General features: G+C 54.7%; 53 protein-coding genes and 1 tRNA gene (1 of these 54 running past the window's edge). 19 read left to right on the top strand and 35 right to left on the bottom strand.

All coding sequences use genetic code 11. The features are described 5' to 3' along the window. A partial coding sequence (locus tag VEI50_13305) for an integrase core domain-containing protein (GenBank protein ID HXX76101.1) occupies nt 1–103 on the top strand: 103 nt, incomplete at its 5' end. Between the two features lie 675 nt (nt 104–778). On the opposite strand, the gene VEI50_13310 is transcribed toward VEI50_13305, so the two are convergent. The 4 genes from VEI50_13310 to VEI50_13325 all read right to left on the bottom strand — a co-directional run bounded on the left by VEI50_13310 (nt 779) and on the right by VEI50_13325 (nt 5,558). Further along, on the bottom strand, nt 779–2,197 hold the full coding sequence (locus VEI50_13310) for a sigma-54 dependent transcriptional regulator (GenBank protein ID HXX76102.1): 1,419 nt from the start codon (nt 2,195–2,197) through the stop codon (nt 779–781). Between the two features lie 20 nt (nt 2,198–2,217). Beyond that, on the bottom strand, nt 2,218–3,009 hold the full coding sequence (locus VEI50_13315) for a hypothetical protein (GenBank protein HXX76103.1): 792 nt from the start codon (nt 3,007–3,009) through the stop codon (nt 2,218–2,220). Then, entirely contained in the window at nt 3,006–4,541 is a 1,536-nt protein-coding gene (locus VEI50_13320; protein HXX76104.1) for a HAMP domain-containing sensor histidine kinase, read from the bottom strand. Before VEI50_13320 ends, VEI50_13315 begins: the two co-directional genes overlap by 4 nt. 126 nt (nt 4,542–4,667) lie before the next feature. After that, nucleotides 4,668–5,558, bottom strand: a complete 891-nt coding sequence (locus tag VEI50_13325; GenBank protein ID HXX76105.1) for a hypothetical protein — start codon at nt 5,556–5,558, stop codon at nt 4,668–4,670. 64 nt (nt 5,559–5,622) lie between these two features. Between VEI50_13325 and clpB the strand changes: the two genes are divergently transcribed. Next, on the top strand, nt 5,623–8,220 hold the full coding sequence (gene clpB / locus VEI50_13330; protein HXX76106.1) for an ATP-dependent chaperone ClpB: 2,598 nt from the start codon (nt 5,623–5,625) through the stop codon (nt 8,218–8,220). 12 nt (nt 8,221–8,232) lie between these two features. Here the strand turns inward: clpB and VEI50_13335 are convergent, their stop codons facing one another. The 3 genes from VEI50_13335 to VEI50_13345 are packed head-to-tail and all read right to left on the bottom strand — an operon-like array spanning nt 8,233 to nt 10,456. Then, on the bottom strand, nt 8,233–8,658 hold the full coding sequence (locus tag VEI50_13335) for a hypothetical protein (protein HXX76107.1): 426 nt from the start codon (nt 8,656–8,658) through the stop codon (nt 8,233–8,235). 43 nt (nt 8,659–8,701) lie between these two features. After that, nucleotides 8,702–8,917 carry a hypothetical protein gene (locus tag VEI50_13340; GenBank protein ID HXX76108.1) on the bottom strand — a complete coding sequence of 72 codons (216 nt, stop codon included), beginning with the start codon at nt 8,915–8,917 and terminating at the stop codon, nt 8,702–8,704. Nucleotides 8,918–8,926: 9 nt separating this feature from the next. Continuing rightward, on the bottom strand, nt 8,927–10,456 hold the full coding sequence (locus VEI50_13345; GenBank protein HXX76109.1) for a YifB family Mg chelatase-like AAA ATPase: 1,530 nt from the start codon (nt 10,454–10,456) through the stop codon (nt 8,927–8,929). Between the two features lie 309 nt (nt 10,457–10,765). On the opposite strand from VEI50_13345, the gene VEI50_13350 reads away from it, so the two are divergent. Together VEI50_13350 and VEI50_13355 are read left to right on the top strand one after the other, a co-directional pair. Then, nucleotides 10,766–11,281 (top strand): hypothetical protein, encoded by a 516-nt coding sequence (locus VEI50_13350; protein HXX76110.1) that lies wholly within the window; start codon nt 10,766–10,768, stop codon nt 11,279–11,281. Nucleotides 11,282–11,294: 13 nt separating this feature from the next. Then, complete coding sequence (locus VEI50_13355) at nt 11,295–11,531, top strand: Lrp/AsnC ligand binding domain-containing protein (GenBank protein HXX76111.1); 237 nt, start codon at nt 11,295–11,297, stop codon at nt 11,529–11,531. Here the strand turns inward: VEI50_13355 and VEI50_13360 are convergent. Further along, nucleotides 11,528–12,517 carry a Gfo/Idh/MocA family oxidoreductase gene (locus tag VEI50_13360; GenBank protein HXX76112.1) on the bottom strand — a complete coding sequence of 330 codons (990 nt, stop codon included), beginning with the start codon at nt 12,515–12,517 and terminating at the stop codon, nt 11,528–11,530. The two genes, VEI50_13355 and VEI50_13360, sit on opposite strands and share 4 nt — an antisense overlap. Nucleotides 12,518–12,685: 168 nt before the next feature. Between VEI50_13360 and VEI50_13365 the strand changes: the two genes are divergently transcribed. Next, nucleotides 12,686–13,483 (top strand): dienelactone hydrolase family protein, encoded by a 798-nt coding sequence (locus VEI50_13365; protein ID HXX76113.1) that lies wholly within the window; start codon nt 12,686–12,688, stop codon nt 13,481–13,483. A 213-nt stretch (nt 13,484–13,696) separates the two neighbouring features. Further along, on the top strand, nt 13,697–14,545 hold the full coding sequence (locus VEI50_13370; protein HXX76114.1) for a hypothetical protein: 849 nt from the start codon (nt 13,697–13,699) through the stop codon (nt 14,543–14,545). 5 nt (nt 14,546–14,550) lie between these two features. Here VEI50_13370 and VEI50_13375 read toward each other — a convergent pair whose 3' ends face one another. Next, on the bottom strand, nt 14,551–14,934 hold the full coding sequence (locus VEI50_13375; GenBank protein HXX76115.1) for a DUF423 domain-containing protein: 384 nt from the start codon (nt 14,932–14,934) through the stop codon (nt 14,551–14,553). Between the two features lie 351 nt (nt 14,935–15,285). Between VEI50_13375 and VEI50_13380 the strand changes: the two genes are divergently transcribed. Further along, a complete protein-coding gene (locus VEI50_13380; protein ID HXX76116.1) occupies nt 15,286–15,660 on the top strand; it encodes a hypothetical protein in 375 nt (124 codons plus the stop codon). Between the two features lie 330 nt (nt 15,661–15,990). Beyond that, nucleotides 15,991–16,293 (top strand): PilZ domain-containing protein, encoded by a 303-nt coding sequence (locus tag VEI50_13385; protein HXX76117.1) that lies wholly within the window; start codon nt 15,991–15,993, stop codon nt 16,291–16,293. A gap of 69 nt (nt 16,294–16,362) precedes the next feature. Here the strand turns inward: VEI50_13385 and VEI50_13390 are convergent, their stop codons facing one another. The 3 genes from VEI50_13390 to VEI50_13400 all read right to left on the bottom strand — a co-directional run bounded on the left by VEI50_13390 (nt 16,363) and on the right by VEI50_13400 (nt 17,839). Then, nucleotides 16,363–17,109 carry a hypothetical protein gene (locus tag VEI50_13390; GenBank protein HXX76118.1) on the bottom strand — a complete coding sequence of 249 codons (747 nt, stop codon included), beginning with the start codon at nt 17,107–17,109 and terminating at the stop codon, nt 16,363–16,365. A 167-nt stretch (nt 17,110–17,276) separates the two neighbouring features. Continuing rightward, nucleotides 17,277–17,366: transfer RNA gene (locus VEI50_13395), tRNA-Leu, on the bottom strand. 209 nt (nt 17,367–17,575) lie between these two features. Further along, nucleotides 17,576–17,839: a YtxH domain-containing protein gene (locus VEI50_13400; protein HXX76119.1), complete on the bottom strand. Its 264-nt coding sequence runs from the start codon at nt 17,837–17,839 to the stop codon at nt 17,576–17,578. 343 nt (nt 17,840–18,182) lie between these two features. On the opposite strand from VEI50_13400, the gene lgt reads away from it, so the two are divergent. After that, the gene (lgt, locus tag VEI50_13405) at nt 18,183–19,013 is read left to right on the top strand and encodes a prolipoprotein diacylglyceryl transferase (GenBank protein HXX76120.1); all 831 of its coding nucleotides are present in this window, start codon (nt 18,183–18,185) and stop codon (nt 19,011–19,013) included. Here the strand turns inward: lgt and VEI50_13410 are convergent. From VEI50_13410 to VEI50_13435, 6 genes are all read right to left on the bottom strand, one after another. Next, complete coding sequence (locus VEI50_13410; protein HXX76121.1) at nt 19,007–19,393, bottom strand: metallopeptidase family protein; 387 nt, start codon at nt 19,391–19,393, stop codon at nt 19,007–19,009. The two genes, lgt and VEI50_13410, sit on opposite strands and share 7 nt — an antisense overlap. A 21-nt stretch (nt 19,394–19,414) precedes the next feature. Then, entirely contained in the window at nt 19,415–19,825 is a 411-nt protein-coding gene (locus VEI50_13415) for a tetratricopeptide repeat protein (protein HXX76122.1), read from the bottom strand. A 12-nt stretch (nt 19,826–19,837) separates the two neighbouring features. Further along, nucleotides 19,838–23,191: a UvrD-helicase domain-containing protein gene (locus VEI50_13420; GenBank protein ID HXX76123.1), complete on the bottom strand. Its 3,354-nt coding sequence runs from the start codon at nt 23,189–23,191 to the stop codon at nt 19,838–19,840. After that, a complete protein-coding gene (locus VEI50_13425; protein ID HXX76124.1) occupies nt 23,184–26,354 on the bottom strand; it encodes a PD-(D/E)XK nuclease family protein in 3,171 nt (1,056 codons plus the stop codon). The genes VEI50_13420 and VEI50_13425 overlap by 8 nt, the downstream gene beginning before the upstream one ends. A 281-nt stretch (nt 26,355–26,635) precedes the next feature. After that, a complete protein-coding gene (locus VEI50_13430; protein ID HXX76125.1) occupies nt 26,636–26,899 on the bottom strand; it encodes a thioredoxin family protein in 264 nt (87 codons plus the stop codon). A gap of 196 nt (nt 26,900–27,095) precedes the next feature. Then, on the bottom strand, nt 27,096–27,413 hold the full coding sequence (locus VEI50_13435) for a hypothetical protein (GenBank protein HXX76126.1): 318 nt from the start codon (nt 27,411–27,413) through the stop codon (nt 27,096–27,098). A gap of 70 nt (nt 27,414–27,483) precedes the next feature. Between VEI50_13435 and VEI50_13440 the strand changes: the two genes are divergently transcribed. After that, nucleotides 27,484–27,648: a hypothetical protein gene (locus VEI50_13440; protein HXX76127.1), complete on the top strand. Its 165-nt coding sequence runs from the start codon at nt 27,484–27,486 to the stop codon at nt 27,646–27,648. Nucleotides 27,649–27,657: 9 nt separating this feature from the next. Here VEI50_13440 and VEI50_13445 read toward each other — a convergent pair whose 3' ends face one another. Together VEI50_13445 and VEI50_13450 are read right to left on the bottom strand one after the other, a co-directional pair. Then, a complete protein-coding gene (locus tag VEI50_13445) occupies nt 27,658–28,764 on the bottom strand; it encodes a DNA topoisomerase IV subunit A (protein ID HXX76128.1) in 1,107 nt (368 codons plus the stop codon). A 6-nt stretch (nt 28,765–28,770) separates the two neighbouring features. Further along, complete coding sequence (locus VEI50_13450) at nt 28,771–30,867, bottom strand: DNA topoisomerase VI subunit B (protein ID HXX76129.1); 2,097 nt, start codon at nt 30,865–30,867, stop codon at nt 28,771–28,773. Nucleotides 30,868–31,296: 429 nt separating this feature from the next. On the opposite strand from VEI50_13450, the gene VEI50_13455 reads away from it, so the two are divergent. Then, on the top strand, nt 31,297–31,605 hold the full coding sequence (locus VEI50_13455; protein ID HXX76130.1) for a GYD domain-containing protein: 309 nt from the start codon (nt 31,297–31,299) through the stop codon (nt 31,603–31,605). A 92-nt stretch (nt 31,606–31,697) separates the two neighbouring features. Here the strand turns inward: VEI50_13455 and VEI50_13460 are convergent, their stop codons facing one another. Both VEI50_13460 and VEI50_13465 read right to left on the bottom strand, forming a co-directional pair. Beyond that, nucleotides 31,698–32,312, bottom strand: coding sequence for a hypothetical protein (locus VEI50_13460; GenBank protein ID HXX76131.1), 615 nt, complete (start codon nt 32,310–32,312; stop codon nt 31,698–31,700). Nucleotides 32,313–32,369: 57 nt separating this feature from the next. Continuing rightward, a complete protein-coding gene (locus VEI50_13465; GenBank protein ID HXX76132.1) occupies nt 32,370–32,984 on the bottom strand; it encodes an OmpA family protein in 615 nt (204 codons plus the stop codon). 152 nt (nt 32,985–33,136) lie between these two features. Between VEI50_13465 and lnt the strand changes: the two genes are divergently transcribed. The 7 genes from lnt (at nt 33,137) to VEI50_13500 (ending at nt 41,318) form a co-directional block, all read left to right on the top strand. Beyond that, the gene (gene lnt / locus VEI50_13470; GenBank protein HXX76133.1) at nt 33,137–34,780 is read left to right on the top strand and encodes an apolipoprotein N-acyltransferase; all 1,644 of its coding nucleotides are present in this window, start codon (nt 33,137–33,139) and stop codon (nt 34,778–34,780) included. A gap of 17 nt (nt 34,781–34,797) precedes the next feature. Further along, a protein-coding gene (gene prfB, locus VEI50_13475) for a peptide chain release factor 2 (GenBank protein ID HXX76134.1) occupies nt 34,798–35,941 on the top strand; the annotation gives its coding sequence in 2 pieces (ribosomal slippage) (nt 34,798–34,866 and nt 34,868–35,941; 1,143 coding nt in all). A 39-nt stretch (nt 35,942–35,980) separates the two neighbouring features. Next, complete coding sequence (lysS, locus tag VEI50_13480) at nt 35,981–37,462, top strand: lysine--tRNA ligase (protein ID HXX76135.1); 1,482 nt, start codon at nt 35,981–35,983, stop codon at nt 37,460–37,462. Between the two features lie 6 nt (nt 37,463–37,468). Beyond that, nucleotides 37,469–38,749: a lipoprotein-releasing ABC transporter permease subunit gene (locus VEI50_13485; GenBank protein HXX76136.1), complete on the top strand. Its 1,281-nt coding sequence runs from the start codon at nt 37,469–37,471 to the stop codon at nt 38,747–38,749. Between the two features lie 39 nt (nt 38,750–38,788). Then, nucleotides 38,789–39,484 (top strand): ABC transporter ATP-binding protein, encoded by a 696-nt coding sequence (locus VEI50_13490; protein HXX76137.1) that lies wholly within the window; start codon nt 38,789–38,791, stop codon nt 39,482–39,484. Nucleotides 39,485–39,554: 70 nt separating this feature from the next. Beyond that, nucleotides 39,555–40,691 (top strand): conjugal transfer protein TraF, encoded by a 1,137-nt coding sequence (traF, locus tag VEI50_13495; GenBank protein HXX76138.1) that lies wholly within the window; start codon nt 39,555–39,557, stop codon nt 40,689–40,691. Nucleotides 40,692–40,706: 15 nt separating this feature from the next. Next, the gene (locus VEI50_13500; protein HXX76139.1) at nt 40,707–41,318 is read left to right on the top strand and encodes a DUF4136 domain-containing protein; all 612 of its coding nucleotides are present in this window, start codon (nt 40,707–40,709) and stop codon (nt 41,316–41,318) included. A gap of 101 nt (nt 41,319–41,419) precedes the next feature. On the opposite strand, the gene trpA is transcribed toward VEI50_13500, so the two are convergent. The 8 genes from trpA to VEI50_13540 all read right to left on the bottom strand — a co-directional run bounded on the left by trpA (nt 41,420) and on the right by VEI50_13540 (nt 48,956). Beyond that, the gene (gene trpA, locus VEI50_13505) at nt 41,420–42,241 is read right to left on the bottom strand and encodes a tryptophan synthase subunit alpha (protein ID HXX76140.1); all 822 of its coding nucleotides are present in this window, start codon (nt 42,239–42,241) and stop codon (nt 41,420–41,422) included. Beyond that, nucleotides 42,238–43,431, bottom strand: coding sequence for a tryptophan synthase subunit beta (gene trpB / locus VEI50_13510; protein ID HXX76141.1), 1,194 nt, complete (start codon nt 43,429–43,431; stop codon nt 42,238–42,240). Before trpB ends, trpA begins: the two co-directional genes overlap by 4 nt. A 44-nt stretch (nt 43,432–43,475) precedes the next feature. Beyond that, entirely contained in the window at nt 43,476–44,108 is a 633-nt protein-coding gene (locus VEI50_13515; protein ID HXX76142.1) for a phosphoribosylanthranilate isomerase, read from the bottom strand. A 21-nt stretch (nt 44,109–44,129) separates the two neighbouring features. Then, on the bottom strand, nt 44,130–44,963 hold the full coding sequence (trpC, locus tag VEI50_13520; protein ID HXX76143.1) for an indole-3-glycerol phosphate synthase TrpC: 834 nt from the start codon (nt 44,961–44,963) through the stop codon (nt 44,130–44,132). A gap of 81 nt (nt 44,964–45,044) precedes the next feature. Continuing rightward, on the bottom strand, nt 45,045–46,055 hold the full coding sequence (gene trpD / locus VEI50_13525) for an anthranilate phosphoribosyltransferase (GenBank protein HXX76144.1): 1,011 nt from the start codon (nt 46,053–46,055) through the stop codon (nt 45,045–45,047). A 79-nt stretch (nt 46,056–46,134) separates the two neighbouring features. Further along, a complete protein-coding gene (locus tag VEI50_13530; GenBank protein HXX76145.1) occupies nt 46,135–46,710 on the bottom strand; it encodes an aminodeoxychorismate/anthranilate synthase component II in 576 nt (191 codons plus the stop codon). A gap of 79 nt (nt 46,711–46,789) precedes the next feature. Next, the gene (gene trpE / locus VEI50_13535) at nt 46,790–48,286 is read right to left on the bottom strand and encodes an anthranilate synthase component I (protein HXX76146.1); all 1,497 of its coding nucleotides are present in this window, start codon (nt 48,284–48,286) and stop codon (nt 46,790–46,792) included. 19 nt (nt 48,287–48,305) lie between these two features. Continuing rightward, nucleotides 48,306–48,956, bottom strand: a complete 651-nt coding sequence (locus tag VEI50_13540; GenBank protein ID HXX76147.1) for a LysM peptidoglycan-binding domain-containing protein — start codon at nt 48,954–48,956, stop codon at nt 48,306–48,308. 204 nt (nt 48,957–49,160) lie between these two features. Between VEI50_13540 and ligA the strand changes: the two genes are divergently transcribed. Beyond that, on the top strand, nt 49,161–51,188 hold the full coding sequence (gene ligA / locus VEI50_13545; GenBank protein HXX76148.1) for an NAD-dependent DNA ligase LigA: 2,028 nt from the start codon (nt 49,161–49,163) through the stop codon (nt 51,186–51,188). On the opposite strand, the gene VEI50_13550 is transcribed toward ligA, so the two are convergent. The 5 genes from VEI50_13550 to VEI50_13570 all read right to left on the bottom strand — a co-directional run. Further along, nucleotides 51,181–52,467, bottom strand: coding sequence for a hemolysin family protein (locus tag VEI50_13550; GenBank protein ID HXX76149.1), 1,287 nt, complete (start codon nt 52,465–52,467; stop codon nt 51,181–51,183). The genes ligA and VEI50_13550 overlap by 8 nt on opposite strands. Before the next feature lie 277 nt (nt 52,468–52,744). Further along, nucleotides 52,745–53,425 (bottom strand): septal ring lytic transglycosylase RlpA family protein, encoded by a 681-nt coding sequence (locus tag VEI50_13555; protein HXX76150.1) that lies wholly within the window; start codon nt 53,423–53,425, stop codon nt 52,745–52,747. Nucleotides 53,426–53,427: 2 nt separating this feature from the next. After that, nucleotides 53,428–53,838, bottom strand: a complete 411-nt coding sequence (locus VEI50_13560; GenBank protein HXX76151.1) for a hypothetical protein — start codon at nt 53,836–53,838, stop codon at nt 53,428–53,430. Between the two features lie 137 nt (nt 53,839–53,975). Further along, nucleotides 53,976–54,383: a hypothetical protein gene (locus VEI50_13565; protein HXX76152.1), complete on the bottom strand. Its 408-nt coding sequence runs from the start codon at nt 54,381–54,383 to the stop codon at nt 53,976–53,978. A gap of 146 nt (nt 54,384–54,529) precedes the next feature. Continuing rightward, on the bottom strand, nt 54,530–57,671 hold the 3' portion of the coding sequence (locus VEI50_13570; GenBank protein HXX76153.1) for a vitamin B12-dependent ribonucleotide reductase. 398 nt of this gene lie beyond the right edge of the window; only the last 3,142 of its 3,540 coding nucleotides appear in the window; the start codon falls outside the window, past its right edge — the gene reads right to left on this strand; the stop codon is at nt 54,530–54,532.

The raw sequence follows: 57,671 nt of genomic DNA on the forward strand, positions 1-57,671 counted from the left end.
GCTCGTGGAGCGCTGGCGGCAGACCTACAACCGGATTCGGCCCCACAGCGCCCTGGGCTATCGTCCGCCGGCACCGGAAGCCATCGCGCCACGGTGCGCGTGAGTCACATTGCAAGTGGTACAACTACAGGGGGCAGGTCAGGACCGGATAGCTCTATGAATTCGGCGGCTCACAAGTGGATCAGGGTGAGCGAAACGGGGCCAGCGTATGAGCGCTTCACCATCTATGCCGACCCCGCCACAATTACCAGAAGCGGGAACACGGTGAGGATGTCGTCGGTGATTGACTCCGCAAGAATCCCCGGCACTGTATCGGATAGACCCCGCGTCTCCTGGAAAGACGAATGGGAATACGATTGCCAAGAGAAGCGGCACAGACCGCGTCATTTTACAGAGTATTCTGGAAGAATGGGAACCGGTGACAAAATGTACAGTCACACTGTGCCGGTGTTTTTCTGGATACTAGTGGCACCTGGAAGCGTCGGCGAGAATCTTTGGAAGATAGCCTGCGGGAAGGAGTGAGGCGAACTCCTGCCGTGAACTCGGGTCTAGATCGGAGCAGCGACCATGCTGTAGCTATCTCGCCAGCACTCCGACGGTTGCTCCCTCTCAGCGTTGTTCAGAATGTACCTGCTCCCCACTACTTCTACATCACTGGAGAGATGACGGTAAGGGATGTAAAAAGCAAATCGAGGAATAATGCGCTTGAGATTCAGATTCAAGCAGTCCCACCAAGGATCGTCTTAATCGTGCCAGCCGAGCGGACATCGCGTGCATGTCACCGTTCAGCTTCGGTCATGTCGGTAACGTCTTCGAGTTCCTCAATCCCAGCTTCTGCCTTTCCTCTCCCCGACGACGGATGTAAGCCATATTTCTTGAGCATCTTGTAAAAATCCGCCCGATATCGTCCCGCAAATTGCGCAGCTCGCGAAATGTTGCCGCCAGTCAATTGCAACACATTCTTGAGGTAGGTTTTTTCGAATTCCTCTTTCGCTTCCGTCAACGATTTAAGCGGAGAATCCGCTGCAAATCCCACTGACGGAAGCAGATCCGGCGTGATCATATCTTGCCGACACATCACCACCGCTTTCTCCACTGCATTCTCAAGTTCACGCACGTTACCTGGCCATGGGTTTGTCACAAGACGCTGAAGCGCCGCTGGAGTAAATCCTCGCATATCCTTATTTGCGCGCTTTCCACTGGATGTTAGAAACAGTTGTGCGAGAAGGGGAATGTCGTCCCGGCGGTCGCGCAGGGGAGGAATGAACAACGGGACGACGGAAATCCTGTAATAGAGATCGTTGCGGAATGACCCGCGTTTCACTGCTTCGCCGAGATCCTTGTTTGTTGCCGCGATGATCCGCACATCCACCTTCGTCGCCGTGTCGGCCCCCACCTCCCGTACTTCCCGCTCTTGCACCGCGCGGAGGAGCTTGACTTGCATGGAAAGTGGCATCTCCCCGATCTCATCCAGGAAAAGCGTGCCTCCATGCGCGCTCTGGAACAATCCGCGTTTGGGCCCGTGAGCGCTCGTAAACGCTCCTCGCACATGCCCAAAGAGTTCACTTTCAAAGAGGGTTTCGGGGATTGCCGCACAATTAAGCGCAACAAAGGGGCCTTTACTTCGGCGGCTGTTGGAGTGAAGCACGCGCGCCAGCACTTCTTTACCAGTCCCAGTTTCTCCAAACAGCAAAATAGTCGCGTCCGAATCGGCAACTTGAACCACTTGTTGCAAGAGCCGCTGCATCGACGGACTGCGGGCCACGACATTTTCCATCCCGTACAATTCCTTGACGAGAGACTTCAGCCTTTGGATTTCTCGGCTCATGCGCTGCTGGGAAAGTCCTTCTTCAATTTTTGTTTTAAGTTCTTTGTCATCGAACGGCTTGGTCAGGTAACCGAATGCGCCGCGTTGCACTGCCTCCACCGCGTTGGGAATGCTTCCGTGTGCCGTGAGGATAATGACCGGAAGGCCGGGATGGATCCGTAACAGTTCTTCAGCCACATCAAGTCCATCTTCTCCTCTGAGGCGGAGATCCGTAATCGCTAAGTCGAAGCGATCCTTCTTCGCCGCATCCACTGCATCACGGCCGGTCGTACAGGCGGTCACGGTAAAGCCCATGGCCGACAGGCGCATTTTAACAAGCTGCAACAAACCCTCTTCGTCATCGATCACGAGAATGTGTTCTTGTTCCATGAGCTTCCTTATTATTGTGGTTACTGTGCTGGTGGTTGTTGGTCCAATCCGGGAGGAGACGGCGGCACGACCGTTGAGGGTGGTCGGATAGGCCTGATCTTGTCTCGCATCTCCTGGTCAATCCTCTTCAAGGCTTCGAGCTGACTCGTAAGTTCTTCGATTTTTTTATCACGCTCGGTTACTTGCTTCTGAAGCGCCTGAACGGCCGCCGCCTCCGTACCAGCTTTTGGTGACTCACGTTTGCTCGTGAGCGCCTCCATTTTTCGGTCCCGGTCGGCAAGGTCTCGCTGTAGCGCCTCGACGTTCTGTGAGTCCGCATCTTTCATGGCCTTCAATTGCTGGATCACAAGCTCACGGTCTAGCAAGTCCCGCACCAGACGATCTGACACCTGGCCAAGGGCTGCATGGGCATCGGAAATTGCTGGGGCAGTCATAACCGATGAAAACCACGAGCGGTCTGTTGGTGCCGGATCTTGCAACAATTGGAGCCATAATCGGCTGGATGAGGCCAGTTGGCTTTTTGGTGCGACCGAAATTACTTTGTCGAAATACTTCGCCGCTGCTTCACGACTCTCGTACAAGCCTAACAGGGCTCGTGTGAAATATACGTGATCACAGGTGTTATGTTCCGTGCATTTGCCTGCCAAGGCATCCTGTTTTTTCGCCAGAGCGTGAAGTGCCTTTATGTCTGCAGGCTCTACTGCAAAGTACGGGTGCGAGGTCGGGGGAGGAGTCGACCATGACGCACAGCCCCACATGACGCACATGGGAATCGTCTGGGCAATGACCCTGAGGCGTGCAAAGGTCATCATGAAGAGGCTCCCGGTTTCGTCAACCGTAGGATAAACCGGACAGTGGTTCCTTTCTTTAATTCGCTCTCGATCCAAATGCGTCCGCCGTGAGCTTCAACGACTTTTTTGGCCAAGGCCAGCCCAAGTCCGCTGCCTGCAGTGGAGTGCTTGGTCTTCGTGCGTCCCTGGTAAAACCGTTCGAAAATATGTGGCAGATCTTCCGGTACGATCCCGGGACCACTGTCCGAGACAGAGACTTCAAGGACACCTGCTTGAGAGTCCGGTTTCATCTGTACTTTGACGATGCCGCCTTCCGAACTGAATTTCAAGGCGTTCGAGAGTAGATTATCGAGGACCTGTTCAATCCGAAGCGCATCGGCTTTAACCCATGCGCGTTGCGGAGGCGATTCGACCACCAGTTGGACGTGCTTCGCATCGGCCAGGAGGCGCACTTTATTGACGGAAATATCTGTGACACGCTTCAAGTCCGTCGGCACAATGCGGTATTCCATCATACCCGCTTCCATTTTCGAGAGATCCAATATCGTTGAGATCAGATGAATCAAACGGCGGCTGCTATCAGCCATGATTCGCAGCGTCGTGCGCTGTTCCTGCACAAGTGGGCCGGGAATCTCGTCCAGCAGGAGATGAGTCCCCTCCTGTATCGAGGCCATCGGGGTCCGCAACTCGTGGGAGACATGGGCTAAAAATTCGGCCTTCATGTCATCGAGCTCCTGCAGCTTTTGACCCATCCAATTCACTGTATCGACCAAGTTGCGCAGCTCGCTCGGGGCTTGAATTTGAAGCGAAGTCCGGAAATTTCCTTGTCCGATCTGTTTGATGTGACCTTGCAGTTGACGTAATGGACGAAGGATGGTGTAACTGGCAATCCCGGCTAAGCCGATTCCAAATACTAAGGCAACAAGGACGAGTTGTTCAGTCACTGCCTCAGCTTGTGCCGAACTTTCCCGCGAACGGCTGACCCCGACACTCAGACTCGCTTCGTGCAGATCGATATAATTTTGAAGCGTCGCTGTCATACGGTCTGTCAGCGCATCGCGACGAACTTCATATCCTGATGATGGTGCGGCAGAAGCCCCTTTACCATTTTCCAATTCTGTATAAAACATCGTCAAACGCTCTTGCTGAAGCCGCTTTACATCGTGAAGAATCCGTTGGCCTTGAACGGAAGCTTCCTGGGTCTCGAGCGACTCTATTCCTCGCTGAAACTCGTCCACCTCCTCATCAAAGTGCTGGAGGAATGTGGCATCTCGAACGGCCAAGTACTTCTTTTCACTATTCAGCTGATCGAAGAGAGATCCAAGCAATCGCTTCGCCGACTCGATAGCGGGGTAATGGTGGGAAGCCATATCCGCACTCAAGGCCGTGAGTTGTCTTAGCTGAAATAATGCGTAGAGGTTGACGCCCGCCATTACCACGATGATAACGACGGAGGTCAGAACGATTCGCCAGAATATTGAAAGACGCACCAGAGACCAGCTTTCCAGAAATGATTGATCAGGTTGAACCGAAGCAGGTGTAGGTAAATCCATACACTATTTCGTTCTCTGGCTCAAGTACTTCTCTTAAGTTGGACTAGCCTCGGAAAAATCCAATCCACAGGACCAGTCGAAAAATGACGCGGATTGCTTTGCTTTTGGGGTTCTTGCGTAATGACGTCAGTCCCTTATCTCAAAACGGCCAGTGAACGCACGCTGGCGACGTGACGATCCGTGGAGGGATGCAAACAGATGGCCACGAAACAGGAGAATCCCCACCATGAGGGGTGGCGTCAGGCAGAACGTCAATACCCAACTCACTGATGGAGCGATGCCCAGATAGGTGACCCATCCATCGAGAATTGTTATTGGCACCATCAGCAGTTGTAAAAAATCCAACCCGGCCCCTCTCCCTATCCGACGAGACAAATCAAAAACTGTTTGGAGCCCGACAGGAGACAGCACGAACGGGACAAGGATCAGCAACCACGGAGTAAACCACTCGATCCAATTCTCGAGTACAAAGTCATAACAGCTTTTCAATACGTCGAGTGGAGAATCATGTCGGACTTGGTAGATTACCTCCGGTGCGGGGTTCAGTAAAAGGAAGAGGAGCAGTAGTACTGCATACGAAAGCACTGGCCCATACGGATTAGCCTGAATGGTCATGTCCAGCGCCATAAGCGGCAGCCATAAGACGAAGCCGACCCCAATCACGTCCCAGAAATAGTGACCAAGGCTCGCGAACACGTCCTGTACGGTCAGTGTCCGCGCCTGAGCGATCGATTGCTCGATTAAGCTGAGCGTGGCTCCAACGAAGAGGGCATTCACCGCTCCCAGGATCAAACCACCGGCGATGCCGAGAGTTCCAACGATTTGAACGGCTAACAGAAACAGAGCTCCGAATCCAATGACTGCAACAATGGCGATCCATCCGCGTCGGATGGAGCGGCCGGCCTGGTGAAGTGCCCGGAGATAGAGCCTGGCCAGGCCGACAAAGAGATTCGGCATGTCGCGACAATAGTCTGAGGACTCATTGACCGTCAAGCCAAAGAAATCCTTGGTTGACATTTGATTTATGATGATTATTCAATATGCATCGCACATTGAAGCGAGAACGAGATGGGGTTTCCGTATGGATATGAATCGGATGACCATCAAGCTCCAGGAAGCGCTCCAATCGGCTTCTTCTCACGCCATGAGACGGAGTCATCAGGGGATCGACGTCGAACACCTTCTCCTCACGCTTTTGGAACAGGAGGGAGGTATCGTTCCCGCGTTATGTGAGCAGGCTGGCCTGTCTCTTCCGTCTGTTCGGCAATCTGCCGAGCAGGTGTTATCCCGTATACCGCAGGTCCAGGGAACTGGAGCCGCTCCGGGTCAACTCCACCTGACAGCTAGACTGAGTCAGGTTCTGACTAAAGCCGAATCTGAGCAACAAGCCCTCAAAGACGAGTACTTGAGCGTTGAGCATGTCTTCCTGGCGATGGTTCAAGAAGGGGGCGTGTTCAAAAAGCTGGGCCTCACACGCGAGCGTGCACTGGCGGCTCTTCAGCAGGTTCGTGGTCATCAACGAGTTACAAGCCAGGATCCCGAGGGAACGTATCAGGCTCTTGAAAAGTACGGTCGCGATCTCACCCGCCTGGCCGGCCAAGGAAAACTCGACCCGGTCATCGGGCGTGACGAGGAAATCCGCCGGGTGATCCAAATCCTCTCCCGCCGAACCAAAAACAATCCGGTATTGATCGGCTCGCCGGGTGTGGGGAAGACGGCGATCGCAGAAGGACTGGCGATTCGCATTGTGAAGGGAGACGTGCCGGAGAGTCTCAAGCAGAAGCGTCTTATTAGCCTCGACATGGGATCGCTTGTCGCCGGCGCGAAATACCGCGGCGAATTCGAAGAGCGGCTGAAGGCCGTCCTCAAAGAAGTTCAAGCCTCCCAAGGCCAGATCCTTCTCTTCATCGACGAACTGCACACAGTTGTCGGTGCTGGCGCGGCGGAAGGAGCCATGGATGCCGCCAATCTACTCAAACCGATGTTGGCTCGCGGTGAAATGCATATGATCGGAGCGACGACTCTGAATGAATATCGCAAGCATATTGAGAAGGATGCGGCCCTTGAACGGCGCTTTCAGCCCGTATTCGTTGATCAACCGTCTGTGGAAAATACCATCTCCATCCTGCGGGGTATCAAGGAACGATATGAAGTCCATCACGGCGTTCGTATTAAAGACGCGGCGCTCGTGGCCGCCGCTAAACTCTCGCATCGGTATATCGCTGATCGGTTTCTGCCGGATAAGGCCATCGATCTCGTTGATGAGGCGGCCGCCCGGTTGCGTACCGAAATCGACAGCTTACCGGCTGAGCTCGATGAAGTATCTCGGAAGGTGCTTCAACTGGAAATTGAACGAGAGGCCCTCCGAAAAGAGCACGATCAGGCGAGCCAAGCCCGATTGGCCACGATCGAAAAAGAACTAACGGAGAAGCAACGCGACCTGCAGGCGCTGAAGACCCGGTGGGAGTCTGAAAAAGCCTCGGTGGGGCGCTTACGTAAAACACGAGAAGCCATCGAAGCGATCAAACAGGAAGTGGAACGGGCCGAACGCGCCTATGATTTGAATCGCGTCGCGGAGCTTCGATACGGAGAGCTTCCTCGTTTGGAACGGGAACTCGACGCCGAACTCCAACAGCTCAGCAAGAAGCAGGGTAAATCGCGTTTGCTGAAGGAAGAAGTCGATGAAGAGGATATCGCCGAGGTCATCAGCCGGTGGACCGGGATTCCTGTGTCGCGACTCCTTGAAGGCGAATCGGAAAAGCTGCTGAAGCTGGAGGAACTTCTTCACCAGCGGGTCATCGGACAGGACGAGGGCGTCCGCGTGGTCGCGGACGCCGTGTTACGCGCTCGATCGGGCATCAAGGACCCGAATCGCCCGATTGGCTCTTTCTTATTCCTTGGACCCACGGGGGTAGGAAAGACGGAACTAGCGCGTTCGCTGGCCGCAATTTTATTCGACGACGAAGCCAACATGGTTCGAATCGATATGTCCGAGTACATGGAAAAGCACACGGTGGCGCGTTTGATCGGAGCGCCTCCGGGCTATGTTGGATATGAAGAAGGGGGACAATTGACGGAAGCGGTACGCCGCCGTCCGTTCTCGGTTATCTTATTTGATGAAATTGAAAAAGCTCATCACGACGTCTTCAATATTCTCCTTCAGATCCTCGATGACGGCAGGCTGACCGATTCTCAAGGCCGTACAGTGGATTTCAAGAACACAGTATTGATCATGACGTCCAACATCGGTAGCCCGCACATTCTCCAGGCACAACAACGCCACGCCTCCTACGAAGAGGTGCACGCGCTTGTCCTGGGTGAACTCCGGGAGCACTTTAGGCCTGAATTTTTGAACCGTATCGACGAAATCGTGGTGTTCCATGCATTGGAGACCGATCAGTTGGTCAAGATTGTGGAGATTCAGCTCAATCGGCTGCGTACCCGCTTGGCGGAGAGACGGATACCTCTCACGGTGACTCCTGCAGCGCTGAAATTCTTGGCGGAGCGGGGCTACGACTCCATGTACGGTGCCAGGCCTTTGAAACGGCTCCTTCAACAGGAACTGGAAACTCCTCTCGCGCGTCAACTGGTCAAGGGAGAGTTAAAGGATGGGGATAGCGCGTTGGTGGACGTCAAGGGCAAGGAGCTCGTGGTCGTACCGAACGTGGCGGGAAGATAACTGTTCCTCGATTTACCCGATAACAACCTCCCTCCCCTGCATATCTTGTTTGGTCCCGCTCGATCGTATTTTGTCGATCTTCCACTCCGTCGGTGTGACTTCGATTACGTGCCCCTTTACCGTATGGAACTCACCTTTGGTGATGGCGACTACTTCAGAAGCACGTATTTCCATCTGAAGAATGACTTTCCCCGAGTCAATTTGCTTCAGAGCCAGTGTCTTCGCGGTTTTGTTGACTTCATACGCTCGCCGCTCATTGAACATCAATGTGCTGTCCGACAACTTGGCGATCATTTTCCCAGCTCCGTCGAACAGAGCAAAGTTGACCAGCAACACTCCGGTTGTGGGTTTGACGGTCACCTCGATTTGAGGCACACCTTCGATCGCAATCATACCGTTCGTGTTGCGATACACATTCGATCCAATTTCGAGATCCATAGTTCCCTTTGTCTTTTGCGTGTTGTACGACGATGATCGAGGTCTAGGATTTTTTGATACGGTCCAGAATCAACGCGATACATCCGCCCAACAGACCACCACCCATAATTGTCGTCAGCAATTCGACCAGTTTGAGTTCCCAGACGGACCCCTGAGCCTGCATCACTTCTCTAATACCGCCTTGCAACATGATCACGGCCAGCGCCATCGCAGCCCCCACGACAAACCACCAGAGAAACACTTTGATAGTGACAACCATGGCCGTTCATCAATACTGAACAGGGCGGTCGAGACTGCGATACTGAATGGCTTCTGCCAAATGCGCCGGCTCAATTGTATCAGAGCCAGCTAAGTCGGCAATAGTCCTTGCCACACGAAGAATACGCCCGTAGGCACGAGCTGGGAGACCTAGTTTCGTCATCGACCGTTCCAAGAGCGTTTGACTCGGCCCATCGAGCCCACAATACCGTTTTAGCTGGCGAGGCTTCAACTGGGCATTGGTATGAATACCCTCGTCCCGGTACCGATGCGACTGCTTCGCACGGGCTGCCAGTACACGACCTCGAATCGTCTCCGAGTGTTCCGGAGAACCTCTATTGTCACGGAATTCACGGACCGTCACCGGAGGGACTTCTATGTGGATATCGAGGCGGTCCTGAAGCGGACCAGAAAGCCGCCCCCGATACCGACGTATTTGTTGCGGCGTACAGATACAATCCCTTGCGGGATCGCCATAGTACCCGCAGGGACAAGGATTCATCGCAGCGACCAACATGAATCGCGCTGGATACCGCAGCGAACCACTGGCTCTCGTCAAGATGACGTGCCCATCTTCAAGCGGTTGCCGGAGTCCATCCAACACTGGCCGCCGGAACTCAGGAGATTCATCCAGAAACAGAACGCCGTTGTGAGCCAACGATACTTCTCCAGGACGAGGAATCGTCCCCCCTCCAATGAGTCCGGCGTCCGAAATGCTGTGGTGGGGAGCCCGAAACGGTCGCACCGTGAGTAATGCCTGATCGGCAGGCAACTGCCCCGCCACGCTGTGCACCCGCGTCGTTTCAATGGCTTCATCAGATTCCATCAAGGGAAGTATCGTCGGGAGCCGCTTGGCCAACATGGTTTTACCCGACCCTGGCGGCCCGACCGTCAAAATGTTGTGTCCGCCGGCTGCCGCAACTTCCAGAGCTCGTTTTGCATGCTCCTGTCCTTTCACGTCGCCGTAATCCTCTTCATCCAGAGGGCGCGTGCGAAAGAGATCGCCACCATCTCTCGGCATCGGTTCGATCAACGCCATGCCTTTGACGAACGCCACGGCTTCAGGAATCGTATGGACCGGATAGACCTCGACATGTTCGACCAGAGCTGCTTGCTGGCTATTGTCCGCAGGTAGGACCAGATTGTAATGGGGTCGACAGGCGATATTGATTGAGAGCGCACCGGAAATGGGCTTGATGCGTCCGTCGAGAGACAGCTCACCGACAAACACTCGCCGGATGACACATTCTGGTGGAATCACCTCTTCCGCCACAAGAATGCCGATCGCGATAGCCAGGTCAAGGGCGGACCCTTCTTTCTTGATCCCGGCCGGGGCGAGGTTCACCGTGATCCTTTTAGCAGGAAAGTGAAAGCCGGTATTTTTCAACGCAGATCGTACCCGATCGCGACTTTCACGAACTGTTGCATCGGGGAGACCCACGACAGAGAATTGTGGAAGTCCTCCGGTAATATCCACTTCCACATCGATCAGACAGGCATCGAGACCCACTAGCGCGGCGCTTAGTATTCTCGCAAGCATAGCAATCCTAACCTCAGCCAATGTTTGAGTAGACGGACCGGGCGGATTATAAAAACCACCATCAGACACTTTCAACTCACAAGAGAGACAATGCTGGTATTTTCCGTTCGCCATGCGGCACAAGGCGGATGCGACGGTGGGTAGAACCACAACCTCCTATCCGGTATAATTTCGCGCCCGTGCATATCGGCTCTCGAAATCTTTATGCTCACATCTTTCTCCCTTCCTCGGCCTGCAATCAGACGACTCGCATGGTTGTGCGGTGCCGCCGCCGTATTTTTCTGCTCGGTGAACGAGACTCATGCTGGCATGGCATCGGCAGTTCGGACTCCGGCGAGTCACGTCGGCGCTGCGATGGCGCTCCTGGCGACGTTACAAGACGCTGACGTGCTTCCACCTGATGGCACCTCTGAAGCGAACCAGATAGTGAAATCGGTCATTCAATGCCAGTCGCTCTTCATGAAAAGTTCAGATCCGAACGTTCGAGCGTTTTTCGATCGTGCGTTGCAGACCAAATTGAGTGACGGCGCCGAGGAGGCCGGTCGACGGTTCAAAGAAGAAGGCTGGACTTCAGAAATACTCGAAGCGCTCAGCGAATCGTATGTCATGTTATCGGACCGCCAACGTAGACAATTGGCTGAAGGATTTCGTGCTTACAATCTGACCCCGAACGATTTTCTGCAGTTGAGTGAATTGTTCCTCAGCGCCAGAGCGAGCCTGCGGCAACGGGGACAGGATATTCACCGGATCTATGCACAGCGGAGACAAGCAATGCCGGGCCAGCGCTTCCCGCACAGGCCGGAAGCACCGACCTCACCCTCATGAAAGGAGCGGCACGATGGCGACGAAGGCTTACATTTTGATCAAGGTCAAGGCAGGAAGGACAAAGGATGTTCTCCATTCCCTGAAACATATTAGTGGAGTCGAGCAGGCCCACTCCTGTTTCGGACAGCCGGATATTTTCCTCTTTATCAGCACGAACGACGAACGGGCGTTATCTGAAGTCGTGATTTCCAAAATTCACTCGATAGAAGGTGTGGAGGAAACCGATACCCATATCGTGGCTGAATCTTAGTCATTAGATTCGTTCTTGACGAGCTGGCCTCTAAGTTCCGCGGATCGATAACAAGCCTCGGCTATTTCCACCGCTCTTTGTCCATCCCTTCCTGTAATGGGTGGACTGGAATTAGTACGAATGGCGTGAATAAACGCGCGGAGCACTGATAGGATGGTCGGTCGGGGCTCCAGGGTCCATTCCTCGGATGTATTGGCTCGTTCCTGTTTCATGAGTCGGTGCCGGAACCAATCGGCACTCACCCTTCCATCTGCTCCAATCCACTCCATCTGTGCGACGCGTCCCGCTGTGACCCGCGCGACTTCGAGATGGCACTCTATCCCCTGTACGGTCGTGAGGTGTACGGTCGCTCTGGTGTCCGGTCCAGTTGGTGGCACAGGATCCATATAACAGGAAACAGCGCTGACCTCATCGCCGGTTAAAAATCGCACCACATCGAGCAAGTGAATCCCGATCTCGAGTAGCGCCCCTCGGTGACCGAAGGCGTTCGTGGTTGCCGCGGTGCTCGATGCCACTTCGACGTGACTCGTCATCGTCGCGGAACGAAGCGATCCGAGCTGCGGTAGGATACTCCTGACTCTTTCGATGACTGGCTCGAACCGGAGGGTATGGGCTGTCATAAGGAGAACGCCCGCTTGGTCGGCTGCTTTGACCATGGCTCGAGCCTGCTCTGCAGTCAGAGCGAGGGGTTTCTCAATCAACAAGGGCTTCCGGGCCCTGACCGCTTCGAGACAGATCTCATGACAAAGCGTAGGCGGAGTGACGACGATGACGGCACGGACCAACGGATCGGCGATCAAAGCACGATAGTCACTGTAGACGGGAATAGAAGAGAGAGGGAGTCCTTCGACACTTTCTTGAGCTCGCTTTCGGCAGACGGCAACAAGGTTCGTCTCCGGCATGTCTTGCAGAAGATGTCGCACATAACGACTGCCATGCCGGCCTAGACCGATCAACCCGATGCCAAGTGCGGATGATGCTGTCATATCAAGCTGTCTTATCGAGACTCTACGGGCAAGAATCGATATGGTCAATCGAATCCTGTTCCTCGTCGGTCGATTGACAACGCAAACGTAGCCTCCCTATAGTTACACCGCTGCACCACGTCGGATTATCCGGCAGAGCGCGGCATCTTCGGGAAAGCGGTTCAAACTATGACGTCGGCCCTTGCGCCTTTCACGCTTCAACAAATCGGCACCGACACCGCGCGGTTTCCCAGTGGGGTAGCCATTCCAACTCCAACAGACGCTGCCGTCGATCCCTACATCAAAACTCGCATGTCGAATGATGTGCAGGTGGAAGCCATTCAGTTTTGGCCACAGGAGAAGGGAACGTACCCTGGTCTCGTCCTGATACACGAATGGTGGGGGCTGAATTCCCAAATCAAGGATCTTGGAGCTCGACTCGCGTGTGAGGGCTATGGGGTGATCATTCCCAACTTGTATGCGAGGCTCGGCGGGATGGTGACGGCCAATGCAGACATCGCAGAGGCGCTGATGGGACGATTAAATAGTCAGCTGGCATTACAAGACATCAATTCGTGCTGCGAATTTCTGAACACCCGAGATTATATCAGACGCAATATTCATGGGGTGGTGGGGTTCGGAATGGGGGGGTCGTTGGCCCTGCAGTTTGCGTCCAAGCGGAAGCGGTTACGCGCAGCAGTCGTCTTCTACGGACGGATGTTCGACCCAGCAGCTATGTTCAACGACGTGCGCTGTCCGGTTCTCTATCACCAAGCTGAACAAGATACCTGGGCCTCGGCTGCGGAAGCTGATCGGCTTCGCGCGGCGGCCGCTGAATATGGCAAGCAGGTCGAGATCAGGCTCTACCGGAATACACCGCATGCGTTCTGCAATGAGATGCGTCCCGAGACCTATCGTACTGATGCCGCTGCTGAAGCATGGAACGAGACCGCCGCCTTCCTCAAGAAGTGCTTTCAAGGAACGTAACCGCATCCACCTGATTTCTTTTTCTGTCTTTATCACAAGGCAGCCTGCTTATGTGTTTCCCGTACACCACAGGAAAGTAACGACGATATGAAAGGTCTAAGATTACGTCTTCAGTTTGTCGGGCAAACAGTCTGGTGGACACTGGGAGGCTTGTCAATCTCCATCTGTGTGGTACCGCTCGCTTTGGGAACCACTGATACACTTCCCTCATCCATGCCGGACCTTCAAAGCATCGTTCATGCTCACGGGGCAAAACTGATCGAGGTGGATTCCGACAAGGGAGCGATCGATCTGTTTGTGTCATCCATAGGCCCTTCACTCAACCTAGGGGATGTGGCGCGGACCCTAACGGCTAAGTCCATTTCTCCGAAACTTTCCAAAGATCTCTTGCTGCCGGAGATAACGCAAGTCGCTCACACATTAATCGGCGATCTCGCTGCATGGCACCTTGCAACTCTCGTTCAACAGGCTGTCAAAGACAAGCGCCTCCCGGGCGTGCCGGAAGAACTATTGGGGTCTTCGACGAGACGCGAATGGCTGGCTCTGCAGGGACAGACCTCCTGGCAAAAATCTATGAACGACTTGGCCCAAACCCTGCAGAGCCCAGAGAATTCCTCGAAAAATCGAGACGACACAGCGGCTTTGGCAGTCATCACGCTTTCTGACCAGTCAAGCCGTCTCGCGGTCGAAGCCCTTCAAGCCGCTTATCACAATTGGGACAGGCTCCGTGGATGGAAGGACCAGGTGCGCTTGTTGAGGGGGCAAGTCCGCCTGTGCGGGACATGGCTATGGGTTATCCATAACCATCAGAGACACCATCAAGAGCAAAAACTCTCATTGCTGTTCCCTCCACCAGGAGCCGATCATGCTAGCCTCCCCGATTTAGTAGAAACCATCGTGCTCGGTGATAACGTGTATCTGCGATGGGAAATCGAGGGACGAGTACAGGAAGATAGCCTCCAATTCGTCAAGGACGGACAACGTCTGGAGGGAACGTTTGTGAATTCTCAAGGGGGTTGGGGATCCATCAGCGGGAAACGGACAGCGTCATGCAAAGAATGACATTATTATATGCGCCAGGCTCGGTAACCGAGTAGGATCCAGCCTGTGAGAAAAGCCATGCCACCCAAGGGTGTCACAGCACCAAACCCTCGCGTTCCTGATAATGACATCGCGTAGAGACTACCGCAGAAGAGAAGAATCCCGACCATAAAGAGACATCCTACCGACTCGAATCGCTTCTCGGGCCATCGATCTACAGCCCAGGCAACGGTACAAAGACCCAGAGCGTGATACATGTGATAGCGAGCGGCTGTGTCGAAGACGGCAAGCATGGATATGTCGAGGCTGTCTTTTAGAAAATGGGCTCCGAAGGCGCCGGCCGCAACGGCAGAACCTCCAAAGAAGCTTCCTAGTGCCAACAGCTTCGACGAGTTGAGCATTCTTCTCATAGATTTCCCCCTTGCAAACAACAACCGGTGATGATCGGCGCGGACCTGCGGGGGATCGTACCAGAGAGTAGAACGTTTCGATACGACGCTAATTCGACCAGAATGTTGGTTACCAATGAAGACTCGGATCATGCGTTCGTGTGCGCAGTGGACGTGAGACACTGGATTTTCCCCCTTTGTGGTTTCATTTCTATCGGACACATTGTTTCCCTAAGCCGCTAAAAGTATTAAGAAAGTTCGAGTCCGGTTTGCCCGTCAAGTAACCGGCCGGCGCACTGCCCTCTTGGGTATCCCCCCACTCTTGAGGAATAGCCAGACAATCTCTTCTCGCACTACCCTGCACATACCTGTATGGCACAGCGAAAACAACAGACCAGCTGGTTCAGCCCGAATCTCACGATTGACTGCATGCTGGCGAATGTGAGCGCGCAGTTGGAGGCGGACGGACGCGTCCTCGAATTCTCTGAAGCCAGTTGTAAGCTCACCACTCCTGATCGGCTCAGACCAGGGGAATTTGTGAAAGTTCGACTGTGGTTGGAAGGCGAAGAACCCTCTATAAACATCCAACTCGCGGAAGTGAGGAAGGTCCATAAGCACTGGATCTCGGTAGAAGTGATCCAGGTAGGTTCTAATGATCGGTTGAGGCTTAAACAATTGGTCGATGCCCGCGCCACTATCCATCAGGAACACCCTGCTCCCATCAATCGCCTCCTCATTCGAGCATAACCCGTCCCGACGTTCTCCTTCCGAGCATATGGCTCTCGTGACGCATCGCCCTCTGCGACATAGATAATTGTCGGCGTAGCCTCTGTTTCTTATAAGATTCAAAACCCCGAACGTTATTGCCAAAGATTTCATTCATGGCATAATCATCCTCGTGTTTACCGGATACCCGAATCATACCCGCTGCGAAAAGCTGGCATAAACAGTCATACTTGCGGTCCTATCGTTTACGGACGAGCAGCAATACACTGTGGATGCCCGATAGGGGAACCAACAGAACGCAGAAAGAGAAACAGGCGATCTGATACAGTCCCAAGAGGAGACACTCTCGCTATGGACCTTAGAGATCACCCACGCTTCGAAGTCAATATACCAGTCTCATTTTTTGGAGACCAAATTAACGGAAAAGGCGCGATTACCAATCTTTCGGCCGGAGGCTGTGCGGTTAAAGGAGATGCGAAGGCCCCGATCGGTGCTTTCCTCGAACTCAACGTAGATCTTCCAGACGCTCAACAGAAACTGATCATCGAAGTTGCGGTTGTTCGATGGTCAATCGGAACAAAGTTCGGCCTCGATTTTCTCCAGCTGGATCCCGAACACGAGAATCGGCTGCGCCGCTTTATTAAGACCCTCTAGTTGAAGAGGGGTCCCCTCTGTTTCGTACCTGAGTACAGTAGCGCTACAAGATTCGGGCTATCGGGTGTTCTAGCTGGCCTGTTTAAGCGTGGCGCTGAGGCGGGATTTTCTAAGAGACATGAGTCCGCGTTGAGTTTCAGTGGGAGCGTGAGGCCCTACTTTCTTCGCCTTGTATCTGCTTTCAAACTGTTCGATCACATCATTCGCTTCCTGGGTTCGGCCTTGGCGGGCCAGCAGTTCGGTCAGACGAAAGTAGGAAGGCACGATGAGCGGTAAATGACGGACTTCGCGTGCCTGATCGATCAAATATCGATAGTTGGTGATAGACGTCTCCGGGTTCGTTTCTTCGTAATGTATGGCTTCCAACATATGGACCGAAATGCGATCAGTCGCCGCACTAATGCTGCGTTCCCATGGCCCTCGTATCAAGGCTTCCAACTCTGGCGCGGACAATTGAACCGTCGCTTTCTTCTTGATTGTTCTTAGCCGTTCGAGAAGATGCCGGGCTTCAGGCCAGGCGCCGTAAATTCCTACGAGCAACCCGACGCATTTGGCAGGGTTAGTACATTGTCCCTTTAAGGGAGTGAAATGAATTTTCGTCACCTCACTGGGCAAGAACACTCTACCGTTTGCCTCCGCACAGACCTCACAGGTGTGTTTGTCTTTCGGGACCACGTAAAGATACATTCGTATGCCCGAACGATCAAAGACATCAATGGCCAGGATTTGCCCTTTCATAACTTGCATTTGGTGATACTGCCAGACAACTAATAAGGCCAGGATACCGAGAAGATACGGCAGGAGTTCAGGAATCATGAAACCAGATGTTTCCATCGTCGCCCTTCCAACAATCTGCACAAGTTGGAGAAAACTATAGCATCGGATATCCGATAACCAGAGAAAATAGCAATTTTGGACAGATGGAAAGGGACGGCACAACGTGCAGCGGGGGAAGGTCGAAGATCAGAGTATTACCGATAGGGTGGTGCCGGAGGCCGGGGTCGAACCGGCGCGGACCTTGTGGGTCCGAGGGATTTTAAGTCCCTTGCGTCTGCCAATTCCGCCACTCCGGCACAGAGCAAGTTCGCGTTTGATACCGGGCCAACGCTTAGGGTTTGATCTGACTCGGCTTAAACCCCGATCTACCTCGGGCATTGGCGAGCGAAATCTAACATCGGACTAGAAAGCGGTCAAGGCAGGAAGCGCAGACAGCCTGTGCCATTGCTGGCAGCAGGCCGAATGCGATCATCCTAGGGGCTGGCTAATATCACACGAAGCGTCGTTAGGCTGCTTCGACCGTCGGCTTTGCCTCTCGATGTAGCATGTAGGCAGCCCGTCCGCGCTCCATAGCTTCTTTCACACCCGATTGAATCGCGCGACTCCAACGGGTCGCATGAATCTGTGTTTTTCTGGCGTAGCGACTAATGTCTCGCCTGGTCTCCGATCCAGACTGTGGTGCAAACAATAACCCTAGACCCGCCCCAATCACAGCTCCACCGGCGACGAGTGCCGCCACTTTTACTACCTGTTTCCCTTGCTCTGACATACAGCCCTCCTTTCAGGCTCATGAATGATGGTGAACCGACAGGCATTTTTCTGAAGAATCAGTACAGCATCAATCGTGCCAATCGGTATTCGGTACGATCTTCAGAAAAATGTTCGACCGATGCCTAGCACAATTAGGCTTGCTTAATAAACGGTGGAGTTTTCACAACAAGACACAACACAGTCGTTACAGAAACCCAACAGTACTTTTGAAGGAGAGGCAGTCCGTGGGCCTGCGGAGCCGATTGGAGGCTTGCCGATGAGATCAGGACGTTCGATTGCAGCAGCTTGCAAAGGTGTCTCTCCTCACATATGATCCTGCCACTTTGCCACATGGGGCAGTAATGAACTGGTTACACACCATTCCATACCCGGAGATCAATCCGGTGTTCTTTGAAATCGGTCCCTTACAGTTTCGTTGGTATGGACTGATGTACCTGCTTGGCTTGACGGGCGCTTATTTCCTCATTAAAGCTCGTGTATCCGGGAAGGGGTTGCCGCTCTCGAAAGAACAAATCTACGACATGGTGGTGTGGGCCGCCCTTGGAGTCTTTATCGGCGGACGGCTGGGTTATACCCTTTTCTATAACTTTTCCTACTACATTCAGCACCCGAGTAAGATCATCGCGGTGTGGGAAGGGGGGATGTCCTTCCACGGTGGTCTTCTTGGAACCATTATTGCCTTACTCTGGTACAGCAAACGTCAAGGGATCTCCCCTTCTATGACTGCCGACTTGGCAGCAGGCGTTGCTCCGATTGGTCTCGGCTTCGGGCGTATTGGGAATTTTATCAATGGGGAACTCTTCGGCCGTGCTACGGATGTCGATTGGTGCATGGTGTTTCCCGGCAGAGGGCTCGCCTGCCGGCATCCTTCACAGATCTACGAAGCAATTTTGGAAGGACCTTTATTGCTCACCGTCTTATGGCTCCTTGGAAAGAGGCCCACACCGCCCGGGACAGTTTTCTGGAGTTTTATCGCAGGCTATGGGATCTGTCGCTTCATTGTGGAATTTTTCCGAGAGCCGGATGCTCATCTCGGACTCATTATCGGATCGTTTTCGATGGGCCAACTCTTGTCTCTCCCCATGGTGGTCATCGGCGCGTTTATGCTGGCCCTTGGCTATCAGCGGTGGGCCTGGACCCAGCCGGAGCTGTCCCATCACAAATCTCAGTAAGGCATCTCTTCATCGCTCAGGCCAACGTGGTGGCCAAGTTCATGCACCACCGTGTCTCGAATTTCCTGAATAACCTCGGTCTTCGTTCGACAGAGCCGAAGGATGGGGCCTCTATAGATGGCGATGCGGGCCGGCAGCTCGCCCGCTGGTTGGAAAAACGACCGTTCGTGAAGCGACAGGCCTTGGTAGAGACCTAAGAGATCATCCTCGGACTCGAGCTCAAGTTCATCGAGTACCTCAGGCGGAGGTTCATCCTCGACAACAACAGACACATCGCGGGCAATCGTATCGTAGGGCGGCGGCAAGTGCGCAAGTGCTTCCTGCACCCACGCTCCGAACTGCTCATGGGAAGCCGGCAATCGGTGTGGATCTCTCGGCACAGCTGTCCTTTCGAAGCAAGCTCAACGAACTTTAGGATCGGCATCCAAGTACGATTTCTTATTAATCTCGTGGGTCAATCCCATCTCTCGGAACGGTGGAGAATCCCAGATCACTTTGTTGCCCGGAGCTAGATTTGCCGCCTCCAAGTAATGTTTCTTTGCTTCTCCGCGATTGCCCATCCGGTCGATCGTAACGGCGAGGTTATAGTGAGCCTCAGCCAAATCCGGATAAGCAGCAATAGTCTGGCGATAGGATTGCTCCGCACGGGCATAATCCTTCGTGGAGAAGAGAAGATTCCCCTCTTCGAGTTTGGCCATCACCTCGGCAGGACTGCCTGCTGGTGCCGCAAGCACCGAGGCAGGAGGAGCCTTTGCGCTGGCACAGCCGAGTACTCCGCAGAGACACAACACAACGAGCACGTGTAGGTTCATCAGACGTACCTCCTACATCTCAATGGCCATGCTGGGTCTGAGAAAGATAAACTGAAATGCAACAGACGAGAGACCCATAGCCTGCCGCACAGCAGTCCGGTAAATCTCAGCCTGCTCGCGGTATGTCTCAGCTCTCGGCTGAGCCGCCTCTGCTGAAACCGCATCGGTCTTATAGTCTGCGATCCAGATTCCACCGTCAAGACGGTAAATAAGGTCAATGATGCCTTCCATAACCTGTCGCTCTTCCCAGGGAAGGAGAAACGGCACTTCTCGACCAAGAATGGTGGCCCGTTGCAGTCTATTGTAGAGTTCGGACGTGAGGAAGGAGGAGAAGATCGTATAGAGCTCCTGCCTCAGTACGCTTTCTCTATCAGCGAGGTCCGGGGCAAGGTGCTGACGACATGCCCGCTCGATGGCTGGGGCAGGATCTCGATCTGGTGAATCAAAATCCCATTGCTCTAGGACTGCGTGTGCGCACACGCCAAGTATTCGGCTATACGCCATTTCGGATGAGTCGGGCGAGCCGGCTGATCGAGCCGGCACTCGTTGCGCCATGAGGAGTGAGGGGGTAACCTGTCGCCGAGCCATTTTCTGGGCCGACCAATAGTCCCTCCGCGTCTGGTGTCGATTCACCACCACATCGAGTGAAGGGCAAGGGACTGCCGAAGCTTCTCGCTCATGTGGACCCTTTCGAACTGTGGGTGACGTTGATGTCACGACCTGCTCCATCTGACCGGCTCCGAGGGAAATGGTACCAGCCGTGCTAGAGGTTGCTGCGTCGGGAATTGCATCGTGAATCAGTGATAACACCGTGTCTCGTCCAAGGGTCGACGTGCGTCCCCCTGACAGTACGAGCAGATCCCTGGTTCGCGTCATACCGACATACAGCAATCGGCGCTGCTCGGCCTCTTCACGAGCCGAAATTTTTGGTTCAACCAGCAAGGCCCCAAGATTTGCACGATTCCCGACCCGAAGGCCGTATAATCGACTGGACCAATCATGCCCCAGCCTCGGTCCCTTACCTGGAACTCTGGACCCCTGGTGAAGGCCGGGCAGAATGACGACGGGGAATTCGAGCCCCTTGGCCTTGTGAATGGTCAAGACCCGGACAGCATCGGGCAATTCCTCAGCCAACGCACTTTCTGCTTCTTCCGGCTGGTCAGTCAACCTCGTCATCATCACATCTACAAAGCCCGCCAGCGTCATATGCGGTCGGTCTGAAAGTTCTTCGGCCAGAATGCGAATCTTCCGAAGATTCGCTACGGCCTGTTCACCATGCAGGGACGAAGCGGCCAGTTCCGGAACCGGCAAACGGTCGAATAGGAGATCGATTACGTCTGGCACCGGCCGTAGTTGGGCTGATTGTCTCAGCATTCTTAAGGCTTCATATAATTGTGCGAGTTCGAGTGCCTCTGGATGCTTGGAGGCAGCGAGGCGTTCAGGCCGGGTATAATCAAGACAGTTCAGCTGGGACAGATCCAGTAGACTCTGATCCGTGACGCCGCCAAGCGGAGACCGCAACACACCGACCAGTGCGATTCGATCGTACGGATCTTCGATCACCCGCAATATATTGACGAAATCGATGATTTCCTGGCGACGATAGAAATGTTTTTCGCCGTCGGTTACGTACTGGATGCCGTACCGCCGCAGTGCGTCGAGGTACTCCTGCGCCTGCGTCAGTTTCCTGAAGATCAAGGCGATATGTCCCGGCTGGAGTGGCACGGATCGGCCCTCCCGATCAACTACCGTGGCACTCGCTAAGAGCGTTTCACTGATCCATCGAGCCAGCGTTTCCGCCTCAGTGCGAGTGGCGGTCTCCGTATCGAACGCCTCTTCACCCTCATTGGGAGCAACCAGACGCAGCTGTACACCGGCCGTTGAGACCTCCGTCCTCCGGTCCGGCCGCATCACCAACCGTTCGTGGGCAGGCTGCACATGAGCTTCTGGAAGAAACAGACGGTCGAACAGGTCATTGACGACGTCCAAGACCATCATATCGCTCCGAAAGTTCGTGACAAGCGAGCAGGCTACGCCACCATCGTCCAGAATCTTCCGGACGACGCGCTCGAACGCTTCGATATCGGCCCGGCGGAACGAATAGATCGATTGCTTGGGATCACCGACGATGAACAGTTTGCCTGGTTCCAGGTCGATGTCCTGCCACGCAGTCTGTTGTTTCCCTGCGCGTTCCGCCAGATAGAGAATAATTTCGTATTGAACCGGGTCCGTATCCTGGAACTCGTCAACCAGAATCGCTCGATAGGTACATTTTATCCGCTCTCTTACGGTTGGACAGTCTCGTAGCAGCCTCTTGGCTCTGGCCAAAAGTCCATCGAAGGAAATCCAGCCCGATCTGAGAAAAGCGTCGCGCACTCGGGTCAGGACTGGTCGAAGCAAGTGAATCACGTTGTGAAAGTAGGACTGATCCACGGCGAGAAGCTGCTTGGCAAGCTTGATCATGATGACCGCTTCTTGAAAGACTTCCTTGTCCCACCCTGACGTGGCTTTCCCTGCATCCTTTCGGAGCAACGCTCGCACCTCGGGCCCCAAGGAGGTCAAACCAGTCAGGCCATGCTCCAACAGGAGTGACAAGCATTGAACCGTCGCGGACAGCATCTGCTCCGCCTTCAACTGTTTGTCCGACGATCTGGATGCCAGCAGGCCTGTTGCTCGCGAGTGAGCTGAAGCGATCCAGTCGCGCAGGGGCCCCTCAACGTGAGACATGTGCAGTTGGCGCTCGAGTGCGTCGAGGTCGATCAGTTCATTGGCCAGCAAGGTCGCCAATTGGTGAAGGTCGTCCAGGCTCGCTCCAGCCAAGACAGAACGCCAACGATCGTGCTGCATACCCTCCGGACCCAATTCGTCATCCAGCCAGCAATCCCACACCCCGTCGAACGTTTCCATAAACCGCGATCCATCATCCTCTTGAAATGACGGATCGAGGCCGGATTCAAGGGGGTGAAGCCGCAACAGATGCGCGGCTAGACTGTGGAGCGTTCCGATTTGCGCCTTTTCTAATTGCTCAAGAGCCTGTCGAGCCCTGGTGCTGATTTGAGTATCCGAGAGGTGGTACCGAAATCGGAAAGTTGCCAATTCAGCTTCGACCGATTGTTCTGCAAGCCTCATGAGCTCTCGGCGCAGTCGCAATTTCATCTCCGTGGCGGCCTTGTTGGTAAACGTGACCGCGATAATGTCTGTGACGCCCAGCGGATTGGGTTCCCGCATCAAGAGATTCAGGATACGGTTGACAAGGATCGTCGTTTTTCCGGTCCCGGCTCCCGCGACGACGACGACATTGCGATCCCACGTAGTCTCGGCCAAGAGACGCGACTCACTATCGGACAATCTAGATCGATCACTCATCCGCTACCTTCTGCTTTCTCACTTGTCGCAACACTCGAGCCTCTGGCGATCGGTAGGAGCGCCACCAGACCATGGCATCGTTTCGGCGGCAGGCTGAGGAATACGCACATTGATCGCAATAACCGTCAGGAAGGATGAAGAACTCCCCCCGTGCGATTCCTTCAACCAAGGTACGAATCGTCCGACGGATCGACGTTCCTATGTTGCCCTCAAGGACTGAGGTCTCGAACTTCGAGGGGACAATCGGCTTTTCCCAGTGTGGCCCAAGGTACAGAAACTGGACTTCAGAGGGCGCAGGCAATCCAGGAAGGTCCATCGAAGCATAGAACGGAGGCTGGAGGCGCACGCCTCGGACAGCCGCCGTGGTAAGATTGTGATCCAACGGCGCCATTTCAGGCCCCTGCTTATACTTGTAGTCCACCACACGCAGAGCGGGAGGGTCGGACCGCACGTCCACCCGATCGAGCTTCCCATGAATTTTCATGAGAACACACTGGTCATCCTGCAAGCGAAGACTTCCGTTTGCCGCCATTTCGAATGCATGCGGCCGGAAACCGGTTTTCCGATAATCCTCTTGATCCGAAGCAATCGCGCCGAAGACCAACTCAGCGACCTGTTCACGGGCCAGTGTCCAGAGCAAGGCCCGGCCGGTCCCTTGCGTGACCGCATAGGAATCAAAAACCTGCGATACGGCAACGGTCCCGATTACGCGAATATCCGCTTCTGCGACAGATGCTTCCGGCCAATGCAGCGCGACCAATTTCTCATAGGCGAGCCGGAGCGATTCATGGATGAACGTACCCATGGTGAGAGCAGGTAGCATGGTTCCTTGTATCTTCCGCACCGATTCAAGCCGCAATACCTCCTCTGCAAAGTACTGAAATGGACACCTGGCATACCGTTCCAAGGACGTCGGTGATATTCCATCCCGATCGAATGCTGAAAGCTTTTCCACACGGGGCTTTAGTAGTCCATCGAACGAACCGAGTTCCACCGACGCCCGTTCGATGATTTTCAAGGATGCGAGCCCCCGTTCAAACAAGCGGTGACTTAGCCCCAAAGCATTCATCAGAGGCAGAACCTCAACCCCTTGCAGAAGCCAACTCAGCGTTAACTCTTGTGCCGGCAGGATCTCTTGAATCGAGGGTACGGCTCGAATCCGAGCGGTCAAACGGCGCGGTACGGTTTCTTCCGGTCTCGTCACGAATCGACAATCACGCACGACTTCGTCGAGAAAGGATGAGGGCGCCAACACCCGGCCGTCTTCATCAGCTCGTTGATACGACAGACACAAGCGCTGGGTCGCCGAACCGATCAGTAGCTCGAACAGAAGCCGTTCTTCCTCATGACCTGAGAGTTTATCGTCGACCTTATAGCCCAACGTTGCCTGGAGCACAGCCCGTTGACGATCGCGAAGGAATGGATCCTCTCGAACCACGCGTGGGAAGATTTTATCGTTGAGACCGATGACAAACAGTGCGCGAAACGTCAGACCGCGGGCTGTCATGGCATCGAGAACTTGCACGCCCTGGTGTGGTTGGCTCTCGATGGGAATGGCGGTCTCGATCAACGCCTGGTTGAAGAGATCGACCCAATCCTCCCACCTGACGTCGCTGCCGAGGGGATCGACCTGGATCAATCGATCAAGAGCCAGTTTCACCAGAGAACCGATCGTCGGTTCGGGCTCATCGGAGGCAAGCGGAACAGTCAGACCCGGTACATGGAAATGCATCGTGGCCAACGCGCGAAAGGCATCAGTGAGGAGGCTGATCGATCCGTGCAATGGGAGAGCCCGGCAATCCCGGATTAACCGTGAGACACGCGACCAAAGAATGGCCAGTTGCACCGGATCGTCGATCGGACCCGTCCGATCCATGTCCTCAGGGTCCGCCCTGGAATCGTGAAGAATCGAGGCTGCCTTAGGAGCCGCTAGCCGGATCCATTCGCCTTCACCCTTGGTAATACCGAGCGTGGCGACCGCGTTGCGCCAACAATCCGGCCTGGCATGTAATTCCTGAGCCTCGCCCCGATAGAAGGAGGCTGTCACTACATCCACTACAGCCACATGATCAAAGTCGTTTACTGGCAATGAGGCCAAACGCAAGAGAGCCTTGGCCACTGGCTCCCGCAGGAGAGGCCGTTCAGCGGTGGAGACGAAAGGAACGAGATGACGATCGAACACCTGCTGGAGACAGGCACAATACGGCTCGAGAGTGCGTACCACCACCCCTATTTCGTCGAAGCGATACCCGTTCACCTCGACTAACGTCAGGATCTTTCGGCAGACGGTCGCCAACTCCTCATCGGCCCCTATGACGTTGAAAACAGTGAGCTCGACGCGAGTCGAAGAGGAGGTCCTTGCGTGGTTCCCACGATCTTCATGGCTGCCGGAATGAGGCAGAATGTGACGATCGAAAAACTGACGTGCGAACCCAAAAGCGGACCTGGATTCCAAGGGGAAATACAACGTCGTCGGCACCGTCTGTATGACCGCTTCGAAGAACGACAGTTGTACTTGCGTGAGATCGTAGAAACCGTAGTACAACACCCGCGTCATCCGTCGCAAAAAGGATGATCGGGACGGATTGGAATCGAGCGAAGCAGTCAGATCGTCTGGCGATCCGATGCCTAACGAACGACTGGCTTCTTCGACGGCGGCATGGAGCCTGAAGAGCGAGAGAAGCCAGGGCTGATCTTCTGGTTCGAAGATTCCATCAGCGACAGCGCCCAGCGCAATCGAGGGGGAGACCGCTGCATCCTTGAGATCGCGAATCGTAGCCCATAAGCCTTTCCACGTACCGGGTGATGGCGATATGGCATCCAAGGCCTCAAGCCCTGAGAGCTTGCGTTTCACGATATAATGGACCAATTGCCGAAAATAGAAGTCGTCAACGATCTGCAGCGGAATGTTCGTCGCTTGCCGGAACCTCGCCATCTCCTGGCTGAGCCGTAGCGTCAATTGATGGAACGTATAACAATGGATGTTCAGGAGTGGGAGATGTGACTCGACGGTCAGTCGGCGCTTCAGCCGTTCTGCCAGAGCGCTTGAGGGAACGATGAGAGCAATCGGGGCCAGAGCATCGGCGTCCTTGAGAACCCGTACATCGTCGACGAGAGCCTGCTCAAGATCGGGATGAATCGGCCCGGTGATGACTCGGAGCATCTAGCGCACGCTTCGTGACACTTGAGTGCGAACCGAAGGTTGCGAGGAAGAGGTCGTGTCCATTCTGTCTATGCCCGCCACGAGAGACAGGCAAAGAAGGACGCGACTACCCGGTTTCAGGACCTAACAGCTCCCCGTTACAATCCACACAGGCCCAGTCACCATCGATAAAGGACATCGGATCACCGCAAATCGGGCAATCCGGTGGGGGGCCTTTATCGAGGACCGGGAGGGGCGGCAGCTCGAAATCGTCATCGTCGGGGACCATGGAGCGAAGTTCCTTACTCCCGAGGTTTCATCTTCAATTGCAGCGCCTTTTCCGCGCTCTCTCGGCTCGGCACGCCGACGAAGGTCAGGCGCCCGTCGATAATCGTCGCCGGCACCGCTCGGACCGCATGACGATTCGCAAGATCTTGTCCGTCCTGAGTCGTAATATCGACCTCTCGATAGGAAAAGCTATATTTCACTCGCAATTGCTTCCACAGGCTCTTCGCCGACGGACAGGCCCCACAACTTGGTGACACAAGCAACGTAATGTTCGGCATCGAAAATCTCCAACGACTGGCGAATCATAACACCTCGAAGAATAACGGAGCAAGGCTGGTTCAGTCACAGGCAATATTCACCGCAGGATCACAAGACATGAGACCAAGTGGGGAAGGATGGAGATAGAGGGTGGAGGGATCCTGCGCTCCCATGCCTCGTGTGAGTGGTGGCTCCACCAGGCATGGCTGGCAAACTTCATCCGGCTGGTCCAACGGTCGTCCCGACGCCAGAGGTCTGCGACATGCCTGGCGCAGCTGCAGGAGGCTGAGGGGCCGGGACCGTCGTTGCTCCCCCAGTTCCCACATCGTGGACCGCCGGCTGCAGATTCGCCTGTGATTGATTCTGTGGGTTCGGCGGTGGCGTTTGGGCGACAGAGGGAGTGATGAACTGGCTCGCGAAAATTCCAGCTACCAGAGGAAGAGGCCGGATTTGGCTCATTTCCATTTCCGCGCAGCGTTCCCTCACTTCACGGAAAAACCCATGCGGCAGGAGGCGGCTACGCAGTTTCCACATTCCGCGCTATACTTTCTGTAGCATTCGTCTCATACGGTGTCATTTCGATCGACCACGCCGAGGAGGGGTTATGGGACAGACAGCCTCGTACTGTAGTGACTGTTATAACAAGGCCGGCAGAACCCAGGACGCCGACATCAAGGCTGCGGAAGGAGCCGGCAAGACCCCCATGACGACGCAAGGCACCTGCTGCAAATGCAATAAGGCTACCATCGTCGTCTATTATGACAAATAGGACGAGGTTCTAGTCCAGCCAATCCTTCTCTTTTAACTTTCGGGGCAGATACTTCTTCGTGAGATACTGAAAGTCCTTGTTGGCCAAGGCGTCGAGTTCGTACTTCAACCCGCTCGTAAGCATCCGCTTGATTTCCGTCTGCCAGGCAGGCTTCTGGAACCACTGATAGTTCATCAGTTCCTTGGCACGCGTGATGTCCTTCTCGTTGAGCTTGATGCCGACATTGCGGGGCAACTCGTACCGTTCAGGATCTGCACTCGAAAAACCGATGAATTTCGCCTTGGGGATGGCCATACGCTGACTCTCGAACGCTAAATTGATTGACCCCTGTTTGATCACTGAATAAATGTAGTAGCCCCAAGGATCGTTATCCACCAGGACATAGACCGGAAGCCGGTGTTCTTCGTGGAGCCGCCGAGCCAAGCGCCGGACCCCTCGAGGCGGTTGGCCATTACCCGTCAGTAACACGCAATTGTACCGCCGCCAGAATTTATCTTCTGAGAGGCGGTTCCACTGTGTCCCCTTTTCCACGAGCAACACGAAATCAGCCGTGCAGCGACGGATCTCCACATATTCCGGCTCAACAATCGAGGGCACCGAATAGCCGCCTTTTCCTAATTTGGCGCAATCGACACGGTCACCATCATCTCCGAGGACGAGGGGACCCACGACACTCCCGCCGTTTTCAGCCCGGACATGGAGCTCTTCTCGTAAGGCCTCTACCGACACCTCCAAATCCTCGATGACAGGGTCCGATTCATCCTGTGTATCGAAGGTATTCTCGTGCGAGTTTTTTATCGTATGCTTGGTCCGATAATAAATTTCTCTGAGCGACGTCGTGAGATCCGACCGCTGGAGCTCCGTTAACGCGTCCGCGACCAAGATCGTCTGCATGAACTTCTTCGTCATCCCCACGTTGAAAAACGAGCGCGCTTGTTTCTTGTTCCCCATTTCGATCATGCCCTTGCGCGGATTGAACGAGACGTTCGAGAGCGCACGAATGGGGATCGCCAACGTCGGGTCTTTCGAGCGGTTTGCCGCGCTGATGACCAGGTCGGCGAGGCCAATCAGCTTTTTTGCGACGGCACCATTGTGCCTGTGTTTAGTCTTCGTCATAGCGTGTTACTTCTTCCCTCTGACTTTGTGAACCTTGCGGGTCTTCTTCGTTATAACCCCCGTTCTCTTGCCGGATTGCGGCTCCCCAGAAAAGAGCGTGAGTTGTGCCGCCTTCCCCTTCGCAGCTTTACCCTGCTTGCCCGACTTCGCATCAGCTTTGCCTTTCGCCCCCCGTTCAATCGGTTTCTTAATGGGCAGTATATCGACATGGGGGGTATCAGCCTTTGGTGCTGCGTCCTGTGCGAGGGCTTCAGCAGTTTCCACGACTATCGACGCTTCCCCTTCAATCCCTTCTGGCGTAACGATGATCGAATCCGGCAAGCCTTCCGGTCCTCCACCGGTTTTTCCGAGCGCCTCGTCTGTCTTCATTCCACCAGTACGCGAGGTCGCAATTTTCTGCAACTGTGCCTTGAGTTTCTCCGTTTTCAGCGTCCCGCCCTTGAGTCGGTTACAGGCCTCAGCTACTTCCTCGATGTAGAGTTCAAATATATTGCGGCGCCGATACTCACCAGCCGCTCGCTCGCGCCGGCGCAAGAACAGCCCCAACCTTCGGCCGCATTCGCGAAGCGCAAGCGTGATCTCTTTCTGAATCTCATCGTAATCGGCGATGGCTTCCTTGCTTTCACTCGTAAAAGGAACCCACACTGAGGCCATATGGACGAAGATCACCATCGGCCCACCAGGCAGTGCGCCACGCGATTGCGTGACACCGTAATTTTTCCAGGTGGTGTTCAACACCGCCTTGAACGTTGAACAGGCGGATTGCTGGTAGAGCAGAGGCACACGGTTCGCATAGCGGATCACGCGGGCGAGTTCTGAATCTTCCTCCTCATGTTCGCCTTCTGCCTTGGGCATAACTGGCTGTTGGGGTGCCGTTTGGTCTTCCGGCCGGCTGCCATAAGCCAAGCCTGCTTCGATGATGAAAGGATTACCTCGATAGACGGCAGGCGGACGACTGACTGCTGTATAGAATTCCCCTTTGATCTGCTTATACAGACCCGACAGAATTGCCTGCTCGCCGATCGGAGCGAGACAGTTGGTGGGCGGCGCCATGATCTTGGTGGTTTGGATCGTCTTATAGAGCGTTTCAGCCACCTGCCCGTGAATGCCCCGCGGTCTGGTATTGGGCGAGAGCTTTGCCTGCTTGCACATCTCCACCGCGAGCGCCGGCGATACCCGGCAGAAATCCGACGCCAAAAATCCCGAGAGCGTGTGGCTCTTGGTGTCATGGAGCATCTTGAGAAACATGCCGAACTCGATACCGTACGGGTGGGGTTTAATTTCGCGTGGCGAGGGCGGTAATTCTTTATAGGTGCGCGGATAGGTCTTGGTCTCATTCTCCGGCGTCAGATAGACCAGCTTTACATGTGGATTGGCAATGAGCGTCTGCTCCAAATACTCGTCAACTGAGGCCCTGCCCTTCTGGTAACGACCCTCGACCTCGAGCGTGACCTGCGTGCCTCGCGGCTGATCCCATTCAACCTGTTTATTCTCGAATATGCGGGGCTCATTCTTCTTTGTGTCGATCTGTACTTCAAAGTAGTGCGCCGACGCCCTTGGTCCTGTACGAGAGATAATTTTCACCGGCTTCCCGGTAGTGATTTGCGCATACATGCCCGCTGCGGAGATACCGATCCCCTGCTGACCGCGACTCATGCGCAAGCGATGGAATTTTGATCCATAGAGGAGTTTGGCAAAAATTTTCGGGATTTGTTGACGGACGATCCCCGGCCCGTTATCGCCAACTGTAATCCGAAACCTCGTTGCCTGGCTCACCGGCGGAGGTGTTTCGCCGGTCGCAGCGACTTCGAGCTTGACCAGAATATCCGGCAAAATACCGGCCTCTTCACAGGCATCTAGTGCATTATCAACCGCCTCTTTTACACAGGTGAGAAGTGCCTTCCGCGGATTATCGAATCCGAGCAGATGCCGATTCTTGGTAAAAAATTCAGAAACAGAAATTTCCCGCTGCCGCGCACCCATTTCCACGGCGGTCACCGCTTGTGGAAGATTCGCGCGAGCTTTCTTCGGCTCGACCGATTCGCTAGCGGATATTGGTGATGTGGATTTCGAATGAGCGAGAGCGGCTTGAGATCTGGCCATTCACCCTCTTAGGAATCAGCGCGGATAAATTGCGCAGCATTGTACACAGATTGATGAGCAGAGTGAACCATCAGCAAAACAATATTGTGTTCGTTGTATGAAGTTGATGAGTGGTGAGAATTATGGGTGGGAGGAGCACGCACCTAACCGAGGACGATCAGGTACGGCGGAGATCGCGGGAGGACTTTAGGCTTCCCAGTACAAGCTGGTCCTGCACACCATCCTCAGCGCTCGATCCCCTGATGAACCATATTCCCTCGGGGCGTTTTCTCCTCCCACAAGCTCACGATAGCCCCCTACCTCGAGCGAGTCAAGCTTTCGTTGTTGTCGACTCTGGAGACTCCCCTTGTGGGAGCTTGACGAAGAGGCCTACAATTTGTCACAAGCAATCCGTCCGACGATCCGCCACCCTCACCAAGGAGGTACGTTATGCCAACCTACGTCAGCCTCGTGAAATTCACCCAGCATGGCCTTCAAACTATGAAGGACAAGGGAATCGAGCGAGCCGAGATGGTGAAGGAAAACGCGCACGCGCTCGGCGGCAAGCTGGTCCAGGCCTACTACTGTCTCGGAGAGTATGACGTCGTCGCGGTCTGGGAATTTCCTGACAACAAAACAGCCATGAAGGCGGCTGTGTTGAACGCGGCGATCGGCCACATTCAGATTACGACTATGCCGGCAGTCGGTCGGGACGAATGGAAAAAGCTTCTACAGGAGACTCTGGGGAAAAGACGATGACACAGTGATGCAGAGCTTTCTCTTCGGCACGGGATTGCTCGTCGGTCCCGTGCCGAGCTACACATGCCTAAACAAATGTGGAACCTGTTGCGCTAGCGAAGTTTGAGGACTTTCCCGTCAAGCTTCGTATCGGCGAGGAACCGTTCGAAGTTCCTGTCATAAAGGTCATTCAACAATTCTTCGGCGTCATCGGGATCAAACCAGAAGACGGTGTCGCTGCCAACCCCTGAGACGGTCTCGCGGACCTTACTGCCATCGGCGGCGTTGTCCGCCTGAAGGACCATCTTGTTCCGCCCGGTCAGGGCAGTATGGGCAATCCCGCTCTTGGCATCGACGGCGACTTCGAGCAGTTTGCCCGTAATCGTAATGTCGGCCCCGGAGCCGCTGCTGGCGAACGCCGCTTGCCACCCTTTCTGCTTTAAGTAGTCTGCAAAAGCACGGGCACTCGCCTCTCCTACTGTGCCACTCGGCAAGGCGAAGGTGCTTTCCCCACCCCAGAGATGCTGACGAGTCCCGAGCTTCGACCGATCGATCCGGTCATCCTGGAATGGAACAACAGCCACCTTTACGGCCGGGGCAGCCGGAGGCTTCGCTTCCGTAGCGGGCTTGGTGCTGATCTTCACGTCTATCTTCTCACCTTGAGCAGCACAGCCGCTGATGACGACAGAAGTAAGTACGCAGACGCCGATGAGTAAATTCCTCTTCACGTGTTCCTCCTTGCGATAACGTGACAGGTATCCTCCGACTTGTTGGCAAGCTGACGGTCACTTTGCGACGAAATGTGCGCGTCGGTTCCGCTGATAACAACTTTCTGTTTGTTCATTACAGACCGGCCTGTTTTCTCCATAGCTGATGATCTGCAACTGTGAACCGGTTGTGCCGAGATCTTCGAGATAGCGCTTCGCAGACCGCGCACGCTTTTCACCAAGGACCAGATTGTAGGCCTGTGTGCCCCGCTCATCGCAATGGCCCTCGATAAGCACGTTTTGGCCTTTATGCGCACGGATCCACCGCGCATTCTGCTCCATCGCCTGTACCCCGTCGGCTCGCACGGTAAACCGATCGTAATCGAAGAAGATGTCCTGTAGTTCGCTCCCCCCTGGTCCTCCTGCCATCCCGCCACCTCCAGGACCGCCACCGGGTACCCCTGCTTGCCCTTGACCGCCAGGAGTAGCGCGAGCAGCCTCCATCCCGCCCGGCGTCGCCGGTCCGCCCGCCGCGGCCGGTGTCGATGGCGCAGCCGCGATTGGCTCAGGTTTGATCCGTTCGGAAGCTGTGTCTCCGGACGAGGACGTGACTTTCTTGCCGCACCCGACGGCGAGCATGAGCGCTACAACGCTGAGAGATAGAACGGAGCTGATGTTTACCCATCGTTTCACAGGTTACCCTCCTTTTGCCGGCCCATTCGGCCGGACCCCAATGAAAATCGATGCTGGATGATGGAATACCCCTTTTGGACCGCGAAATCAACCCACTTTCTTTCAACGTGGGTGGGTTGCATCCCTGGCACGTTTTCGCTACGGTACGACCGATGATTCTCCCCGGCATTTCTCGCACGCATGGGTTGTTGCTTGCCGGTGTCAGCGGAATTCTCCTTCCCTTCTGCTTTCCTAGGTTCGATTTCAGCCTGTTGCCTTGGATTGCGTTGATCCCCCTCCACTTCGCGATTGAGGGAAGGCGAAAATCCCAGGCCTTCTGGACCGGCTGGTTGGCTGGCACGATCGGCTTTACCGGCATTATGGCCTGGGTTGTGACCGCGATGCACCTCTATGGCAAGGTACCTCTTGCGATCAGCTATGCCATTCTATTGTTGCTTGCCGCCTACCTGGGTCTCTACGTCGGCATCTACGGGGCAGGCCTGGTCTGGTTTCGCGGCCTCATCCCTCGATACGGTCTGTTCCTCGCACCATGTCTCTGGGTAAGCTTGGAGCTGCTGCGCACCCATTTACTCAGTGGATTACCGTGGGCATTACTCGGCTATTCGCAATATCGGCAGATTGACCTGATTCAGTTCGCCGACCATACCGGCGTCTACGGAGTTTCGTTCGTCATCGTGTTGGTAAATGTGGCACTCGCCGAACTGATGCTCTGGCTCATGCCGCTTTTTCGAGGATTTCGTCCTGCGGCCTTGCCCTGGGAACTCATGACCGCTGCTGCCCTACTTTTGATACTGGCATGGAGCTATGGACTCTGGCTGTCGACTGGTACGCCGTTATCCGACGTGGCCCGCACCTCGCTCTCGGTGGGGGTGGAGCAACCTAACATCGATCAGGCTGTGAAATGGGATACGGCTTATCGCGAGGAAACCCTCCGGCGATACGAAAATCTGATGGCCAGGCTGGATACTTCCTCTGATCTCGTGGTCTGGCCGGAAGCCGCCACTCCGTTCCTGTTCGAACGGGAGCCGGAATATCAGCTGCGACTGATCGCACTGGCTGATCGGGCTCACGCCTCCCTGCTGTTTGGAAGCCCTGCGCTCCGGTACTACCCCGATCGACGTCCCTATCTCTTGAACAGCGCCTTTCTCCTGTCTCCCGAGGGTCACCTGGTCGGTCGATACGACAAGCAACACCTCGTGCCGTTCGGGGAATACATTCCCTTGAAATCGTCACTGTTGTTTTTTCTTGATAAGTTGGTCGAGGGGATCGGAGACTTTGAGCCGGGTCCCGGCCCGACGATTCTGTCGGTACACCCACAATCACGTTCGAGCGGGCCAACGAGTGAGACTTCGTCCGTTAAACCGGTGAAGTTTGGGGTGCTGATTTGCTACGAGGTAATTTTCCCAGACTTGGTCCGACGCCTGGCGGCGAATGGTGCCGAATTCTTTGTAACCATCACGAACGATGCGTGGTTCGGCGACTCGTCGGCGCCGGCGCAACATTTTTCCATGGTGGTCTTCCGGTCAGTGGAAAACCACTTGTCCTTTGCCCGTTCGGCGAATACCGGGATCTCGGGGTTCATCGATCCGTTCGGCCGTATCGTCGAAGCAACTCCCATCTTTACGGAACAGACGTTACAGGGGCGTCTTCAAACGTGGGCCCCCCGGACTTTTTACAGCCGCCATGGCGATGTGTTTGCTTACGGCTGTGTTATACTCTGCGCGCTCGTGTGGCTGTACGGGATCTTTCGGGCAAAAGGCCCGGAGCACGGGACCGTGGCTGCCACACCGGTTTAAGGCGAAAGGATTCGTCCATGCTGGATGAGATACGGCTTCGCATTCGAGCGGTCGGCGATCAAGTTTCGGAACTCCGGGGGCATCTTTGACCTCGCCCGCATGACGACCGAGCTCACCCAATTGGAAGGTCAAACCGCACAGCCGGAATTCTGGAGCAACGCCCAGGCCGCCGCTCGAATCAGTCGCAAGAAGGCGGCACTCGAACGGGAGATCCAACAGTGGCGCGACATCGAGAGCAAATTGAGCGATCTCGGGGCGCTGCTGGAACTGGCCGAAGAAAGCGGCGATCCCTCGCTTGAACGAGAACTTGCCACCGAACTGAATCAGTTTGAACCAAGGCTGGCGTCCCTTCGTGTGGAATTGCTCCTCTCCGGCGAATTGGACCCCAACAACGCGATCTTGGCCATTCATCCAGGCGCCGGTGGCACGGAATCACAAGACTGGGCACAGATGCTTCTTCGCATGTATGTGCGATGGGCCGAGCGTAAGAAGTTCAAAGTCGAAACCCTCGATCTGCTCTCCGGCGAAGAGGCGGGTGTGAAAAGTGTCACCCTCTCGATCACGGGACCCTATGCCTATGGATATCTCAAAGCCGAGGCGGGCGTCCATCGGCTCGTACGGATATCACCGTTTGATGCGAATAAGAGGCGGCACACATCGTTCGCATCGGTATTTGTGTACCCGGAAATCAATGAAGATGTCGACGTCGTGATCGAAGATAAGGACCTCAAGATCGATACGTTCCGGGCCGGCGGCGCCGGCGGCCAGAACGTCAATAAGGTTGAGACGGCGATCCGCATTACGCACCTCCCAACCGGCATCGTGGTCCAATGTCAGAACGAACGGTCCCAGCTCCAGAATCGCAACGGTGCGATGAAGATCCTCAAAGCGCGTCTCTATGAACTGGAGCAGAAGAAAAAAGAAGCGGAGTTCAACGCCATTGTCGGAGAAAAGAAAGACATTGCCTGGGGAAGCCAGATCCGGTCCTATGTATTTCAACCCTATCAGATGGTGAAGGATCACCGCACCGGTTACGAAGTGGGAAACGTGGCCTCGGTCATGGATGGCGATGTGGATGGGTTCATCGAGGCCTATTTGAAGATGAAGCTCACGAAAGGAAGCACTCAGCTGTCAGCCATCAGTGAACCCGACGACCTTTAAATACTGAAGGCTGATAGCGAAGACCCCTCTGCCATTTGTATGGACGAACTCAACGAACAACGTCAGCAACGGATGAAGAAGCTCGGTCACTTACGCGAAGCTGGCGTTGCCCCCTACGGCACCAGGTTTGAAGTGAAGGACCGGGCCGGGCAACTCATCAGGCGGCATGGCGAGAAAACGAAAGAAGTATTGGAGCAAGAAAAGGTCTCGTGTACCGTGGCCGGTCGAGTCGTGGCCTTGCGGCGCTTCGGTAAAGCCGGCTTTGCAGTGTTGCAGGACGGATCCGATCGATTGCAAGTGTATCTGAAGAAGGATCATTTATCGGAGCGGGCCTACACAATCTCTGAACAGCTCGATCTGGGAGATTGGATCGGCGTTACTGGCACGCTCTTTCGGACGAAAACCAATGAATTCACCGTGGAAGTTCATGAGCTCACATTTTTGAGCAAAGCCCTGCGACCACTGCCGGAGAAGTGGCACGGCTTGACCGACGTCGAGACTCGATATCGGCAACGCTATGTGGATTTGATCGCCAATCCGGAGGTCCATGGAATTTTTGAGGTCCGCAGCAAAATCATCGCCGGGGTTCGGTCGTTCCTCGTCGAGCGAGGATTTCTCGAAGTTGAAACACCCATGATGCACCCGATTCCCGGTGGAGCGGCCGCCAAACCATTCGTCACCCATCACAATGCCCTCGGCGTCGATCTCTACCTTCGCATTGCGCCGGAACTGTACTTGAAACGATTGATCGTCGGAGGGTTTCCGCGTGTCTTCGAAATCAATCGGAATTTTCGGAACGAGGGCATTTCGACGATCCATAACCCAGAATTCACGATGCTCGAATTCTACGTCTCCTACGCGGATTATCAGGACCTGATCATTTTGACGGAAGAACTCATTGCTGCATTGGCCACGCAGATCCTTGGTACGACCAAGATCGCGTATCAAGGAAAGGAAATCGACTTGGCGCCGCCCTGGCGGCGCTGGTCCTACCATCAAGCGGTTCTCGAGGTCAATGGATTGGATCCGTCGGTGCTCCTCGATAGGGAGAAGACCATCAGAGCTGCGGAACAGTTGAGTGTCCCGCTCGATCCGAAATGGCCCCTCTTCAACATCATCAACGAGATCTTTGAAGAAACGGTCGAGCCGAACCTCGTTCAGCCGACCTTCATTACCGACTACCCGATTGAAATTTCTCCGCTAGCGAGACGGAAGGATTCTAACCCGGCGCTCACGGATCGCTTCGAGCTGTACATCGCGGGACGTGAGATCGCCAACGCGTTTTCGGAGCTGAATGACCCGCTTGATCAACGGGAACGATTCGAGGGACAAGCAGCGCAACGAGCGGCCGGAGACGAAGAGGCACATCGTGTCGATGAAGACTTCCTCCGTGCTCTCGAATATGGCATGCCGCCGACGGCGGGCGAGGGGATCGGCATCGACCGCCTCATCATGCTGTTCACCGACCAGGCGTCCATTCGAGACGTCGTCCTTTTTCCTCAACTGAGGCCGGAGAAATAGTTCCGCATGCCTCTCCCCTACGAAATTTTCGTCGGCCTTCGTTACCTGCGCGCCAAACGGCGGAATCGAACCATCTCACTGAATACGTTTGTCTCAATCGCCGGTATTACTCTCGGCGTTGCCGCTCTGATCGGAACCGTGGGCATTATGACCGGGTTCAAGGAAGATATTCAGGCCAAGATATTGGGCACCACCGCTCATATCATCGTGCAGGATCGGATGAAAGACGGGATGACTGATTACGACTCTGTCGCCGACAAGGTTCAGCAGGTCCCGGATGTGGTTGCAGCAACGCCGTTTGTGCTGAAACAGGTGCTACTGACGTCCCAGACCGGTGTGCAAGGGATTGTGATTCGCGGCATCGATCCGAAACGAGAAGGCAATGTAACCGAACTCGCGAAGAATCTTGCCGCAGGCACCTTGAATGACTTGCAGACGCCCATCAAGGTCAAACAGTCTCCCCCAGACGATCCGACCGGCCCTCCGGTCGAGACCGAAAAACCCGGCATCATTCTCGGGAAGGAGCTTGCGCTGCGACTGGGAGTCTTCATGGGTGATACGGTTAACGTCGTCTCTCCGCCTGCCGGTCCCATCAGTGCGATGGGAATGGTGCCAAAGATCAGAACGTTTGCAGTCGCAGGGATTTTCCAATCCGGCATGTATGAATACGACTCGTCGTTAGCCTATATCGACCTCGGTGAGGCGCAGAAGTTTTTTAACCTTGGTGCGACCGCCACGGGCGTTGAAATCAAGGTGACCGATGTGTTCCACGCCGCAGACATTGCCCGTTCGGTTGAACAGTCGCTCGGATTTGCCTATGGGGCCAGAGACTGGATGCAAATGAACCGCAACTTATTTTCCGCATTGAAGCTCGAGAAAACGATGATGTTTTTGCTCTTAGTCCTGATCACCATCGTGGCTTCGTTCAATATCGTCAGCACCCTGACGATGATCGTAACGGAGAAGCAGAAGGAAATTGCCATCCTGAAAGCGATGGGCGCGACGAGCACCAGTATCCGCCGCATCTTCATGCTGAACGGCTTGATCATCGGTCTGACCGGTACGAGCATCGGAATTCCGCTTGGCTACGCGTTCCTCTGGCTGATTCAGACCTTTTGGACCTTCGACCCGACCGTTTATTATATTTCTCGCATTCCCGTTCATGTTCTGGCCTCTGACGTTCTGCTCGTTGCTGGGTCGGCCATCCTGATCAGCTTTTTCGCCACAGTCTTCCCCTCCCGCCAAGCTGCCAGGCTGGGACCGGCGGCGGCCCTGCGATATGAGTAACCAACTGAACAGCCAGCCCCCAGCCGATTGCCATGATCGATGGCTGCAGGCCAGGCGCTGGTGGTCACGGTTATGATCACGATCAACGACCTGTACAAAACCTTTAAGATAGGCGAGCACGATTTGACCGTGCTTAACGGCATCAACCTGACAATCCGGCGAGGTGAGCTGCTTGCCATCATGGGTGCATCAGGAGCCGGAAAGAGTACCCTCCTGCACATCATCGGCATGTTGGAACGCCCCACACGAGGAACGGTAACGTTTGACGAACACAATTTGTTTCAGCTTTCTGAGTCAGCACAGGCGGAGTTTCGCAATAAGCGGATCGGGTTTGTGTTTCAGTTTCATCACCTGCTGCCGGAATTCACAGCTCTTGAGAACGCCTGCATGCCGGCTTTGATACAACGACGGTCACCGGCCGACGTCCAAGCTGATGCCGTAGCGTTGTTGACCGAGGTAGGATTGGGCGAACGTCTGTATCACAAACCCGGCGAATTGTCCGGCGGCGAACAACAACGAGTCGCCGTCGCACGGGCCTTGATACAGAAACCGGACTTGGTGCTGGCCGACGAACCGACTGGCAATTTGGACACTCACACAGGGGAAGCCCTCTTTGCGTTGATGCGAGATCTCAATAAATCGCGTGGAACCACGTTCGTCATCGTGACCCACAACGAAAAGCTTTCCGCCCAGTCCGATCGTATCGTATACATGCAGGACGGTCAGATCGTCTAACTCTTGACGGTACTCGATCCCTCCAATAGACTCAGCAAAAGACCCGATCCTTCAGGGAGGACGTTTTTTCATGCGTATCCTTACGGCTCTGCAGGCAGCGGCAGCCGTCATGGTCGTGGGTCTATCCGGGCAAGCATTCGCCGTCGAATTCGTTACCGTAGGTCCCCGCGCGGCAGGCATGGGTGGTGCTGGAGTGGCGGTCACGACCGACGCCTATGCGACCTATTGGAACCCGGCCGGCTTGGCGATGGTCAAATCCTTGGACATTCGAATTCAAGCGACGGCTCAAGTGACCGGACGTGACAATATCTTCAACGCGCTGGATGATTTAAAAGACTTTAACCCCAATGACACATCAGCGGCCAATCAGGCGAAGGCTCAGAGTATCGCGAATCAAATCAATCAACCTGGGGCCACCGTCTCAGGACTTGGTGCAGGCGGCATCTACGTGAAAGGACATTTCGGCGAGCATGCATTTGGATTCAACGTCTCCGATGTCGCGACGTCGGGAGGATTCGTGACCTCACCGATACAGGTGACGACGGGCGGCGGGCAGGTTAATTTGGCCGGCCAGATGACGTTACGGGGATTGCAGGTCGGGCAGGCAGCATTTTCCTATGCCTATGCCTTTGCAGATAAGACTTTTGCCATAGGTGTCACGGGCAAGATTCTTCAAGGTTGGGCCTACAACAATCCGACCAACCTGCAAGGTGGGGCGAACCCGGATCTTCTGAGCAATTTTGGTAAGGCGAAGATTTCGACCGCCTATGGCGTCGATCTCGGCGCCATGTATCGCCCTTCTTCGTGGTTGCGATTTGGGGTGGTCGCCAAAGACATCAATCAACCGAGTTTCGACGCGCCGGGCGGACAGGAGTACAAACTGACGCCCCAGGTCCGCGGCGGTGTGGCGGTCAATCCCTGGTCGACGATGACCATTACTGCTGATATGGACATCACCTCCAACCAGACACTGGTGCCGCGATTGAAGAGCCAGGTCTTGAGCCTCGGCATGGAACAAACGCTTCTATCTGAATTTCTGTCCCTCAGGATCGGAACATATAAGAACGTTCAAGACGCAGGATCCATCTTTACCCCGACCGCCGGACTCGGGTTTCGAATCTACTCCTTCCGCCTGGACCTCGCGGGCGGGTACGATTTTGATAAAGGAGGTGCGATCGCCTCCGGTGCTCTTGCATGGACGTTCTAATGGTATACTGACCGAATGACCTTCACCGTCCATCGTACAGATTTACGGATCGCTCTCGGCTTCTTCTTATTGACCAGCGCCGGTTGTGGAGGTCTGCAAGAAGTCTGGGAGGGACCTGGAGCGAGGGTGTTTCGCCCCCAGGCGATCGCCGTACTTCCACCGATGGCGAGTCAATACGACAGTGCCCGTGAGGACATCCAAGAAGTCATCGCCTCAGCCCTCAACCGTATCGCCCATATCGAACGCGTAGTGGCTCCCGAACAAGTGACCGATGTCTTTCAAGGGTCGAAAGAAGCATTTGATGCCTTAGTGTTTTATTTTTCTCGCCTCGAAATGACCGGTCAATCAGATAAGGAATCGGCGGTGAAGCTTGGGAAAGCCCTGAACGTCGATTCGTTTCTGGTTGTTCGGGTGAATTCCTGGGAGTACGTCAGGAAAGAGGGCGACAACGCCGGCCGCGTGGGACTCAGCCTCCGGCTAATCGATGCGACGAATGGGACGACGGTCTGGAAAGCTCGCCACGAACGGTCTAGCAGTTATATGTTCATGAAACCAAACTTGAAGGATGTCGCCAGGGATCTTGTCGACGAAATGATCAAACAGATGCCCCCACAACCGAAACACTAGCCGCTTCTCCGAGTCGTCCCCCCTCACGAATCTCAAGCGTGGCCCTCTCCAGCCAACGTAGTAGTAACTTCTGTCGATGAAAAGCTCGGGAAAGAAATGCGTTAACGGCTTGTCGCGAATGAAGATGAAACCATCGCGGCTTTCAGGGATTTTACAAAAGCTCCTACTTGAACCGCCATCCCCCTGTCTTGTTGATGTGCGGCAATCCGTTTGACGATCGCGCTACCCACGATGACTCCGTCGGCAATCGCACCCACCTTGGCTGCATCGTCAGGCGTCGCCACCCCGAACCCCACCGCTACCGGTATCGTTGAAATCTTTCTGATCTTCTCGACGTTGGCTCGGACATCGGTGAGGTTGCTGAGTGTCGCCCCCGTGATCCCGGTAAGGGACACATAATACACAAAGCCCTGCGATCGACGGACGACATAGGAGCGGCGTTCTGCTGTGCTCGTCGGCGCCACGAGAAAAATCAGCTGCAAGCCGGTCTCAGCGGCTGGCTCTTCGAGGGGGCCTGCTTCATCCGGCGGCATGTCCGGGACAATCACACCATCGACGCCGGCAGCCACCGCTTCCCGGCAGAACCGCTCCGGTCCAAACGCATGGATCGTGTTATAATAGGCCATGAAGATAAGCGGGATCTGGGTTTTGTTTCGAAGCGTCTTCACCATCGGAAGGATCTTGCGCAGCGATGCACCGTTCCGAAGCGCCCGTTCCGCCGCCCGTTGAATGACAGGACCATCAGCAATCGGATCCGAGAACGGAACGCCAAGCTCAATCATATCGGCTCCGGCCTGCTCCAATTCCAACACCAGGCGTTCCGTGTCGTGTAACGTCGGATCGCCAGCCATGATGTAGGCGATCAACGCTTTACCGTTACGGCCCCGCAGTCCTGCAAATGTTCGATCCAATCGTGACGTCACAATGTAATCCCTCTCATTCTCGCGACCTGCTGGACGTCCTTGTCACCTCGACCGGAGAGGTTGACGATCATCACGTGATGTTTCTTCATGGTTGGTGCGATCTTCATGATGTGCGCGATGGCGTGCGCACTCTCAAGCGCAGGCACGATCCCTTCTTCCCGTGAGAGCAGATCGAAGGCCGCGAGGGCTTCGTCGTCGGTGGCGGAGGTGTATTCTGCCCGGCCCTCATCACGCAAATAGCTGTGCTCGGGACCGACCGCCGCATAATCCAGCCCCGCCGACACGGAATGGGTGAGGTTGATCTGTCCGTCGTCGTCCTGGAGGAGGTAGGTCATCGTGCCTTGCAGCACACCGGGTTTTCCACCTGCAAATCGTGCAGCGTGTTTTCCGCTGGCAATGCCGAGCCCGCCGGCTTCAACGCCGATCATCTTGACCTTTTTATCGTCACGGAAGGCGTGAAACAGGCCCATCGCGTTGCTGCCGCCACCCACACAGGCGACAAGGCTGTCCGGCAGGCGTCCCTCGGCGGCAAGGATTTGCTTCCGGGCTTCACGCCCGATGACAGATTGAAAATCGCGAATCATCATGGGATAGGGATGAGCGCCCAGCACAGAACCGAGAATGTAGTGCGTGGAACGGACGTTCGTCGTCCAATCCCGCATGGCTTCGCTGATCGCGTCTTTGAGCGTCCGACTGCCGGCATCCACTCCAGTCACCGTTGCTCCCAGGAGACGCATGCGGAAGACGTTGAGTGCTTGTCGCTGCATATCCTCGGTCCCCATATAAATTTCACACTGCAGACCAAACATTGCCGCCACAGTTGCCGTCGCCACACCATGCTGACCGGCACCGGTCTCGGCAATGACCCGTGGTTTCTTCATCCGTTTAGCGAGGAGCGCTTGGCCGATTGCGTTGTTGATCTTGTGAGCTCCCGTATGACAGAGATCCTCGCGCTTCAGATAGATTTTTGCGCCGCCTAATTTCTTCGTCAGGCGCTCTGCAAAGTAGAGCGGAGTCGGACGGCCGGCGTACTGCTTCAAATAGCCGGCAAATTCCTCCTGGAACCGGCGATCCTTGGCAGCCTTCACATATTCCCGTTCCAATTCGAGGAGGGCTGGCATTAAGGTTTCGGGGACGTACCGGCCCCCGTACAATCCGAATCGCCCTCGTTTGTCAGGAACAGTAGCCATAGAACTCTCTGTGAAGATGCAAATAATTAGTATAGACGGGGCTGTTACGGGGACACAACCTTCACCGCACGGAGAAAGGCTCGAACCTTCTCGTGATCCTTCTTGCCCGGAGCGACCTCAACCCCACTGCTGACATCCACCCCATACGGCTGCACCGCTCGAAGAGCCTGACCCACATTCTCCGGTGTGAGACCTCCCGCCAGAACAACCGTCGCTGCTTGGGCAACCTCCCTGGCCAAGCCCCAATCGATAACCTGACCGGTCCCCCCGTAGGCCTCATCGCAAAACGCGTCGAGGACGAAGCCCCGCACCCCGGCTCTCCCTTGATATTCCGCAAAGGAAAGGAACGTGCTTCGGTCCTTCACCCGTAGCGCCTTCAGCACAGGACGACTCAATTCGCGACAGTACGTCGCGGTTTCCTCCCCGTGGAGCTGGGCGAGTGCCAGGCCACACGTGTCCATGACATCGCGCACAACCTTGATTTCCTCGTTGACGAAAACTCCGACCGGCACCACGAACGGCGGCAACTGGGCAACGATCCGTTGAATCATTATCGGTTCGACGTATCGAGGGCTTTTTCGATAGAGAATGAAGCCGAGCGCATCAGCCCCTGCCGCTACTGCAACCAAGGCATCCTCGATGTTCGTAATTCCGCAAATTTTTGCTCGATATGACACGGCTATTTCGACTTTCTCCAGCTATAACTCTGATGTGGTCGGAGTCCTTTTCTCCGCTCCACAAAGCTCCTGGATTCTCGCGCCAATATCGTCGGCACGAATCAAGGATTCGCCCACGAGCATTGCGTGGACGCCAGCTTCGAGAAGCCTGATGACGTCGTCCCGCTTATGAATGCCGCTTTCGCTCACGATCAATCTATCCTTGGGGACACGTTTGGCCAGTCGCGACGTGACACCCAGATCCGTAGAAAATGTCTTGAGGTCACGATTATTGATTCCTATCAACCGTCCATCGGGAATCCGTTCAAGAACCGTATCGAGTTCGCGCTCATGATGCACTTCAAACAACGTGTCCATGCCGAGTTCTTTGGTCAACGCGTGATAATCGATTAACTGTTCCCGTTCGAGTGCGGCAACGATCAAGAGCACCGCGTCGGCACCGTAGGCACGAGCTTCATAAAACTGCACCTCTCCGACCATGAATTCCTTGTTGAGCACGGGCAGCGGAATTGCCTGCTTGATCTCTCGCAGATATTCAAGGTTCCCTTGAAAAAACTCCCTGTCGGTTAGGACGGATAAGGCCGAGGCTCCATGGGTATAGAACGACTTGGCGATTCCAAGATAATCAAACCTCTCCTCAAATTCCGGTCTGAGAAGCCCTAAACTTGGTGATGCTTTCTTGACCTCGGCGATAAGGGCTGGGCAGCTGGTCGTTTTAGTAGCATCTAGGGCCACCGCAAACCCCAGGGCACGCGGCAAATCCCTGATCCGACCGGTGAGTTCGGCCAAGTACCCACGGCTCTGCTTGTGTCGAAGCTCGGCCTTCTTGTGCTCGAGAATACGATCCAGAATCATGTGCTTGCCGGGCTCGTGGCGAGGGGCAAGTGGCCAGAGCTTGAATCTCCCTAAGCCCCTTGCCTCGAACCTCAAACCTTTCTATTTATTCGTATAGGCAACGAGACGTTCTAGTTTCTCTGCGGCGGCTCCGGAGTCGATCGTCTGAGCGGCCAGACGAAACCCTTCCTGAAGCGATTTTGCCTTGCGTCCAGCGACCAGCGCAGGAGCTGCATTCAGACACACGATGTCCCGCTTCGGTCCCTTCCGCCCCCGCAGAATGTCGCGTGTGATCTCCGCGTTGTCTGGTGGATATCCACCAGCGAGATCCTTCAAGCGCACACGAGACAGCCCGAACTCCTGAGGATCCAGCACGTAACTGGATAGGACGCCCTGCTTACCCTCCGACACCATGGTTCTGTCGGTCATTGTAATCTCGTCGAGCCCATCCAAGCCGTGCACGACGAAGCAATGCCGTGATCCCAGTTGTAGGAGAACTTTCCCCACGAGTTCGGTGAGTGTTCCATCGAATACGCCAAGCACTTGGATGGTCGCGCCGGCTGGATTCGTCAGTGGTCCGAGAATGTTGAGCATCGTCCGGATTCCGATCTCCTGTCGTGGCCCAGCGCAATGTTTCATGGCGCCGTGATACAGAGGCGCAAAGAGGAATCCGATTCCGACCTCATTGATGCAATCGGCCACGCGCTCAGTCGATAGATCAATTTTGACGCCTAAGGCGGCCAAGACGTCAGCGCTCCCCGATTTGGATGAGACCGACGTATTCCCGTGCTTCGCAACGGTGAGACCAGCGCCGGCAACGACAAGTGCCGTCGTCGTCGAAATATTGAAGGTATGGGCTCCGTCTCCTCCAGTGCCACAAGTATCCACGACATCGGGATCTCCGACGGCAATTCGAACGGCACGTGCTCGCATCGCTCTCACAGACCCGACGATTTCCTCCGCAGTTTCACCCTTGAGACGAAGCCCCATCAGATACGCAGCAATCTGGGCTGGCTTGGCCGCGCCATCCATGATTTCGGCCATCACTTCTTCGGCTTCTTTGTCTGTAAGGGAAATGCGATCGGCCAGTTTTGCAATGGCGTCTTTGATCATGATCAGCAGCTATCAGCCCTCAGCTATCAGCTGGCAGCGATCAGTTCCGCCGTAGATCCACTGGCCGAAAGCCGACCGCTCATTGCTGATGGCTACAATGTAAAAAATTCCGTAGGAGGTCCTTGCCGACCGTCGTCAGAATTGATTCCGGATGGAACTGCACGCCTTCAATACCGAACGATCGATGCCGAATCCCCATGATTTCTCCCTCAGCCGTTTCGGCTGAAATGTCAAAGCAGGACGGGAGCGTCGAGCGGTTGACGATGAGGGAATGGTATCGTGTGGCTTCGAAGGGATTGGGAAGATCTTTAAAGATCGTCTTGCCATCATGCTTAATCCATGATGTTTTTCCGTGCATGAGACGCTCGGCCCGCACGACTTCTCCTCCAAACGCAACCGCCAATGACTGATGTCCCAGGCACACACCCAAAAGGGGAATCGCTCCGCCGAACCGCCTGATTGCTTCGACTGAGATCCCCGCTTCTTTTGGTGTGCAAGGACCGGGGGAAACGACCAGGCGGCTCGGATGCAGCGCTTCAATCTCATCAAGCGTAATTTTGTCGCTTCGATAGACGTGGACGTCTTCTCCCAACTCGCCAAAATACTGCACGAGGTTGTACGTAAAGGAATCGTAGTTGTCGATCATTAATAGCATAGAAGCTCTCAGCTGATAGCTGATGGCTGATAGCTCAGAGCCATGTAATTTTGAGGTCTGCTTGCCATCTGCCTTTCCCTTACTCCAATCCTTGTTCCGCGAGCTCAACAGCTTTCATCATGGCGCGGGCCTTGTTGCATGTTTCTTCGTACTCATGCTCCGGATTGGAGTCAGCGACGATTCCGGCACCGGCTTGGATATATGCCTGATGTTTCTTGATCACGACTGTCCGGATGTTGATACACATATCCATATTCCCAGAGAAACTGAAGTAGCCCACGGCTCCTGCATAAGGCCCACGCCTCGTCGGCTCGAGCTCATCGATAATTTCCATCGCTCGGATCTTGGGAGCACCCGACACGGTTCCGGCAGGAAAGCAAGCGCGCAACACGTCATAAGAGTCCCTGGCTGGATCAAGCCGCCCCGTGACGTTCGACACAATATGCATCACATGGGAGTACCGTTCCACATGCATGAGGGAGTCGACGTGCACGCTACCTCGTTCGGCCACACGACCGACGTCGTTTCGTCCCAGATCGACGAGCATGACATGTTCAGCCCGCTCCTTTTCGTCCGCCAGCAGCCGGCGCTCTAACTGCTGATCTTCCTCCGCCGTCGCGCCTCGCCGACGTGTTCCTGCAATAGGTCTGACTGAAATCAACCCATCTTCGCACCGGACCAGGGTTTCAGGAGATGACCCGACCAGTTCAACTCCTGCGATTCTCAGGTAATACATGTATGGAGAGGGGTTCACGACGCGCAGCGCCCGGTACAGCTGTAACGGACTTGTCTGAATATTGGTTTCCCATCGCTGCGACAGGACCGCCTGAACGATATCTCCTGCGCGAATATACTCCTTGGTCCGGGCGACCATTTTCTCAAAGTCGGCCTTGCTCATATTCGAGGTAAACGTGATCGGTCTATTGCGGCGATGAGGTCGTGTCCGTCGAAGCGGTCGTTTGAGACGAGCAATCATCCGTTCGATGCGTTCTGTCGCCTCCCGGTAGGCTCGTTTAATATCTCGATCAGCCGTCGACTTCACATGGGCGTTGGCCACCACTTTGATCTTTTGGGCGACGTTGTCGAAAATTAACAGCGTATCGGTCAGCAAAAACGCAAAATCGGGAGCGGAACCCTGATCTTTTCGACGAGTTGGGAGCTCTTCGAACGTACGGATCATGTCGTACCCGAAATATCCCACAGCCCCGCCAACAAACCGGGGGAGATCCGGCAACGTAACTGGACGGTAGCTTTGCATCAGCTCTCGCAGACGGTCGAGAGGTCGACCAAGACTGGGAATGCGCTTCTTGCTTTTTCCCCTGAGAAGGATTAGATCTCCTCCGTCTTCGTACACGACGACAGGAGTCCCCCCTCCTAAGAACGAGTATCGCGCCCATTTCTCCCCACCTTCGACACTTTCAAGCAAATAGGCTGACGGGCCGTGATCGATCTTGGCAAAAGCCGAGACCGGCGTCTCATAGTCAGCCAGAATCTCTCGATAGAGAGGGATCAAATTCCCCTCATGGGCATAACGACGAAACTGGTCTAGGCTTAACGAATACTGTGGCGTCTGCACGTGAATATTCCTATTGTCGCTATTCCTGACCGACAATGAGCTTTTGCCCAACCTCGATGATCTCATCGGGCAGTTTGTTCCACTTCTTGATCTTATCAACACTGACCCCGTAGCGGCGGCTGATGCGGTACAGGGTTTCCCCAGGTTTGACCACATGGACCATGCCTCCGGCCTTCACATCCGGCGTCGTGTCCATGGACGTTGCCTCAGCCACCTCTTTGGTATCCGATGGTGTCCCCGTGAAGGCTCCCGAGAGGTCCGTGCTCTCCAGGCTTACATCAGGCTTGGGTGTTCGTGCCGAAGCCGCTGAGGAGCGCTTCACATCGGTCTTCGCTTTCCGCTCGAGCAACGCAGCTTCTTTCATCGCTTCAGCTTCTTCCTGCACCCGGCTCATTTGTTCCCTTACCGCTTGGACCTGAGCAGTTAATTCACGATTCCTCGCTTCGTACTCCGACAATTCCCTCTTCGTCCGCTTCACTTCACTGTCGAGCTCACTGGTACGTTTTTCTTCTTGAGCCAGCAGACGCTGGAAGTTCAGGCTTCTGGCCTTCTCCGCCTCGTATTTTTCACTGAGCACGCATCCGCTCAGCACGAAGCCTCCCAAGACCACCAGAACAGTGCGATTGACCACCGTGGGATTCACAATCATTCTGCCTCCCTCCTCCTTCATGAAGACCTCCTTCTACGGTTCCGGGTTTCTGCCCCAAGCAGCCCGGAAAACGCACCGGCTGTCAGTCAAAACAGGCACCTTACCGAGGATTTGATAGAATAGTGGCTAACGCTGCGAAAGTCAAAGCGAATACGGCTGTTTCGATCGTTTGACCAGCTTCCTACCCCTATGGTACGGTCGACCAGCGACCGAGGTTCCTCCCTCATGGCCACTTCCGACATTCCCTCCCGTATCATCGCTCTGCGTAAGGCAATCCGGTGGCATGATTATCTGTACTACGTCAAGGACCGACCGGAGATTTCCGACACCGCATACGATCGCCTGTTTCGAGAGCTGACCGAACTTGAACAGGCAAACCCGGACCTGGTAGCCCCGGATTCTCCCACCCAGCGTGTCGGTGCCCCACCATTGGACGAACTCATTAAGGTACCACACGAACAACCTATGTTGAGCTTGGACTCGATTATTGATTCAGCTGAAGTCATCGCTTTCGATCAGCGAATGAAACGAGAACTCCATGCTTCGTCGGTGGAGTACACCGCCGAACCGAAATATGACGGCCTGTCGGTTGAACTCGTTTATGACCACGGTCTGTTCACACGAGGTGCTACGAGAGGCGATGGAATCACCGGAGAGGATGTGGCCGTGAATCTCCGAACGATCCGATCGCTACCTCTCCAACTTCAACCCCAATCGGAATTTCCTGCCCATTTGGTCGTACGCGGAGAGGTCTACATGCGACTCGACGACTTTCAGGCTTTGAACCGCCGTATGACCGAACGAGAAGGCGAGACATTCGCTAATCCCCGCAATGCAGCGTCCGGTTCCTTACGGCAACTGGATTCGAGCGTGACAGCGCAACGGCCCTTGGTCGTTACTTGTTATGAAGTCATGGCTTCGTCCGGCTCGCCATTGCCCACACATTGGGAAGAGCTAGAAGCGTTGTCCCGTTGGGGGCTACCTGTCCCAATGCACCGACAACTGTGTCGGTCTATTGATGACGTCATGAAGTTCCATCATGAAACTGAAGCCGTGCGTGACACCCTCTCGTACGAGATCGACGGCGTAGTGGTGAAGATAAACCAACGAGAGTGGCAACAGCGATTGGGTGTGAAGTCCCGAAGTCCGCGGTGGGCCGTCGCATACAAATTCACCCCCCGCAAAGAAATCACGACGATTCAGGACATCGTGGTGTCGGTGGGACGCACCGGCACTCTTACGCCTATTGCCTTACTCAAACCCGTGGAGGTCGGTGGCGTAACTATCAGTCGAGCGACCCTCCACAATGCGGATGAAGTTGCGCGGAAGGATGTTCGAATCGGCGACACGGTAAAGGTTGAGCGGGCCGGCGATGTTATCCCGGCGATCGCGGAACGCGTGCCGGTGAGCGGTGAGCAACGCGCTGAACCATTTGCCATACCGGTCCACTGTCCCGTTTGTGGATCGACCGTGGCGCGGGAAGGGGCCTACTACTACTGCACAGGCACGACTGTCTGTCCGGCACAGCTCAAGGGAGCGATTGAGCACTTCGCCTCGAAAGCTGCGATGAATATCGGAGGACTCGGGCACAAGACCGTGGCGCAATTGGTCGAACGAGGTCTCGTTCGTTCACTGGCTGATCTCTATCATCTGTCCAAAGAACAGCTGATGGGGCTTGAAGGGTTTGCCGACCGATCTGCCACGCTTCTCCTCGAGGCAATCGAACGGAGTAAGGTTGTGACGCTGGATCGCTTTTTGATGGGGCTTGGCATCCGGCAAGTCGGCCAACATGTAGCCAAAGTGCTGGCCCGTGAATACCATACCTTACACGCCATCATGGCGGCACCGCAGGAACGTCTGCAGCTAGTTCGTGAGATCGGCCCTGAAATCTCCGCAAGCCTTTTTCTTTTCTTTCAGGAAGACCACAACCGGCTTGTGATCGAGCGCCTCCTCACCAATGGCATCGTGATTAATCCAATCGCGCAAGCGCGAACGGGAGGGACAACGTCGTTGGCTGGAAAGACATTTGTCTTCACAGGAGGGATGGATCAATTGACCCGTGACGAGGCCGCTAAGTTGGTAGAAGAACGAGGGGGAACCATCTCTTCGGCGGTGAGTCGGAAAACGTCTTATGTGGTGGCGGGGCGAGATCCTGGATCAAAACTGGATCAGGCCAAAAAACTCGGAGTATCCATCCTCTCGGAAGAAGAGTTTGTGACCTTACTCGGGCAGACCGGAGGCCGATCTAACTGACCAGATCGAGATTGGGAGCTTCAATATGCGCGGGGATTTTTTCTTCCCGGACTATTTGAACGCTGCGAATGGACCGTGGGTCTGCCTCATGGATCAGAATGCGGCAATTACCGATCCTGAGCTCATCTCCAACTTTCGGAATCCGGCCCAATTCCTCCTGAATAAGGCCGCTGATCGTGACCGCTTCGTCTCCTAGATCGACTTTCAAAAATTCATTGATTTTGTGGACTTCCGTCCTTCCATGAACCAGGATTTGATTTTTCCCAAGGCGCTTAATCAGTTCTTCCGTTATGTCTGTCTCATCCATGATCTCACCAACCACCTCTTCGAGGAGATCTTCGAGGGTGACAATCCCCATGACGCCGCCGAATTCGTTCACGACCACCGCCATGTGCCGCTTGTCCTGCTGAAACTGCTTCATGAGGTCGTCGGCGGTTTTTCCTGCCGGAACGAACAAGGCCGGGTTGGCAATGTCTCTCAATTTCATCTCGAATCCGCCCTTCGACAATTCCGTGAGCGCACGTGTCTTATAGAGAATTCCGGTGATGTTATCTAAAGTCCCATCGTAGATAGGAATGCGGGAGTATTTTGAATTGTAGAGCAGATCTTGGGCTTCCTTGAGGTGGAGATTCCCATCCAAAGAAAATACGTATAAGCGCGGCGTCATGGCGTCTTCAGCCGTGATGTCTTTAAGCTGAAACACGTTCTTGATCATCTTAACTTTCTCGAACTCGATCGCCCCTGCTCTCCCTCCCTCGTCCAACATGATTTTGAGCTCTTCTTCAGTCACCAGGGGCAAGGTCAGTCCCTTCCCCCCAGTCAGCTTGTGTATCAACGGTACCATCAACGCCAATATCGGTTTCAGCAGCAGCTGAACTCCGTAGACGGGATAGGCCATGCTGAGGGTGACAGGAACGGCGAACTTCGCCGCCAGGGTTTTCGGAATGACGTCTACGGATACCAGAAGCACGAAGGTCAATAACCCAACGGCTACGGCTACTGTGTCACTAAAAAATGTTCGTTCCCCTCCAAACGTATTGAGCGTAAGGAAGGTGGCATACATTGGGGTCGCGGTCGCAATGAGTCGATCCCCGACCAGGATGGTAGACAGAAGCTTTTGGGGGTCGCTCCGAAGGTATAACGCCATCTTGGCACGCTTGCTTCCATTTTGGGCAAGAGCGCGCAGCTTCGTCTCATTGACCGCGAAAAAACCGATCTCTGCCGTTGAGATTACGGCTGAAAGAACAATTAGACCGAGTAGGATCAAGACATCAAGCATGTGAGTCTAGAATTGATTAAGGATGACCGATAGCTGAAGCCGATGAGAGGCATCCACGGCGTGAAAAAACGGATCTCCCAGCCATCTGAACATGCCGTGGCGCTAGAAGAACCTGGTCAACCAGGAAGTGGCTTGGAGACCCAGTACTGTACATAGGAGATTACATTTATCATAGGAGGGGGGGGGCAGCAAGCAGATCATCAAAACCATCTAACAAATCAAAAGGTTGCGTCACATCACTTGATAATTTCAAGGGAAACTCCGCTACCATATTCCGCTAAGTATCGTCTCGCACGACAAAGGGCTGGATATCCAAGGAGGATTCGAGGCGCGAGGCTGCGGCTTGGGCCTGAGCCTCGGTCATGAACTCCCCTACCTGAACGCGGTACCGACGTCCCTCTGGAAGCTCGATCGTCACAATCCGTCCCCCGTGGTAGTTGGTCCTGAGTCGTTCCAACAGGCTCACTGCGTTCTGACGATCGGCGAAGGAACCGACTTGAATTCTCAGAACCCCCATATCAGCCGTACGACCCTGATATCCGACCACACGAAGCTCTACCTGATCCGTCCCTGCCCCAGTCATGCCCAATGCGTGGGCCCCGGCCAGCGAAAGATCGACGATGCGCCCCTTGGCAAATGGACCCCGATCGTTGATGCGAACCGTCACGTGCTTCCCAGTGGTCAAGGACCGGATGACAGCGACAGACCCCAAGGGAAGGGTCCGATGAGCTGCAGTAAGCTTGTACATGTCGTACCGTTCACCATTGGACGTCTTATTTCCGTGGAATCCCGGGCCATACCAGGATGCCACCCCCCTTTCGACATAGCCAATGGGATAACCGGGGAAATAGGTGGGCCGAGGAGCTGCTCCTCCACAGGAAACCAGCAGGTAGCTACTGACGGCCAGGAGGGCTAGGGCTAATGGACGGGACCGGACCGAAGCAAGCCCTTTCCACATGGTCAGAATTCATCAAGTGATTGATCCCGAAGAACGTTGAGAGCCTTCTCTATATTCGAAACGGTGAGGACGACGATCGCTCGTTTGCCTTCGCGCGAGGGGGTGCAGTAGCCACATTTGATATTTATCCGCGCCTTGGTTAAGAGATCCGCCACCTCCTTCAAGGCTCCCGGCTTATTTTCTAAACTCAGAAGCAGGGCCGTTTCCTCGGAAAACCTGATCTTTGCGGCTTTTAGTGCAGCTCTGGCTCCATCCAGATCTGCTACAAGGAATCGTAGCTTTCCCGTGCCAGTAACTTCAGGCGCAGAAAATGCCTTGATATTTACCCCTGCTTCACCCAAGACGGACGCCACTTGAGCAATGACGCCAGGTTTGCTTTGTTCACTAATTAAGAGTTGCGTCGTCGTTGGCATCGACAGCACTCCAAATTGCGACGGTCCATCACGTACAAAACTCGGCGACTCCTTGTCAGTATCAGTCCGGAACCTTTATCGACTACGAGCAGAATCTTCAACGACAATTGGGGGCTGCACCGACCAATTTAAACCTCTTATAACACATGACAGGCATCGTTGAGAAACGAGTACTCATAGATGCACGTGAATGACACCTCAGCTTCCTGGGCAATTTTCTGGGCCAGTTCTTTCTCCCCACGGGGCACTAAGAGGTAAATTGGTACCCCTCGGATTATCGCTTTGCGCCAGCGGGTCTTGGTTTCAAGACTCACAAGTGTTTCCGCCGTTTCGACTTCAGCCATCCATTCCATACTATTTCCGCCAGAGGTCACATACCAACCGACGATGTCGCACTGTTGATTCGAATCGGCCCATGGATTCTGTTCGAGACTTGTCTTAATGGTGACCCGACAATGAAAGGCTTGGGCCCATCGTTGAGCCACCAGACTGACTACCTGATCGTGGACCGTTTCGATACCCTGTTCCCGTATTGTGGTGCTCATAGATAGCCTCTTAGCCAGACCAGACTCAGTGGATCCGCACTTCCAAGGACTCCGGTCTTTCTACGAATTGGATATGGGATATACCAATCTTCCTGTTCTATCTGACACTTGGGCTCGGACGAACTGGTTCCTTTAAAGGGACGGTCTTAAGAGCATCCACTTGTGGCACCACAGGTATCGCACTTGAGACAAGTCCCATTCCGCACCATCGTAAACTGCTTACACTCTGTGCAAGGATCCCCTTCATAGCCTTTTTGACGAGCAATCTGTACTGCTGTGAGCGTCACCGTTTCCCGCTTGATTTCGACCTTGTGCGCAACATTCCCGTTCCCGTGTCCATGGCCATTGCCCTGGTGTCGTGAGGTCACGTTCTGTCTGGACGGGAACAGATCGGTGCTGATTGAGGCCGATGCCAGGGTTTCCGGAGTTGCTTCCTCCTCCATGCATTCCGGATCTTGCTCATCCTTCTTCATCGAATCCATCCGCAGATCTTCCTCCTGGACCTGCGCCAGATCGAACCGATCAAGATAGGTTACGGCCAGTTCGCGGAAAATATAGTCAATGATCGAAGTCGACATCTTGATCCGATCGTTGAGTTTCACCGGTCCGTTAGGCTCAAATCGGGTGAATACGAAGGCTTCAACAAACTCCTCCAACGGCACTCCGTGTTGAAGACCAAGGGAAATCGCGATGGCAAAGCAGTTCATCAGACTGCGGAAGGCGGCGCCTTCCTTATGCATGTCTAAAAAGATTTCGCCCACTGTTCCGTCTTCATATTCACCGGTACGGAGGTAGAGTTTATGTCCACCAATGACCGCCTTTTGTGTATAGCCATTCCGGCGTGTTGGAAGCGGCCGACGCTTGGCCAAGTATCGAACCAGAACCCGCTCCGTGATCTTTTCCACCGCTGCAAGGACTTCGGGAGCAGCTTCCGCTGTCTTTCCGCCGTCCGTTGATGCGGAGAGGGGTTGACTCAACTTCGACCCGTCGCGATACAACGCAACCGCTTTCACCATGGATTTCCAGGCAAAGAGGTACGCCGATTTAACATCCTCCAGCGTCGCATCAGCAGGCATATTGATGGTCTTGCTGATCGCGCCGCTGATGAACGGCTGAGCGGCAGCCATCATTCGGATATGGGCGTCGACAGGAATGTATCGTTGGCCGATGCGGCCGCAGCGATTCGCACAATCAAAAACGGGCAGATGCTCGGCCTTGAGATGCGGGGCACCTTCGACCGTCATCGTTCCGCAACAGTAGTCGTTCGCCGCCGCAATTTCTTCTTGCGTGAATCCCAGCGTCTTCAGCATATTGAAGTTGGATTCATTCAGCTGCGCATCCGTGAGCCCGAGCTTCCCTCGGCAGAACTCCTCACCCAGCGTGTACTTATTGAACGTAAATTGAACTTCGAAGGCTTGTGCCAGCCCGCTCTCCATTCTGGCCAGAGCAGCATCATCAAATCCCTTTTGTCGTAACGTCTCGTGGTTGATGAACGGCGCACCTTGAAGGGTCTGGCGTCCCACGCAGTAGTTCACGATCTCGCGGATCTGAGATTCGTCATAACCCAACGATGCCAGCGCCGGCGGTAAGCTTTGGTTGATAATCTTAAAGTAGCCACCGCCCGCCAACTTTTTGAATTTCACCAGTGCAAAATCCGGTTCGATACCGGTGGTATCACAGTCCATGACCAACCCGATCGTGCCAGTGGGAGCGATGACCGAGACTTGCGCGTTTCGAAACCCATAAGCAGTACCAAGCTCCAGAGCGCGGTCCCATGCGCGCCTCGCAGCAATCAGCAGTTCCGGCGGACAATGTTCCGCATGAATACCCATTGGCTTGATCGTCAGGTTTTCGTATTCCTCATCAGGAGCGTTATAGGCTGCTCGACGATGGTTGCGGATCACCCGGAGCATGGCATCGCGATTTTTCGCATAGCCGGGAAACGGCCAGAGCTCAGCCGCCATTTCAGCCGATGCCGCATACGATTCACCAGTCATGATGGCAGACAAGGCCCCGCAGATCGCTAACGCTTTAGGAGAATCGTAGGGAATTCCCTGCCGCATCAGAACCGTGCCCAAATTGGCGTACCCAAGACCGAGCGTTCGGAAGTGGTAGCTTTTTTCCGCAATCGAGCGGCTGGGGAACGAGGCCATCAACACGCTGATTTCCAACACAATCGTCCAGAGACGGACGGCGTGTCGGAAATTGTCCAATTCAAAACCACCATCAGAGGTAAAAAACTCTCCGAGATTCAGTGAAGCCAGATTGCACGCCGTATCGTCGAGGAACATGTATTCCGAGCACGGATTCGACGCATTAATTCGGCCATCCTCCGGACAGGTATGCCATTCATTGATCGTACTGTCGTATTGGGTGCCGGGGTCCGCACAAATCCACGCAGCCCAGCCGATGCGATCCCACAAATCATGTGCCTTGACCGTTTTGGACACCTTCCCATCCGTTCGTCGCTTCAATTGCCAGTCACCATCAGAATCCAATGCAGCAAAAAACTCATTGGGAATGCGGACGCTGTTGTTCGAGTTTTGGCCTGAGACTGTCTGATAGGCCTTGCCATCCCAATTAGTGTCATATTCGTGAAATACAAAATGGGTGAATCCCTGTTGAGCATAGGCAAACATCCGCTGCACATAGGCCTCTGGAACCGCATCGCGTCTCGCTGCCGCTAGAGCTTCCTTCAGGATCGGGTTCTGCTTCGCGTTAATCTCAACCTTCATCTGCCCGGCACTATCGACCACGTGGCAGGCCTTGAGGACAGCATTCAGACGTTCCGCGCAGATCTTGGACCCTGTCACCATGGCTGCGACCTTTTGCTCTTCAATTACCTTCCAATCGATGAACTCCTCGATATCCGGGTGATCGAGATCCAAACAGACCATCTTGGCAGCACGCCTGGTCGTTCCGCCTGACTTGATGGCGCCGGCCGCGCGGTCACCGATACGAAGGAACGACATCAAACCAGATGAGCGACCTCCTCCAGACAACGACTCACCGTCCCCGCGCAGTTTCGAAAAATTTGTTCCAGTTCCGGATCCGTACTTGAACAAGCGTGCTTCCCGCACCCAGAGGTCCATGATTCCATTTTCGTTGACGAGATCGTCTTCGATCGACTGAATGAAGCAGGCGTGTGGCTGCGGATGTTCGAACGCGTTGGTGGCCTTCACGACCTCGCGAGTTTTCGGGTCTACATAATAATGTCCCTGCGCTGGTCCATTGAGCCCGTATACATAGTGGAGACCTGTGTTGAACCATTGGGGCGAGTTCGGCGCG

Source organism: Nitrospiraceae bacterium, from assembly GCA_035623075.1.
Lineage (GTDB): Bacteria > Nitrospirota > Nitrospiria > Nitrospirales > Nitrospiraceae > DASPUC01.

Excerpts from the sequence above, each read along its gene's own strand:
- VEI50_13310 (HXX76102.1), bottom strand. The coding sequence starts at position 2,197 with ATGGAACAAGAACACATTCTCGTGATCGATGACGAAGAGGGTTTGTTG.
- VEI50_13315 (HXX76103.1), bottom strand. The coding sequence starts at position 3,009 with ATGATGACCTTTGCACGCCTCAGGGTCATTGCCCAGACGATTCCCATG.
- VEI50_13320 (HXX76104.1), bottom strand. The coding sequence starts at position 4,541 with ATGGATTTACCTACACCTGCTTCGGTTCAACCTGATCAATCATTTCTG.
- VEI50_13325 (HXX76105.1), bottom strand. The coding sequence starts at position 5,558 with ATGTCAACCAAGGATTTCTTTGGCTTGACGGTCAATGAGTCCTCAGAC.
- clpB (HXX76106.1), top strand. The coding sequence starts at position 5,623 with ATGGATATGAATCGGATGACCATCAAGCTCCAGGAAGCGCTCCAATCG.
- VEI50_13335 (HXX76107.1), bottom strand. The coding sequence starts at position 8,658 with ATGGATCTCGAAATTGGATCGAATGTGTATCGCAACACGAACGGTATG.
- VEI50_13340 (HXX76108.1), bottom strand. The coding sequence starts at position 8,917 with ATGGTTGTCACTATCAAAGTGTTTCTCTGGTGGTTTGTCGTGGGGGCT.
- VEI50_13345 (HXX76109.1), bottom strand. The coding sequence starts at position 10,456 with ATGCTTGCGAGAATACTAAGCGCCGCGCTAGTGGGTCTCGATGCCTGT.
- VEI50_13350 (HXX76110.1), top strand. The coding sequence starts at position 10,766 with ATGGCATCGGCAGTTCGGACTCCGGCGAGTCACGTCGGCGCTGCGATG.
- VEI50_13355 (HXX76111.1), top strand. The coding sequence starts at position 11,295 with ATGGCGACGAAGGCTTACATTTTGATCAAGGTCAAGGCAGGAAGGACA.
- VEI50_13360 (HXX76112.1), bottom strand. The coding sequence starts at position 12,517 with ATGACAGCATCATCCGCACTTGGCATCGGGTTGATCGGTCTAGGCCGG.
- VEI50_13365 (HXX76113.1), top strand. The coding sequence starts at position 12,686 with ATGACGTCGGCCCTTGCGCCTTTCACGCTTCAACAAATCGGCACCGAC.
- VEI50_13370 (HXX76114.1), top strand. The coding sequence starts at position 13,697 with ATGCCGGACCTTCAAAGCATCGTTCATGCTCACGGGGCAAAACTGATC.
- VEI50_13375 (HXX76115.1), bottom strand. The coding sequence starts at position 14,934 with ATGAGAAGAATGCTCAACTCGTCGAAGCTGTTGGCACTAGGAAGCTTC.
- VEI50_13380 (HXX76116.1), top strand. The coding sequence starts at position 15,286 with ATGGCACAGCGAAAACAACAGACCAGCTGGTTCAGCCCGAATCTCACG.
- VEI50_13385 (HXX76117.1), top strand. The coding sequence starts at position 15,991 with ATGGACCTTAGAGATCACCCACGCTTCGAAGTCAATATACCAGTCTCA.
- VEI50_13390 (HXX76118.1), bottom strand. The coding sequence starts at position 17,109 with ATGATTCCTGAACTCCTGCCGTATCTTCTCGGTATCCTGGCCTTATTA.
- VEI50_13400 (HXX76119.1), bottom strand. The coding sequence starts at position 17,839 with ATGTCAGAGCAAGGGAAACAGGTAGTAAAAGTGGCGGCACTCGTCGCC.
- lgt (HXX76120.1), top strand. The coding sequence starts at position 18,183 with ATGAACTGGTTACACACCATTCCATACCCGGAGATCAATCCGGTGTTC.
- VEI50_13415 (HXX76122.1), bottom strand. The coding sequence starts at position 19,825 with ATGAACCTACACGTGCTCGTTGTGTTGTGTCTCTGCGGAGTACTCGGC.
- VEI50_13420 (HXX76123.1), bottom strand. The coding sequence starts at position 23,191 with ATGAGTGATCGATCTAGATTGTCCGATAGTGAGTCGCGTCTCTTGGCC.
- VEI50_13425 (HXX76124.1), bottom strand. The coding sequence starts at position 26,354 with ATGCTCCGAGTCATCACCGGGCCGATTCATCCCGATCTTGAGCAGGCT.
- VEI50_13430 (HXX76125.1), bottom strand. The coding sequence starts at position 26,899 with ATGCCGAACATTACGTTGCTTGTGTCACCAAGTTGTGGGGCCTGTCCG.
- VEI50_13435 (HXX76126.1), bottom strand. The coding sequence starts at position 27,413 with ATGTGGAAACTGCGTAGCCGCCTCCTGCCGCATGGGTTTTTCCGTGAA.
- VEI50_13440 (HXX76127.1), top strand. The coding sequence starts at position 27,484 with ATGGGACAGACAGCCTCGTACTGTAGTGACTGTTATAACAAGGCCGGC.
- VEI50_13445 (HXX76128.1), bottom strand. The coding sequence starts at position 28,764 with ATGACGAAGACTAAACACAGGCACAATGGTGCCGTCGCAAAAAAGCTG.
- VEI50_13450 (HXX76129.1), bottom strand. The coding sequence starts at position 30,867 with ATGGCCAGATCTCAAGCCGCTCTCGCTCATTCGAAATCCACATCACCA.
- VEI50_13455 (HXX76130.1), top strand. The coding sequence starts at position 31,297 with ATGCCAACCTACGTCAGCCTCGTGAAATTCACCCAGCATGGCCTTCAA.
- lnt (HXX76133.1), top strand. The coding sequence starts at position 33,137 with ATGATTCTCCCCGGCATTTCTCGCACGCATGGGTTGTTGCTTGCCGGT.
- lysS (HXX76135.1), top strand. The coding sequence starts at position 35,981 with ATGGACGAACTCAACGAACAACGTCAGCAACGGATGAAGAAGCTCGGT.
- VEI50_13485 (HXX76136.1), top strand. The coding sequence starts at position 37,469 with ATGCCTCTCCCCTACGAAATTTTCGTCGGCCTTCGTTACCTGCGCGCC.
- VEI50_13490 (HXX76137.1), top strand. The coding sequence starts at position 38,789 with ATGGCTGCAGGCCAGGCGCTGGTGGTCACGGTTATGATCACGATCAAC.
- traF (HXX76138.1), top strand. The coding sequence starts at position 39,555 with ATGCGTATCCTTACGGCTCTGCAGGCAGCGGCAGCCGTCATGGTCGTG.
- VEI50_13500 (HXX76139.1), top strand. The coding sequence starts at position 40,707 with ATGACCTTCACCGTCCATCGTACAGATTTACGGATCGCTCTCGGCTTC.
- trpB (HXX76141.1), bottom strand. The coding sequence starts at position 43,431 with ATGGCTACTGTTCCTGACAAACGAGGGCGATTCGGATTGTACGGGGGC.
- trpC (HXX76143.1), bottom strand. The coding sequence starts at position 44,963 with ATGATTCTGGATCGTATTCTCGAGCACAAGAAGGCCGAGCTTCGACAC.
- trpD (HXX76144.1), bottom strand. The coding sequence starts at position 46,055 with ATGATCAAAGACGCCATTGCAAAACTGGCCGATCGCATTTCCCTTACA.
- VEI50_13530 (HXX76145.1), bottom strand. The coding sequence starts at position 46,710 with ATGCTATTAATGATCGACAACTACGATTCCTTTACGTACAACCTCGTG.
- VEI50_13540 (HXX76147.1), bottom strand. The coding sequence starts at position 48,956 with ATGAAGGAGGAGGGAGGCAGAATGATTGTGAATCCCACGGTGGTCAAT.
- ligA (HXX76148.1), top strand. The coding sequence starts at position 49,161 with ATGGCCACTTCCGACATTCCCTCCCGTATCATCGCTCTGCGTAAGGCA.
- VEI50_13550 (HXX76149.1), bottom strand. The coding sequence starts at position 52,467 with ATGCTTGATGTCTTGATCCTACTCGGTCTAATTGTTCTTTCAGCCGTA.
- VEI50_13555 (HXX76150.1), bottom strand. The coding sequence starts at position 53,425 with ATGTGGAAAGGGCTTGCTTCGGTCCGGTCCCGTCCATTAGCCCTAGCC.
- VEI50_13560 (HXX76151.1), bottom strand. The coding sequence starts at position 53,838 with ATGCCAACGACGACGCAACTCTTAATTAGTGAACAAAGCAAACCTGGC.
- VEI50_13565 (HXX76152.1), bottom strand. The coding sequence starts at position 54,383 with ATGAGCACCACAATACGGGAACAGGGTATCGAAACGGTCCACGATCAG.